The organism is Streptomyces sp. NRRL F-5755 (assembly GCF_001279365.1).
Classification (GTDB): domain Bacteria; phylum Actinomycetota; class Actinomycetes; order Streptomycetales; family Streptomycetaceae; genus Streptomyces; species Streptomyces rimosus.
On record NZ_LGCW01000003.1, the window covers coordinates 57,672 to 110,263 of the forward strand.

The 52,592-nt window shown below is 73.8% G+C and carries 37 protein-coding genes (1 of these 37 only partly in view); 15 read left to right on the forward strand and 22 right to left on the reverse strand.

What is annotated here, in order from left to right:
- Window positions 1–1,803: the end of a type I polyketide synthase gene (locus tag ADK86_RS01105; protein WP_053694821.1), read on the forward strand. The gene continues 2,817 nt to the left of window position 1, outside the view; 1,803 of the gene's 4,620 nt are visible here — the last part of the coding sequence; its start codon lies off the left edge, out of view; its stop codon occupies window positions 1,801–1,803.
- Window positions 1,800–3,821, forward strand: a complete 2,022-nt coding sequence (locus ADK86_RS40325; protein WP_053694822.1) for a cytochrome P450 — start codon at window positions 1,800–1,802, stop codon at window positions 3,819–3,821. Before ADK86_RS01105 ends, ADK86_RS40325 begins: the two co-directional genes overlap by 4 nt.
- Window positions 3,822–3,929: 108 nt before the next feature.
- Here ADK86_RS40325 and ADK86_RS01115 read toward each other — a convergent pair whose 3' ends face one another.
- A complete protein-coding gene (locus ADK86_RS01115) occupies window positions 3,930–4,190 on the reverse strand; it encodes a hypothetical protein (protein WP_053694823.1) in 261 nt (86 codons plus the stop codon).
- A 277-nt stretch (window positions 4,191–4,467) separates the two neighbouring features.
- On the reverse strand, window positions 4,468–4,803 hold the full coding sequence (locus ADK86_RS01120) for a trypco2 family protein (protein WP_053694824.1): 336 nt from the start codon (window positions 4,801–4,803) through the stop codon (window positions 4,468–4,470).
- Between the two features lie 61 nt (window positions 4,804–4,864).
- On the opposite strand from ADK86_RS01120, the gene ADK86_RS01125 reads away from it, so the two are divergent.
- From ADK86_RS01125 to ADK86_RS01140, 4 genes are all read left to right on the forward strand, one after another.
- On the forward strand, window positions 4,865–8,764 hold the full coding sequence (locus ADK86_RS01125; protein ID WP_053694825.1) for a tetratricopeptide repeat protein: 3,900 nt from the start codon (window positions 4,865–4,867) through the stop codon (window positions 8,762–8,764).
- Window positions 8,761–9,897 carry a hypothetical protein gene (locus ADK86_RS01130; protein WP_159393745.1) on the forward strand — a complete coding sequence of 379 codons (1,137 nt, stop codon included), beginning with the start codon at window positions 8,761–8,763 and terminating at the stop codon, window positions 9,895–9,897. The genes ADK86_RS01125 and ADK86_RS01130 overlap by 4 nt, the downstream gene beginning before the upstream one ends.
- Window positions 9,894–11,174, forward strand: a complete 1,281-nt coding sequence (locus tag ADK86_RS01135; protein ID WP_053694827.1) for a hypothetical protein — start codon at window positions 9,894–9,896, stop codon at window positions 11,172–11,174. The genes ADK86_RS01130 and ADK86_RS01135 overlap by 4 nt, the downstream gene beginning before the upstream one ends.
- A 181-nt stretch (window positions 11,175–11,355) precedes the next feature.
- Window positions 11,356–11,982 carry a ScbR family autoregulator-binding transcription factor gene (locus ADK86_RS01140; protein WP_030595176.1) on the forward strand — a complete coding sequence of 209 codons (627 nt, stop codon included), beginning with the start codon at window positions 11,356–11,358 and terminating at the stop codon, window positions 11,980–11,982.
- Window positions 11,983–11,996: 14 nt separating this feature from the next.
- Here the strand turns inward: ADK86_RS01140 and ADK86_RS01145 are convergent, their stop codons facing one another.
- The 14 genes from ADK86_RS01145 to ADK86_RS01210 all read right to left on the reverse strand — a co-directional run bounded on the left by ADK86_RS01145 (window position 11,997) and on the right by ADK86_RS01210 (window position 26,920).
- Window positions 11,997–12,869, reverse strand: a complete 873-nt coding sequence (locus ADK86_RS01145) for a carbohydrate ABC transporter permease (protein WP_053694828.1) — start codon at window positions 12,867–12,869, stop codon at window positions 11,997–11,999.
- Window positions 12,866–13,888 (reverse strand): carbohydrate ABC transporter permease, encoded by a 1,023-nt coding sequence (locus ADK86_RS01150; protein ID WP_107088384.1) that lies wholly within the window; start codon window positions 13,886–13,888, stop codon window positions 12,866–12,868. Before ADK86_RS01150 ends, ADK86_RS01145 begins: the two co-directional genes overlap by 4 nt.
- A gap of 63 nt (window positions 13,889–13,951) precedes the next feature.
- Window positions 13,952–15,271, reverse strand: a complete 1,320-nt coding sequence (locus ADK86_RS01155) for an ABC transporter substrate-binding protein (RefSeq protein ID WP_053694829.1) — start codon at window positions 15,269–15,271, stop codon at window positions 13,952–13,954.
- Entirely contained in the window at window positions 15,268–16,347 is a 1,080-nt protein-coding gene (locus tag ADK86_RS01160) for a GNAT family N-acetyltransferase (protein ID WP_234345628.1), read from the reverse strand. Before ADK86_RS01160 ends, ADK86_RS01155 begins: the two co-directional genes overlap by 4 nt.
- The gene (locus ADK86_RS01165; RefSeq protein ID WP_053694830.1) at window positions 16,344–16,862 is read right to left on the reverse strand and encodes an SRPBCC family protein; all 519 of its coding nucleotides are present in this window, start codon (window positions 16,860–16,862) and stop codon (window positions 16,344–16,346) included. Before ADK86_RS01165 ends, ADK86_RS01160 begins: the two co-directional genes overlap by 4 nt.
- Before the next feature lie 144 nt (window positions 16,863–17,006).
- The gene (locus tag ADK86_RS01170; protein ID WP_053694831.1) at window positions 17,007–17,687 is read right to left on the reverse strand and encodes an alpha/beta fold hydrolase; all 681 of its coding nucleotides are present in this window, start codon (window positions 17,685–17,687) and stop codon (window positions 17,007–17,009) included.
- 133 nt (window positions 17,688–17,820) lie between these two features.
- Window positions 17,821–18,813 (reverse strand): zinc-dependent alcohol dehydrogenase family protein, encoded by a 993-nt coding sequence (locus tag ADK86_RS01175; protein ID WP_053694832.1) that lies wholly within the window; start codon window positions 18,811–18,813, stop codon window positions 17,821–17,823.
- A complete protein-coding gene (locus tag ADK86_RS01180; protein WP_053694833.1) occupies window positions 18,810–19,676 on the reverse strand; it encodes a carbohydrate ABC transporter permease in 867 nt (288 codons plus the stop codon). The genes ADK86_RS01175 and ADK86_RS01180 overlap by 4 nt, the downstream gene beginning before the upstream one ends.
- A complete protein-coding gene (locus tag ADK86_RS01185) occupies window positions 19,673–20,629 on the reverse strand; it encodes a carbohydrate ABC transporter permease (RefSeq protein ID WP_053694846.1) in 957 nt (318 codons plus the stop codon). The genes ADK86_RS01180 and ADK86_RS01185 overlap by 4 nt, the downstream gene beginning before the upstream one ends.
- A 22-nt stretch (window positions 20,630–20,651) precedes the next feature.
- Entirely contained in the window at window positions 20,652–22,061 is a 1,410-nt protein-coding gene (locus ADK86_RS01190) for an ABC transporter substrate-binding protein (RefSeq protein ID WP_053694834.1), read from the reverse strand.
- 179 nt (window positions 22,062–22,240) lie between these two features.
- On the reverse strand, window positions 22,241–23,002 hold the full coding sequence (locus tag ADK86_RS01195) for a DeoR/GlpR family DNA-binding transcription regulator (RefSeq protein WP_053694835.1): 762 nt from the start codon (window positions 23,000–23,002) through the stop codon (window positions 22,241–22,243).
- Between the two features lie 324 nt (window positions 23,003–23,326).
- Entirely contained in the window at window positions 23,327–24,598 is a 1,272-nt protein-coding gene (locus tag ADK86_RS44095) for an XRE family transcriptional regulator (RefSeq protein ID WP_234345630.1), read from the reverse strand.
- A 106-nt stretch (window positions 24,599–24,704) separates the two neighbouring features.
- Complete coding sequence (locus ADK86_RS01205; protein ID WP_078951674.1) at window positions 24,705–26,033, reverse strand: erythromycin esterase family protein; 1,329 nt, start codon at window positions 26,031–26,033, stop codon at window positions 24,705–24,707.
- A gap of 92 nt (window positions 26,034–26,125) precedes the next feature.
- Window positions 26,126–26,920 (reverse strand): SDR family NAD(P)-dependent oxidoreductase, encoded by a 795-nt coding sequence (locus ADK86_RS01210; RefSeq protein WP_053694836.1) that lies wholly within the window; start codon window positions 26,918–26,920, stop codon window positions 26,126–26,128.
- 218 nt (window positions 26,921–27,138) lie between these two features.
- On the opposite strand from ADK86_RS01210, the gene ADK86_RS01215 reads away from it, so the two are divergent.
- On the forward strand, window positions 27,139–27,366 hold the full coding sequence (locus ADK86_RS01215; RefSeq protein ID WP_003981461.1) for a DUF5133 domain-containing protein: 228 nt from the start codon (window positions 27,139–27,141) through the stop codon (window positions 27,364–27,366).
- 101 nt (window positions 27,367–27,467) lie between these two features.
- Entirely contained in the window at window positions 27,468–27,626 is a 159-nt protein-coding gene (locus ADK86_RS43630; protein WP_003981460.1) for a hypothetical protein, read from the forward strand.
- A gap of 45 nt (window positions 27,627–27,671) precedes the next feature.
- Here ADK86_RS43630 and ADK86_RS01220 read toward each other — a convergent pair whose 3' ends face one another.
- Entirely contained in the window at window positions 27,672–28,010 is a 339-nt protein-coding gene (locus ADK86_RS01220) for a hypothetical protein (RefSeq protein WP_159393746.1), read from the reverse strand.
- Window positions 28,011–28,288: 278 nt separating this feature from the next.
- On the opposite strand from ADK86_RS01220, the gene ADK86_RS01225 reads away from it, so the two are divergent.
- The 5 genes from ADK86_RS01225 (at window position 28,289) to ADK86_RS01245 (ending at window position 44,302) form a co-directional block, all read left to right on the forward strand.
- The gene (locus tag ADK86_RS01225; RefSeq protein WP_159393747.1) at window positions 28,289–30,184 is read left to right on the forward strand and encodes a sigma-54-dependent Fis family transcriptional regulator; all 1,896 of its coding nucleotides are present in this window, start codon (window positions 28,289–28,291) and stop codon (window positions 30,182–30,184) included.
- 259 nt (window positions 30,185–30,443) lie between these two features.
- Window positions 30,444–36,641 carry a non-ribosomal peptide synthetase gene (locus tag ADK86_RS01230; RefSeq protein ID WP_078951680.1) on the forward strand — a complete coding sequence of 2,066 codons (6,198 nt, stop codon included), beginning with the start codon at window positions 30,444–30,446 and terminating at the stop codon, window positions 36,639–36,641.
- Between the two features lie 36 nt (window positions 36,642–36,677).
- Window positions 36,678–42,320: a condensation domain-containing protein gene (locus ADK86_RS01235; protein ID WP_053694840.1), complete on the forward strand. Its 5,643-nt coding sequence runs from the start codon at window positions 36,678–36,680 to the stop codon at window positions 42,318–42,320.
- A 17-nt stretch (window positions 42,321–42,337) separates the two neighbouring features.
- The gene (locus tag ADK86_RS01240; RefSeq protein WP_053694848.1) at window positions 42,338–43,315 is read left to right on the forward strand and encodes a 3-oxoacyl-ACP synthase; all 978 of its coding nucleotides are present in this window, start codon (window positions 42,338–42,340) and stop codon (window positions 43,313–43,315) included.
- A gap of 93 nt (window positions 43,316–43,408) precedes the next feature.
- Window positions 43,409–44,302, forward strand: coding sequence for an IS982 family transposase (locus ADK86_RS01245; RefSeq protein WP_053694841.1), 894 nt, complete (start codon window positions 43,409–43,411; stop codon window positions 44,300–44,302).
- Between the two features lie 20 nt (window positions 44,303–44,322).
- Here the strand turns inward: ADK86_RS01245 and ADK86_RS01250 are convergent, their stop codons facing one another.
- From ADK86_RS01250 to ADK86_RS01270, 5 genes are all read right to left on the reverse strand, one after another.
- Window positions 44,323–45,261, reverse strand: coding sequence for an ANTAR domain-containing protein (locus ADK86_RS01250; protein WP_078951676.1), 939 nt, complete (start codon window positions 45,259–45,261; stop codon window positions 44,323–44,325).
- 216 nt (window positions 45,262–45,477) lie between these two features.
- Window positions 45,478–46,152: a hypothetical protein gene (locus tag ADK86_RS01255; protein WP_053694842.1), complete on the reverse strand. Its 675-nt coding sequence runs from the start codon at window positions 46,150–46,152 to the stop codon at window positions 45,478–45,480.
- The gene (locus ADK86_RS01260; protein ID WP_053694843.1) at window positions 46,149–47,105 is read right to left on the reverse strand and encodes a WXG100 family type VII secretion target; all 957 of its coding nucleotides are present in this window, start codon (window positions 47,103–47,105) and stop codon (window positions 46,149–46,151) included. Before ADK86_RS01260 ends, ADK86_RS01255 begins: the two co-directional genes overlap by 4 nt.
- Complete coding sequence (locus tag ADK86_RS01265; protein WP_030595240.1) at window positions 47,105–47,416, reverse strand: type VII secretion target; 312 nt, start codon at window positions 47,414–47,416, stop codon at window positions 47,105–47,107. The genes ADK86_RS01260 and ADK86_RS01265 overlap by 1 nt, the downstream gene beginning before the upstream one ends.
- A gap of 136 nt (window positions 47,417–47,552) precedes the next feature.
- Window positions 47,553–50,348, reverse strand: coding sequence for a helix-turn-helix transcriptional regulator (locus ADK86_RS01270; RefSeq protein ID WP_053694850.1), 2,796 nt, complete (start codon window positions 50,346–50,348; stop codon window positions 47,553–47,555).
- A gap of 580 nt (window positions 50,349–50,928) precedes the next feature.
- Here ADK86_RS01270 and ADK86_RS44100 point away from each other — a divergent pair.
- The gene (locus ADK86_RS44100) at window positions 50,929–51,291 is read left to right on the forward strand and encodes a hypothetical protein (protein ID WP_107088387.1); all 363 of its coding nucleotides are present in this window, start codon (window positions 50,929–50,931) and stop codon (window positions 51,289–51,291) included.
- Window positions 51,292–51,311: 20 nt separating this feature from the next.
- Window positions 51,312–52,592 (forward strand): CHAT domain-containing protein (locus ADK86_RS01280; RefSeq protein WP_159393748.1); only part of this gene is annotated, 1,281 nt, incomplete at its 3' end.

Consider the following 52,592-nt stretch of genomic DNA (forward strand, 5'->3'; position numbering starts at 1 on the left):
GCACCGGAACCGGTCCGCACGGGTACGGAAGTCACCGGTCACCGCTGGGTGCTGCTCCACGACGGGAGCCCGTTCGCCGACGCGCTGCGCCATGAACTCGCGGAATGCGGCGCGCCGTTGACCACGGTCCTCCCGGACACCGGAGTTGCGAGGCACCGTCACGACCGGGACGGTGAACGGGCCGTCACCCTCGACCCGTGCGCCGCCGACCAGTACGCCAAGGCCATCGAGACCGCCGGGGGAGACCCCGGCCTCCCGCTGCGGATCGTCAGCACCTGGAACGGGGCGCCGTCCCACGCGGCCTGTCCGCCGCTGAGCGACCTCGCCGGACTGGCCCGCGCGCTCGCGACACCGGCCAGCGGCACCGAACTGTGCCTGGTCACCCGAGGGGCGCTGGAGATCACCGGCAGCGAGGACCTCGACCCCTGGGCAGCGCTCACGGTCGGCGCGGCGGGCGCGCTGCGCGCGGAACTGGGCGACGCCGCGACCGTACGGGTGGTGGACATCGACGGGCGGGGCGCGGCGGCCGACGGCGGACCGGCGGCCCGCGATCTGGCCCGCGACCTCCTGCGCGAATTCACCCGACCGGCGGAATCCGGACCGGTCGGGCTGCGTGCCGGACGCCGCTGGCTGCGCCGGTTCGAGCCGCTCCGTACGCCACCCGTGGCCAACGGAACGGCCCTGCGGGACGGCGGGCGCTATCTGATCACCGGCGGTACGGGCGGCATCGGACGGCTGCTCGCCGGGCACCTGCTCCGCGACCACCACGCCCGCGTCGTCCTCCTCGGGCGCGACCCGGACGCGGTGCGCGCCACGGCGGACGAACTGTCGGAGCTGCCCGGTGAACTCCTCGCCGTCAGCACCGACATCACCGACGCCGCGCGGACCCGCGACGTGCTGCGCGAGGCGCTGCGGCGCTTCGGCGGCCTGGACGGCGTCGTCCACGCGGCCGGTGTACCGGCGGGCGGCCTGGCCCAGCTGCTGACCCCGGACACGGTGGCGGAGGCGCTGGCAGCCAAGACCACCGGCACCGTCACCCTCGCCGACGCCCTCCGCGAGACCGGCGCCCGGCCGGACTTCGTGCTGCTCTTCTCCTCCCTGGCGGCGTTCTCGCAGGCCCCCGGCCTGTCCTGTTACGGCGCTGCGAACGCCTTCCTGGACACCTACGCGCACGCCGCGGCCCGTACCGAGGGCCCCGCGGTCCTCGCCGTGAACTGGGACCGCTGGAACGGCGTCGGCATGGGGCGGGAAGGCGAGCGGCGGCAGCGCGCGCTCGGGGGTGGGGCACCGCTGGGCGGGCTGGAACCGGCCGATGCGCTGGCCGCGTTCGAGCGGTGCCTCGGTGCGCTGTCGCTCGGGCAGGTGGTCGTTTCCGTACTGCCGCCGGATACGGTCACCGGGCCGCCCGGAAGGGATGACGCTGGACGGGATGGCGGCGCCGAGCCGCAGGCCGATGCCGGCGACCGGCCCGACGAGGCGCCGGATGCCTCGCTCTCCGGCCCCGACGCCACCCCATGGAGCCCCCTCGAACGCGAGGTCCTGCGCATCTGGCAGGACGTGCTCGGCAACGAGGAAGGCATCGGCCTGCACGACGACTTCTTCGCCCTCGGCGGGCACTCCCTGGCCGCCCTCCAGGTCGTCCAGCGCTGCCAGGACAGCTTCGGCGTGGACCTCTCCGTCAAGACGGTGTTCCTCGCGCCGACCGTCGCGCTCCTGGCCGCGGAACTGGAGGCGGCGCGCGGTACGGCCGTACCCGGCCCCGAAGGCCCCGCCCCCGCCCCCGAGCGGAAGGACCCCGTATGACCGGCGTATCCGCCCGCGAACCCGCAGCGGGCCGCACCGACGCCTCCCGGTGGCTGCTGCGCCGCCGGGTGCTGCCGGACCCCGGACTGCGGCTGATCTGCTTCCCGCACGCCGGGGGCGCCGCGACCTTCTTCCACGGGTGGCAGGACCGGGTACCGCCCGGTACCGAGGTCGGCGCGGTCTGCTACCCGGGACGGCAGAACCGGATCGCCGAGCCGCCGCTCACCTCCATGGACGACCTCGCCGACCAGGTGCACGCGGCGCTGCGCGGACTACTCGACCGCCCGCTGGCGCTCTTCGGGCACAGCATGGGCGCGGTCGTCGCATACGAGGTGGCCGTACGGCTCGCCGAACGCGACGGCATCGCACCGGTGGCCCTGCTGGTATCCGGGCACGGCGCCCCGTATCTGTGCGCGGCCGGGCCGCCGCCGGACACCGCGGCGGACGACCGGGAGATCGCCGAACTGGCGATGGCCGCCGACCCGGCGCTGCGCGGCTCGCCCCAGCTGCTGGACCTGGTCATGCCGGTGCTCCGCGCCGACCACGCGCTGCTCCGCGCCTACCGGCCCGTACGCACCCCGCGGCTCACCGCGCCGATCGTCGCCTACCGGGGCGCGGACGACCCCAGGGCGAGCGAGGACGACATGTGGTCCTGGCGCGCCATGACCAGTGCCGCCTTCCGGCTCCGTACCCTGCCCGGCAACCACTTCTACCTGGCCACCGAGGAGGCCGGGCTGGTGGCCGATGTCATGGACGCCTGCCGGGGCGGTGCGAACGGCGACGCCGCCGGCACCGCGACCGGCCCGGCCACCGCGGCCACCGCCTCCGCCGTACCGCTGTTCGTGCGCCGCTCCGGCGCCTGCCCCTTCGACCCGGCGGAGGACTTCGCCCGGCTGCGCGCCGAGCGGCCGGTGGTCCGCACCACCTTGCCGACCGGCGCCCGCGCCTGGATGGTCACGCGCTACGCCGATGCCCGCCGCGTCATCGCCGACCAGCGGCGCTTCAGCTCCCGGGCCGCCGTGAACGGACCGGTGCCGCCCCCGGAACCGGCGGAAGGCTTTCCGCCGCCGCGGCCCGGCGTCTTCTACACGTACGAGCCCGAGGAGCACGGCCGCATCCGCCGGATGCTCACCCCGGAGTTCAGCGCCCAGCGCGCCCGGGTCCTGGAGCCGCGCGCGGAAACCCTGGCCGACCGGCACCTCGACGCCATCGAGCGGGCCGGGCCGCCCGCCGATCTGATCACCGGCTTCGTGCTGCCGGTGCCGCGGCTGCTGTTCCTGGAACTGCTGGGCGTGCCCCTTCGCGACGCCGGGCGCCTCCACCACGACCTGGCGCTCCTGCACGACTTCCACCCCATCCACGAGGCGCAGGCGGGAGCGTTCCGCCGGCTCGACGCGTACCTGCGGGAACTGGTGGAAACCGTACGCGCCACACCCGGCGACAACGTCCTCGGCCACGTGGTCACCGCGCACGGCGCCGAGCTGAGCGACGACGAACTCGCCGGAATCGCCTGCCAGTTGCTGCTGGCCGGATACGCGACGATCGCCGGCACCCTGGGCCTGTCCCTGCTCGCGCTGATCCTCGATCCCGTACAGGCGGAGCTGGTGCGCGACGGGCGCGCCCGGCCCGACCGGATGGCCGAGGAACTGATCCGCCACCTGTCGGTGGTGACCTTCGGCAAGGTCTTCCAGGCGAAGCAGGACGTCACGATCGCGGGCCAGGACATCGCGGCGGGTGAGTACGTGCTGTGCCACCTGCCCTCCGCCAACCGCGACCCGGCGCTGGCCGACGGCCTCGACCGCCTCGACGTCACCCGCGAACCGACGCCCCACCTCGCCCTCGGCCACGGCGCACACCACTGCCTGGGCGCCGAACTGGCCCGGATGGAACTGCGGGTCTGCGTGCCCCGCGTCCTGCGGCGGCTGCCGGGTCTCCGCCTGCGCGTCCCCGTCGAGGAGCTGCGCTTCACACCGCTGAACGCCGCGTACGCAGTGGAGTCCCTGCCGGTCGCCTGGTGAGCGCGGGCGCCGCACGGCCGCACGGCGCAGCCCTTCGCACCGGGGAACGGGCGAAGGGCTGCGGGCCGATACGGCCGGATGTGCGTGGTGGAACGGGGCGGCGAGTGGTCAGCGCACCCAGTGGTGGAAGTAGTACTTGTGCTTGTGGAGGTCGCTGACCTTCGTGTGCGAGGCGGCGCTGGCCTCACCGACGGAGGCACCGCCGGGCCCGCCGGCGTTCACGCCCTCCTTGTGGGCGGCCTGCCAGTGGCTGGCGGTGTGGTGGTGGTAGTGCTTGCCACCGCCGCCCGAGGGGGCGGCGGCCGCGGGAGCGGCGGCGACGAATCCGGCGGCGAGGACGCCGACGGCGGCTATCGCGATGCGACGCATGATCTCTCCTTATGGAGCGGGGTTGTTGACACGACTCTCACCCGCCACCGTCCCGCCCGCACCCCGGGACCCGGCCGGCGAAGGGGGCCGCAACCCCGCAGAACCGCCGCTGACGGCCCGCTCCGCCGCCCGGCCCGGGCACTTCCGGGGCCTCGTCCGTCCGGGTGACCGCGGGGCTCCGCGGGAGCGCCGCGGACGGCCCCGCAAGATCGCCGTGCACGCTTGCGCAAGGCCGCTGCGCACATCGCCGTACCGCCGCTGAACCGCCGTACCGTCGCTAAGAAGGCCCGCCCACGCTGATGCCAGGACCCTCCGGAGGGGCGTCCCGGTCGTGCGGTTTGAGCTCGATCTCGATGCGGTGGGTGCTCTCCCGTGCGAGCGCGCCGCCGGCCTCCGCGGTGACCACGCCGATCCGCAGACCGCCTCGGCCCGAGCCCTCACGGCGGACCTGGACGGCGAACTCCACGTTGACGCGTTCCACCAGGAACCGCAGCCGGCTCCGCTCGCCTTCGCGCTGCGCCGTCTCCAGCTCCTCGCGAATGCGGCCGATCACGTCCGACAGGCCCGCGGTCTCCGCACCGTCGGCCCCGCCCCGCCCGCCGTTCGCGCCCATCACGGACCTCCCGTCACGCGGCGGGGGACGGTTGTCACCCCCCGCGGCTATCGTCAGGAGTATGAGGGAGCTCGGGGGAACTTCCAACTACTCCTCAGGTGACGGATGCTGGCGGGTCCGGTTGTTCCAGGGGGAGCGCCGGGGCGCCACACCGCTCGGCGCGGGCGTGCTGCTGCCCGGCGCCCTGGTCCTCACCTGCGCCCACGTCGTCCTCGCCAGACGCGCCCCCGCCACGGACGGCCGCCCGCCCGCCCCGCCGCTGCCCCTGGAGAAGGTGTACGCCGAATTCCCCGGCGCCCCGGACGCGGTGCCCCGCCCTCTGGCGGCCGAGGTGCTCACCCGGCATCTGAGGCCGCCGACCTCCCGGTTCAGCGCCGACATCGCGCTGCTGCGGCTGGCCGAGGAGCCGCCGGTGGAGCCCGCCGTGCTGCACCGGCAGGTCCCGGCGCGCGACGAACGGGTGCACACCGTCGGCTATCCGCAGGACCTGCCCGGCGGCGAGCACATCACCGCGCGGCTCATGGGCCGCGGCGGCCCCGGCCACGAACCCGAGTGGGTCCAGCTCGACCCGGAGTCGGCGCCCTATGTGGTCCGGCACGGCTTCAGCGGCAGCGGCGTGGTGCACGGCCGTACGGGCGGAGTCATCGGCATCCTCGTCCACCAGCACGGCACCGAGCGCTTCCCGGTCCCCTCCAGCCACGCCTACATGATCCCGACCGAGACCGTCCTGGCCCACCTGGCCGACGAGAAGCTGCGGCTGCGGGTCACCGGCGCGCGGGCCGTCGCGGGCTCCATCCGGCTGGTCCCCGGCGCGTCCGGCTCCGACCGGGCGCTCGGACTGCGCCGCTGGCTCGCCCGCTGGCTCGGCGACACCGGACCGGCCACCGGCCGTGCCACGGTCACCGGCCGGGGCACGGCCGGAGAGGGCAGCGCGGGCCGGACCGCGGGCACGGGCGGCAGCGGTGCGGCACCGCGGCGCGGCACGCCGGTGTGGTCCGACGGCGCCCGCGGCGTCCAGGGGCGCCACCGTCCGGACGGCCCGGCCGAGACCGTCGAGCTGGCCTTCGTCGCCGACGACGAGCACGACGCCCGGACCGCGCTGCACTCCGCGCTCATCCTGGCCGACCGGGAGCGCAATCCATGGCCGCTGCGGCGCGGCGGGGCCACCGAGCCGCGGGCCGGCTCGATCGACATCGCCCTGGACGCGACCGGCTGGACGGCCGGCCAACTGGTCCGGCGCACCGCGGTCCGGGCCGGTCTCACCACCTCCGGGGCACCGGCCGGCGACACCGCCGAGATCACACGGCAGATCGCCGAGCAGGCCCCGCCGCTGTCCGCCGCCTTCCTCTCCGTCGACCGGCTCGACTCGGCCGACGAGCCGGTCCTCGCGCTGCTGCGCGCGCTGCTCGCCCCGGGACACAGCCGCCTCCTGCTCGTCTTCCGCGACCCGCGCGCACCGCTGCTCGCCCGCGTCGTCCGCGAACTCCTCGACGACCGCTGGGCCAGCCGCCACGAAGCGGCCGTCGCCGCCCGGCTGACCGCCCTGTCCGGCCTGGAGGAGCAATGGCCCCGGCTGCGGGGCGCCCGCGCCGGGCCGGAGGACGCCGGCGGATACGTACCGACGCACCGGCAGCTCGCCGCGAAACTGGCGGAGCTGCGCCAGGGCGGCACCCTGAAGAACAGCGCGGACGCCGCGTACCGGCTGTTCCGGATCGGCATCGCCGCCGAGGACGCCCTGCAGCGCCTCGACCTGCCGCGCGCCCCACGCGGTTACGTCGTCCTCCCGCCCGGCGACGGCCTGACCGACCTCCCGCACGTCACCGTCGGCAACCCGGACTCCCTCGTCGAGCCGGAGCCCGACCCGTCCCCCGCGCCGTGCGCGGCGGACGGCCCCGTACCGCCGCTTCTCCCCGCACGGCGGCCCGGCCTCGCCCGCGGCCAGGAGCTGCACCAGCAGTACCGCGTCGTCGGCCGCCTCGGCCAGGGCAGCTACGGGCAGGTGTACCTCGCCCGCGACCGGATGCTCGCCGAGCGGCCGGTGGCCCTGAAGGGCGTACGCGATCCGGACGACGCGCGGGCCGTGGAGGAAGCGGGCCGGGAGCGTCTGCGGCTGGTCGGCCTCAACCACCCGTCGATCATCAAGGTGTTCAACTACGCCCGGCAGCCCGGCCCCGCGGACGGCAACCTCAGCTTCATCGTGATGGAGTTCGCCGACGGCGCGCCGCTGCGCTGGGTCGCCGACCGGATCGCGCGGCGCGCCGAGCCCTTCCACGACCACCGGGTGCACGAATTCATCGCGGTCTACGGGCTGCTCATCCTGGACGCGCTGACCTACCTCCACGACGAGCGCGGCCTCGTCTACGGCGACCTCTCCCTCACGAACGTGATCCACTGCGGCGCCGGCATCAAGCTCATCGACGTGGCCGGTGTGCGCCCCATCGGCACCTCGGGCCCCGTCACCTACCCTGCGCCCGAACTGCACAGCTCCACCGCCATGACCGTCGCGGCCGACCTGTACGCGGTCGGCGCCGTGCTCGGGGAACTGGTCGCCCGGGTCCCCGAAGCGCCTCCGGGCCTCGGCACGCGCTCCCTGGAACGCGTACTGGCGCGGGCCACCGCCCCGCGCCCTGAGGAGCGCTTCGCCGATGCCCGCGAGATGTCCGTACAACTGCGCGGTGTGCTGCGGGAGCTGCGCTCGCTGCGGCTCGGCGAGGAGGCCGCCTTCGAGCCCTCCTCGCTCTTCGCCGCGGCGTCCGCCGCCCTCGACGGCGAACTGGGCAAGGCGCCGCCGCTCGGCCAGTGGCGGGACGGCAGCAACGTCAAGCGCGGGCTGACGGCCCGGCCGCCTGCCCCCGCCGAGGTCGCCCTCGGCCTGCCGGCCCCCAAACCGGACATCGCCGACGGCAACTGGACGGAACTCCACCGCACCTCCTACGACGACCCGGTCGGCCTGCTCCAGCTCAGCGACGCGTGGAAGGAGTCCCCCGAGAAGGCGCTGCTGCACTGCCGGCTCCACCTGGAGATCGCCCGCGACCACCCGGAGGCGGCCGCGGGAGAGCGGACCGCCGCCGGGGCCGAGCTGGCCCGCGCCCGCACCGCCGTCGGCGAACTCGCCGCGTACGACTGGCGCCTGCACTGGCACGAAGGGCTGCTGCACCTCGTGGACGACCGGGTGCCGGCGGCGCTGGAGTGCTTCGACCGGGTCTACGAGGCGATCCCGGGGGAGTACGCGCCGAAGCTGGCCCTCGGCTACTGCCACGAGGTCCTGCGCGCCCCGAAGGAGGCCGTGGCCCTGTACGGGGCGGTCTGGCACCGCAACCACGCGCTCGGCAGCGCCGCCTTCGGCCTGGCCCGCATCCACCTCGCCGACGCCAAGCCGCAGCTCGCCCTGGACTGCCTCGAAGCCGTCCCCGCCGACTCGCGGCACCGTACCGCCGCCCGGACGGCCATGGTCCGCATCCTCGCGGCCCCGCCCGCCGACGGCAGCCCGCCCACCGTGTCCGCCGCCCGGCTGGCCTGGCTGGCGCTGCACCGGCTCACCCTCAGGGAGGGGCTGACCGACCGGCACGCCCAGGACCGGCTCCGCGCCGACCTCCTGGAACTGCTGCTCCTGCTCGTCACCACCGCGCCCGCGGCGGAGCCCGGTCCGCTGGGCGCGCTCTGCGCGGAAGCGGACATCCAGGCCGAGAAGATCACCGTCCCGCGTACGGAGCACGCGCTGCGCGAGGAGCTCGCGGCCGGCTATCTGCGGCTCTTCGAACAGCTGCCGCCCGCCGCCCGCGCCCGGGACCGGGCCCTGGCCGAGGCCCTGCTCGACAACGCCTACCGCACCCGCCCCATCGGCTTCCGGCACCGCCGCGGCGACCAGCGCCCCCGCTGGTTCCGCCGCGGGAGCCGGTACGGACGGTCCGGTGAGGCCCTTCCCCCGTACGACGACACCGCGAGCGAGGGGGCCCGATGAGCGGCCACGGCAGCGGATCACCGGGACGCGGCGCGCCGCCCGTGGAGCCCCCGGCCCGGAGACGGCCGCTCCGCGCGCTGTGGTACTGGTCCTCGGGACGCGACCCGGTGCGCGGACGCAAGCACACCGGCAGGTTCCTGTTCAGCCGGATGCTGATGCTGCCCGCCCTCACCTGCACCGTCCTCGCCCTCGCCGGCACCGCGTACTTCGATGTCCACGGCCGTACGGAGGACCTGCGCGGCCGTTACGCCCCGGCCCTCGTCGAACTGGCCCACACCCGTGTGTCGTTGTCCCTCGCCCAGGCCGAGGCCGGACGCCGGCTCGGCGCTGACGACGGCGAACCCCTGCGGCAGACCGACCTCGTCGGGCTCGGCGAGCGCTATCCGTCCCTGGTCACCGCGGCGTCCCAGAGCCTCAACAACGCCGTGCAGACCGGGGCGCTGAGCAAGGCGCAGGAGCAGGAGGTCCGGGTGGTCTCCGGCCTGGTCGTCGCCTACGACGACTGGATCAAGTGGGCCGGCAGCCACCACGACAGCCGGCCGCTGCGCAGGGCCGGCCTGGAGTACGCGACAACCCTGCTGCGCACCGGTTCCACCGCCGTGCTGAACCGCATCGCCGTCCTGGAGACCGACCTCCGCGCCGCCGTCGCCGACCTGTCGGGCTGGCGCACCACGTTCGCCGTCACCGCCTCGGCGGCGCTGCTGGCCGCCCTGGTCCTCGCGTTCGTCTTCGCCGGCCTGCTCGACTACGTACGCGCCCGCCTGCGCGTCCGCAGCCCCCTGCTGGCCCTGTACGCACTGCCCGTCCTGCTGGTGTTCGGCGTGCTGTGGTCCGGAGTCACCGTGCAGCACGGCGCCCAGCAGGACGTGGAACGCTCCACCGCCCGGCTCGGACGGATATCCGTGCCGCGTGCGGCCGGACCGGAGCGGACCGAAGGGGCGGACGGTCCCGACGCCGCGATCGAGAAGGTGGACACCGACCTCGCCGGACAGCTGCGCGGCACCCACCCGGGCGCGTGGGTGCTGGCGTCGGTGCTGGCCCTGGTCGTGGGCGCGGCGGGCGCCGTGGGGTGCGGCCTGACGCTCCGTCAGTACGGCCGCGAACACTGGAAGATCGACTGGAGGTCCGCATGAGAAGCCCGCGCCGGATGCTCCGCCCCGCCCTGGCCTGCTGCCTGCTGGTCACGGCCGCCCTGCTGCCGGCGGGCTGCTCGTCCGAGGAGGACCGGACGGTGGTGGTCCTGGGGCCGTGGACGGACGAGGAGGAGCGGCCGTTCGTGGAGACGCTGAAGGAGATCGGCAAGCGTACGGGCCATACGTACGTCTACGAGGGCACCCGCTCCCTCACGGAGACCCTGGCGACCCAGCTGCGCACGGACTCGCCGCCCGACGTGGCGATCCTCAACGGACTGGGCGAACTCTCCGAGTACGCGCGCGAAGGCTCCGCCAAGCCCCTCGCGGAGGACGTGGCGGGACTGGCGCTCGGCCCGTGGGCGCAGCGGATCACCCTGAAGAACCAGCAGGGCGAGTGGCGCCAGCACTCGTACTGGGTGCCGGTGCGGGTGGACCTCAAGAGCATCGTGTGGAGCCGGCCCGGCGACCGCCGGACGGCCGGGCGTCCCCGCTGGTGCCTGGGCATGGCCTCCGGCGCGACATCCGGCTGGCCGGGCACGGACTGGGTCGAGGACCTGCTGCTCCAGAAGTACGGCCCGACGGTGTACGACGCGTGGGCCACCGGCGGCCTGCCGTGGACCAGCACACCGGTGCGGCGGGCGTGGCAGGCGTGGCGGGACCTGCTCGCGAAGGACGGCCCGAAGGCCGCCGAGAACGCGATATCCACCGGATTCGAGTATCTGGGCGACGGCCGGTACGGCCTGCTGAACTCCGGCCGATGCACCCTGGAACACCAGGGCTCCTTCATCCGCCGCCATTACGCCGACGATGTGCTGCCCGCGCCCACCCACACCTTCGTCCCCGGCCTCCCGGCCGACCGCCGCGCCTTCGAGGTCTCCGGCGACATGGCGGCCGTCTTCCGCCCCAGCGCCGCGGCCTGGGAACTGCTGGAGGCGCTGACCTCGCAACCGGCCCGCGGCGAGTGGGCCCGGCTGGCGCGCCCGGGGGAGCGGCCCTTCTTCTCCGACGGCAGTACGGGCAGCGGGCAGCTTTCGGCGAGCACCGCGGCGGTGCAGAAACTCTTCCGGGCCGCGGACCAGGTGTGCTTCGACGCCTCCGACGCCATGCCGTCGACCTTGCGCGGCGCGTTCCAGCGGGCCGTACTGGAATTCCTCCAGGACCCGCAGGACGCCCGTCTGCTCGACGGCCTGCTGCAACAGCTGGAGGCGGAACGCCTGACCCAGTACCGGGCCGGCGCCTTCGCGCTGGAGCATTTGTGCGGGCGCCTCGGCAACTGAGCCCCCTGTACGACCCTGGTGGACACCGCGCCGGCCGGGCGCGGCCGGGCCCGGCCGCGTGCCGGGGAGCCCCGGAGGGTCCCGGTGGACCCCTTGAAGTGATCCAGATCACGGGCGGTGCCGGTACCGGGTCGGCAGGGGACGCGTTTTCTTCGTACCATTCACGTGTTTGCCGAGGGAAATGGTGCGGTCAGTGCAGGAGCGGGCGGTCAAGACGCGGGAGGCAATTCTCCGGGCGGCTTCCGAAGTGTTCGATGAGTTCGGGTTCAGCGGCGCGAGCGTCAGCAAGATCATGAAGCGGGCCGGGGTCACCCAGGGCGGGATGTACTTCCACTTCCCGTCCAAGGAGGCCCTGGCGCACGCCGTCATGATCGAGCAGGGCAACGGGCTGGAGCTGCCGCCCGGCGAGGACGGCCTCCAGCGGCTGGTCGACATCACGCTGTACCTCGCCGGAGAGCTGCAGACCAATCCCGCGCTGCGGGCCGGCGTACGGCTGGCGATCGAGCAGGGCGAGTTCGGCGTGCAGGACGACGCCCCGTACCAGTACTGGGTGCAGGAGTTCGCCGGGCAGCTGCGGGCCGCGCGGGACAAGGGGGAGCTGCAGCCGGAGGTGGACGTGGACGACCTGGCCTGGATGCTGGTCAGCTCGTACTCCGGTACGCAGCTCCTGTCGCAGATCTCCACCGGCCGGGCCGACCTGCACCAGCGCGTGATCACCCTGTGGCGGTACCTGCTGCCGGGCGTCGCCGCGCCCGACGTCAGGCCCCGGATCACCTTCGCGGGACAGCGCGACGGCACGGCCGCCTGAGCACCCCGGCGGCCCTACTTGAGGCCGCTGAGCATGACGCCCCGGATGTAGTGCTTCTGGAGCAGCAGGAACAGCAGCAGCACCGGCAGCACGCTCAGCATGAGCCCGGCCATCATGACCGGCACCATGCGGTTGGGGTCGAGATAGCTCTGCAGCGTCTGGATGCCCACGGGGAGCGTCATCAGCCGGGGATTCGCCGTCGAGACCAGCAGCGCCCAGATGTACTCGTTCCAGGCGCCCACGAACGTGAGCAGCGCGAGCGTCACCGCCACCGGCCGGGTCTGCGGTACGACGATGCGCCACCACACGGTGAACTCCCCGGCGCCGTCGATGCGCGCCGCCTCCAGCATCTCGTCCGGTACGGACACGATGAACTGCCGCATCAAGAAGATCCCGAAGCCGGACACCAGGAACGGCATGACCAGGGCGGCGAGGCTGACCGTCAGCCCGGCCCCGCCGTCGCCGAGCAGGCCGTTGCCGCCCGCCAGCGGCCAGTGCACCAGGATCAGGAAGTGCGGGATGAAGAAGACGAACGGCGGGAACATCATCGTCGCGAGCACCAGCCGGAAGATCAGATCGCGGCCCGGGAAGCGCAGCTTGGCCAGGGCGTAGCCCGCCAGCGAGGACGTCAGCAGCACCGAACCGGTGATCACCGCGGTGGCGACGACGCTGTTGCGGAACAGCAGCGGCAGGTTGAGCCGGACGAACGCCTCCCGGTAGTTGGACAGGTCGAACGCCTCCGGGAGGAAGCGGTAGGGCAGCCTGCCGTACTCGCCCGGCCCCTTGAACGAGGTCAGCAGCATGTCCAGGAACGGCACCACCGTCACCACCGCGCCCACCCCCACCAGCAGGTACGACAGCCAGGGAACCCGCCGGCGCCGCCTCATCCGTCCGCTCCCTTCCGCCGGAACAGCCACAGCTGCACCAAAGTGATCACGAGGATGAGGACGAACAGCACGAGGGCCGCCGCACTCGCCGAGCCCCAGTCCCCGTACTTGAACGCCCGCTGGTACATCTCCAGCGCCGCCACGTTCGTCGCGTCGCCCGGACCGCCCTCACCGGTCATGACGATGATCAGCGCGAACGACTGGAGGCCGGTGATGAACTGGGTCACGCACACGAACAGCAGGGACGGCCGCAGCAGCGGCAGCGTGATGCGGGTGAAGACGGTGAACGGCCCGGCGCCGTCCAGCTCCGCCGCCTCGTAGTAGACGTGCGGGATGGCCTTCAGGCCCGCCGTGAGGATCAGGATCGCGGACCCGAGGGAGGCCCACGCCTGGACCACCACGACCGACGGGAGCGCCGTCACCGGATCCTGGAGGAAGGCCACGGAGTGCAGCCCGAGCGCGTTGAGCACGCCGTTGACCAGGCCGCCCGGCTCGTACATGTATTTCCACACATTGCCGACCGCGACCACGGTCGTCACAATCGGCAGGAAGTACAGCGTGCGCCAGAACCCCTGGAAGCGCAGGCGGGTGATGCAGTGCGCGACCAGTACGGCGCCGGTCAGCGCCAGGGCCACGGTGCCCAGCGCGTACAGCAGGGTGTTGGTCAGGACCGGGGTCAGGAAGGACGAGCCGCGGGCGAAGAGGGCGGCGAAGTTGTCCACCCCCGCCGGCCGTATGTCGGCGAGGTCGAAGCCCGCCCAGCGGGACAGCGACAGCAGCACCGCGAACAGCAGCGGCAGCAGGAGGAAGACCGCGAAGAAGGCGAGGCTGGGGGCGAGGAAGAGGTAGGCGACGGCGGTCTGCCGGTAGCGGTAGCGGGTCCGGCGCGCGGCCGGGCGGGCGCGGTCCCCGGCCGTACGCACGCCCCGCCCGCCCACCGCACGGCCGCGGCCTTCGGCTCTGCCCGGGCGCTCGGCCTCGCCGCCGTCACCGTCCGCGCTTGTGACCGTTGTCGCCATGCAGCACCAGCCTTTCGGGACGGGCGGACCGACAGAAGAAGGCCCGGGGGACAGGGCACGCGGTCAGCGGGAGAGTTCCTGGTCGACCTGGCGTACGGCGTTGCGCACGGCCGCGTCCGGCGGGTGGCGGCCGGTCCACATCTCCTCGATGTTCTTGCGCAGCAGCGCCTTGGCCTTCTGCGCGCGCGGCCCGTTCGGCTCGGGCGTGGCGTAGTCCAGCGCGTCGACGAACGGGCCGAGGTTCGGGTCGCCGCCGGCGGCCAGCAGCGCCCGCATGTCACCGGTGCGGCCGGTCATCGTGCCGACGGACATCTGGAGGACGCTCATCCGCGTGGCCCGTACGGCCGCGGCCCGGCCCGCCCGGGGACCGGCCGGCACCACCTCGTCGTTCAGCCAGCGCAGGAACTCCCACGCCTCCCGCGGATGCCGGCTCTTCGCGTTGACGCCCAGCAGGAAGCCGGTGGTGACCGTGCCCCGGTTGCCGGGCGCGGGGCCCGGCACCGGCGCCACACCGACATCGCGGTAGTCCCGGCCCATCGTCTGCTTCAGGCTGCCGGTCCACCACGCGCCGCTGACCGCCATCGCCACCCGGCCGGCGGGAAAGGCCTTCAGCAGGTCGATGCCGGGGTCGCTCGCGCCCCGGTCGATCAGCCGCCGCTCCAGCGCGAAGACGGCGCGCCCGGCGGGGGAGTCGAGGGCGCTGCGCGTACCGTCCGGCTGGAGGAACGATCCGCCACGGGAGGCCAGCAGCGCCAGCGTCTGGTTCACCACCGTGGCATCGTCCGTCCGCGACAGCCCGAAACCCTGCACGAGCGTATTGCCGTGCCGGTCGCGCCGCGCGGTCCGGTACGCGGCCTCCTCCAGCTCCCGCCAGGTGCGCGGCGGCCCGGCCAGCCCGGCCGCGCGCAGCAGCCGCTTGTTGTAGTAGAGCGCGTACGACTGCACCTCGGTGGGATAGCCGACGGGCCGGCCCCGCACCGAGGCCGCCCGGACCGCGGGACGGGCGAAACCGTGCTCGATACGGGCGGCGTCCTCGGGCGGCGCCGGCCGCACCACCCCGGCCTGCGCCAGCTGCCCGGCCCACAGGCTGTACGGGTGGATGATGTCCGCGCCCTGCCCGGCGGCCTGCCGCACCATCAGGGTGGTCAGCAGATCCTGGAAACGGACCGCCGTCGTCCGTACGTGCACCCGGTCGTGCGCCGCGTTCCACTCGTCCACCACGCGTTGCAGCGCCGACTTCAGCGGGTCGGTCGCATAGTGCGACAGCAGCGTGAGCACGACCGGGTCGCCCGGACGCCCACTGCCGCCCCGGTCGGGGGCACCGCAGCCCGCCGCGCCCACCGCCGCTCCCGCCAGCCCCGCCAGGACCCGGCGCCGCCTCATGGCCGCACCTCCCGCCGTAAGACCTGGAACCTGCGGGTCGTGGCGAACCCCGCCGACCGGTAGAGATGCCCGGCCGCGCTGCCCTCGCCCGTCCACAGGAACCAGGCCCCGTGCGCGCCCGCCGCCCGCATCCGCTCCAGCGTCAGGTGCAGCAGCACCTTGCCCAGGCCGGTGCCGCGCTGGTCCGCCCGTACGCCGAACGGGCCGAACCGCTCGGCCAGCCCCTCGTACGCACCGTGCATCGCCCACCCCACGACCTCACCCGCCGGGTCGTGGGCCGTCACGATGCGGTCCAGGGGCGCGCCGGTGTCGAGCGCATGCCGGACCGCCTGCGGCCAGTCCGGGCCGAACTCGTCCTCGGCCAGCCGCAGCAGCCCCACCAGGTCGTCGTCCCGCGGCGTACCGAAGCGGTAGCCCTCGGCCGCCAGCGCGGCGGTCCGCTGCCGTACCGCTTCGGGAATCCGGTAGCCGACCAGTCCGCGGTCCATCGCGACGGCTTCGAGCCTGGGCGCGAAGCCCAGATCCATCAGCAGCCGGGCGGCTTCCGGATAGGCATCCCGGTCCAGGCCGGGGAGGAAATAGTGCGGGGTGTACGAGGCGAAGTCGACGCGGGTACGGCCGTGCCCGGCGAGCCAGTCGAGAACACCGGTGACCAGCCGCCGCCCCAGCCCGGCACGGCGGACAGCCGGATCCACGAAGAAGAACGGAACCCACCCCTGCTCAGGCTCCAGATCGCTCCCGGCCACCGGCACTCGCCGGCGCACACCGTACGCGGCACCCATCACCTCGCCGTCCCGCACGGCGACGCGCAGGCCCGCCGGGTCGAAGTTCGGATCGAGCAGGACGTGACGGCGGAAACGTTCTCGGGTGACGGGGTCGGATGGGACGCTGCGTGCCCACGCTGTGACGAGGGGGGCGCCGTCGCCGGGCGCGAAGTCCCGGACGCGGACCCGGCCGACGGGCGTGGGCCCACCGCCGGTACCGCCGGGCCGGGCCGCACCGCCCTGCCCGTCCCGCCCACCCGCTCCCTCCCCCTCGTCCCGCTCGTCCGCGACGCCGGTCACCGGCCCGGTCACCGCTCCCGCCCCACGCCCGCGGGCGGCCCTTCCTGTGGGCCGAGGACCGGTTCGAAGGCCGTCACATAGCCGTCGAACAGGGGCTGCCAGTCCGGGGCCTGCGCGGGGCCGTCGGTCAGCCTCGCGAGGCAGACCTGCCAGCCGGCCGCGTTGCGGGCCGCCGTGCCGGGGACGGAGCGGTAGGTGAACACGAGGCGGGTGCCGCCGTCCGGTCGTGGTGACAGCTCGAACCGCAGCGTCTCGCCGCCCCAGGTGTAGGCCAGCAGGCGGGGCCGGTCGGCTTCCAGCACCTCGCCCGTCAGGGCCGGGCCCTCGCCCCCGGGAAAGGTGAACGTCAGCGGGGCACCGGCGGCCCACGCTTCCGGCCCCGCGCCGTCGATCACGCTCGGGAACCACACCGCCAGTTCCTCGCGGTCCGTCAGCGCCCGCCACACCTCCTCGGGCGGCCGTGGCAGCACCCGCTCGAAGCGGAGCACCGGCCGGGCGCCTTCCAGGTACAGCGTCGCGTTGTCCATCGGCGTCCTCTCGTCCGTTCCGTACGAGCCGGCAGGGCCATGGTCCCCGCCTCCCGCCCAGGCTCCAACACCTCCCGCGTCACGGGCCTGAAGGACGTGCACGCCGACGGCGATCGGCCGCCGCAATCCCCCGATCGGGTCCGCTCATGCTCCACTCAGGCGCATCACCCGCTCTGCCAGCTCACGGGGACGGCTGAGGAACGCGCAGTGGCCGCCGTCCATCTCCTCCGGCTCGATGCCCAGCCGCTCCCGCACCAGGCCGCGGAGCCACGCGGCGGGGAAGAGCCGGTCGTCGCGGCAGAGCAGGAACGAGGTCGGCACCTGCGGCCAGTGGGGGAGCGGCCACGGACGTCCGAAGGGGCCGTCGGCCTGCGCGCGCCCGCGGGCCACCGACTCGGCCGCCAGCTCCGGTGGCACATCGTGGTGGAAGAGCACGCTCTCGTCCGGCGGGCCGCCGTCCAGCCGCTCCCGCTCGGCCATCACCGCACTGTGGCCGGTGTTCTGCCACCAGTCGCCCGGCGACTCGCCGGGCGCCGGCAGCATGGCCGCCACCAGCACCATCCGCGCCACCGGTATCCGCTCGCACACCAGCGGCGCGGTGAACCCGCCCAGCGAGTGGGCGACGAGGACGATGTCCGTACGGCCCGCGGCGGCCCGGACCACCGCGTCGGCGTACTCGGCCAGGCCCGCCGACGGGTCGTCGTTCGGCAGGTCCACCGCGACCACGTCATGGCCGTGTCGCCGCAGCTCGTCCTCGACCAGGTGCCAGTCCCAGGGAACACCCCCGGCCCCCGGGATGATCACGTAACTCTTCTTGCCCGCCATGCCCCTCGACCCCCTCCGACGCGGCGGCCCGGACCGCTCCGGCAGCTCTCCGGGCCCACCACCGCATCATGCCGCAGGGGTCTGACAACGGCCCTGGATCAAGGCGTGACCTGGGGACAAGGCGTGACCTGGGTCAGGGCGTGACCTGGATCTTCCGTCCCTGCCCCGCCTTGAAGCGGTCCATCGCCTCCGCGTAGCGGTCCAGCGGCAGCCGGTCGCTGATGAAGATGTCCGGGTCCAGAACGCCCGCGGCGAACAGCTCCGCGGCCCGCTCGTAGCTGTGCAGCACCGCCATCGAGCCGGTGATGGTGATCTCCTGGTTGTAGATCCGGTACGGCTCGATCGTGGCGCGCGTCGCGTAGTCGGAGACGCCGAACTGGAGGAACGTGCCGCCCTTGCCGACGCGGCCCAGCCCGTCCTGGATGGCGTGCGCGTTGCCGGTCGCGTCGATGACCACCTCCCAGCCGCGCGGCCGGTCCAGCTCGTCGGCGCAGGCGGCCGCGCTGCTGCACCCCAACTGCCGCGCGGTTTCCAGGCGTTGCGGGTTGACGTCGAGCATGTCGACGCTCGCCGCGCCGGTGCGCTTGGCCAGTTCCAGCATCATCAGGCCCATCGTCCCGGAGCCGTAGATCAGCACATGGGTGCCGAGCTGCTGGGAGCGCAGGATGTCGTAGCCCCGTACGGCGCAGGACAGCGGCTCGATGAGGGCCGCGTCCTCGGTCCGTACGTGCTCGGGCAGCTTCACGCAGTTCGCGGCGGGCGCGACGGCGAACTCCGCGGCGCCGCCCGCGGTCGTCACCCCGATGGCGGCCCACCGCTCGCACAGGTTGTTGCGCCCGATGCGGCAGTAGTGGCACGCGTGGCAGTAAAGGGAGGGGTCGACGGCGACCCGGTCGCCCTCGGCCAGTCCGGTGACCCCGGCGCCCAGGGCGACGACCGTACCGGCGAACTCGTGACCGGGCACGACGGGCAGCGTCGGCGCGAACTCGCCCTGCAGGATGTGCAGATCGGTGCCGCACAGCCCGCAGCCCGCCACGTCCACGACGACCTCACCGGGCCCGGGCGCCGGATCGTCGACGGTGGTGATCTCGACACGGCCCGGGGCGCTGATCACTGCGGCCTTCATTTCACGGCTCCTAGGGAAAGGCCCTGGACGAGCTTGTCCTGGGCGGCGAACCCGGCGGCGAGCACCGGGAGGGAGATGACGGTGGCGGCGGCGCACACCTTGGCCAGGAACAGGCCCTGGCTGGTCACGAACCCGGTCAGGAAGGCCGGGGAGGTCCCGGCGACGATGCCGGTGAGCACCCGGGCGAACAGCAGCTCGTTCCAGCTGAAGATGAAGGAGATCAGCGCGGTGGCCGCGATGCCGGGCAGCGCGACCGGCCCGACGATCCGTACCAGCGTCGTCGGCAGCCCGGCGCCGTCGATGGACGCCGCCTCCAGGATCTCCACCGGCACCTCGGCCAGGAAGGAGCGCATCATCCACACCGCGATCGGCAGGTTCATCGAGGTGTAGAGGATGACGAGCAGCCAGATGTTGTCCAGCATGCGCGCGTTCTGGGCGATGAGGTAGACCGGCAGCAGCCCCGCCACCAGCGGCAGCATCTTGGTGGACAGGAAGAAGAAGAGCACGTCGCTCCACTTGCGCACCGGTTTGATGGACAGTGCGTACGCCGCCGGTACGGCGAGCGCCAGCACCAGCAGCGTGGACGCCACCGAGGCCGTCAGCGAGTTGAGCAGCGGCGGCCAGGGGCTGACGCCGGTGCCCGCGCCGAAGAACTCGCGGTAGCCGTGCAGCGTCGGCTCGGCGCCGACGCTCGGCGGGTTGGTGGCCGCGTCCGCCTCGCTGTGGAAGGAGGTGAGCACCATCCACGCGACCGGCAGGAAGAAGGCGATGCCGCACAGCCAGGCGGCCAGGCCCAGCAGGCTCCCGGTGCGCCGGCGGCGCCGTTCGGCGGGGGCGACGGCCCGTACCGTGGTCGCGCTCATCGGGTGACCTCCTCACGGAGCAGGGACGAGACGGTGCGCAGCGCGAAGGTCGCCACCAGCAGGGAGCAGACCACGACCACGACGCCCTGCGCGGAGGCCCGTCCGTAGTCGTGCGCCTGGTAGAAGGTCTGGTAGATGGTGTACGGGAGGTTGCCGGTGCCCAGGCCGCCCGAGGTGATGGTGAAGACCGCGTCGAAGTTCTGCACCACGTAGATCGTGCCGAGCAGCGCGGCGAGCTCCAGGTAGCGGCGCAGGTGGGGGAGGGTGAGATAGCGGAACACGGCGAAGGGGGAGGCGCCGTCCACCCGCGCCGCCTCGACCGCGTCGGCGGGCCGGCTCTGCAGCCCGGCCAGCAGGATCAGCATCATGAACGGCGTCCACTGCCAGATCAGCGCCACTTCGACGGCCGCCAGCGGCGAGGCGGTCATCCAGTCCGGCTGGGGTGGGTCCGCGCTGCCGAACAGCCTCCATATCCAGGTCAGCGTTCCGTTGATCAGCCCGTACGAGGCGTTGTACAGCGCGTGCTTCCACAGCAGCGCGGCGGCGACCGGCACGACCAGGAACGGGGTGATCAGCATCGTACGGACGATGCCGCGGCCCTTGAACTTCCGGTCCAGCAGCAGCGCGAGCCCCAGCCCCAGTACGAGGCTGACCAGCACGACGGTCACGGTCAGCAGGACCGTCGTCCAGATCGCGGAGCGCATCGCGGGGTCGGTGAAGACGGCCTTGTAGTTGTCGAAGGCGGCGAAGCCCCGGTTGTCGGGGGCCAGCGCGTTCCACCGGACGAAGGAGATGACCACGGTCGCCACGAAGGGCAGCTGGGTCACCACGATCAGGAAGACCAGGGCGGGCAGCAGCGGCGCGCGGCGGGCCCAGGCGGCGGCGCGGCCGGCCGTACGGACGCTGCCGCGCGGCCGGGCGGCGGTGGCGCCGCGGCTCCGCGTCCCGCTCAGGCCGTCCCGCTCGTCCCGGGTCTCAACGCTTCGCGTAGGCACGGGCCACCTCCTCCGCCAGCCGCTGGCTCTTGTCGAGGGCCTCGGACACGCTCTGCCGTCCGGCGATCGCCGAACTGATCTCGTGCGAGACCTTGGTGCCCAGATCGGAGAACTCGGGGATGCCGACGAACTGGATGCCGGGCGCGGGCCGCGGCTGCACCCCGGGGTCGTCGGGGCGCGCCGAGGTGATCGCGTTCTTCGTCGCCGCGGCGAACGCCCCGGACTGCCGCAGGTAGTCGGGGTCGCGATAGGTGGAGGCGCGCTTTCCGGCCGGCACCTTCGACCAGCCCAGCCGCTCGCCCACCAGCCGCTCGTAGCCCTTGCCGGACGCCCAGGAGATGAATTTCCAGGCGGCGTCCTGGTGGGTGCTCGCCTTCTGCACGCCCCACGCCCAGGTGTAGAGCCAGCCTGAACTGGCCGTCCGCTCGACCGGCGCGGGCACGTAGCCCACCTTCCCGGCGACCTTGGAGTCACTGCTCTCCAGCGACCCCGCGCCGGCGGTCGCGTCGTACCACATGGCGACCTTGCCCTGCTGCATGTCGTTCAGGCACTCGGTGTACCCGGCCTGCGGGGCGCCCGCCTCCCCGTGCTCGCGCAGCAGGTCGACGTAGAAGCGGGTGGCGGCGGTGAACTCCGGGCTGTTGACGCGGGCCTGCCAGTCCTTGGTGAACCAGGTGCCGCCGAAGGTGTTCACCACCGAGGTCAGCGGCGCCGCGAGCTGTCCCCAGCCGGGCTGGCCGCGCAGGCAGATGCCCTTCATGCCGGGCCGCGCGCCGTCGAGCTTCGCCGCGAGGGCCGCCACCTGCTTCCAGGTGGGCTTCGCGGGCATCGTCAGCCCCGCGTCGCGCAGCAGGTCCTTGCGGTACATCAGGAACGACGACTCCCCGTAGAACGGCTGGGCGTAGACCTTCCCGTCGGCCGCGGTCAGCGACTTGCGTACGGGGGCGAGCAGGTCCGCCTGGTCGAAGGAGGTGTCCTGGGCGGCGCGTTCGCCGAGCGGGCTCAGCCAGCCGTTGCGGGCGTAGATCGGGGTCTCGTAGTTGCTGAGGCTGGCCACGTCGTACTGGCCGGCCTGGCTGGAGAAGTCCTGGCTCATCTTGTCGCGCAGGTCGTCCTCGGGCAGCACGGTGTAGTTGACCTTGATGCCGGTCCGCCGGGTGAAGTGCTCGGCGGTCAGCCGTTGCAGGTCGGCCATCTGCGGGTTGTTCACCATCAGGACGTTGATGGTGTCCCGGCCCTCGTTGCCGAGGTCGCCGGCGCCGCGGTAGCAGCCGCTGAGGACCAGCGCGGCGGCGACGGCGGCCGCCGCCAAACCGATCGGGCCACGGCGCCTGGGGCGTACGGCGGACCGCTCACCGCGAACGGTCCGTCCGGGGGATCGTGCTCGCACGGCTCAACACCTCTCTGCTGGAAAATTCGCCGGCCGGGGCGACCCGCCGGGCGCGGTCGCGGGCACGGCGGACCGCGGGCCCGCACGCCGGCTCCCGTGCGGCCCTGGTACGCGGGTGGTCCCGCCGTGGTGTGGTCACGCCCGTACAGGCGCGGCTTCTCTTCGGGTACGCGTCCCGGTCAGACCCGGAGCACCTGCGGCCCCAGCAGCGTGTACCGGTGGGCCTCCGGGGCGGAGAGGCCGGTGTCCGTGACGATCGTGTCCATGTCGCGTACGGCGGCGAACCGGCAGAAGCTGCTCGCGCCGAACTTGCTGTGCACCCCGATCAGCACCCGCCGCCGCGACGAGCGCACCGCCTGCGCCTTCACCTCGGCGACGGTCGGGTCGGGCGTGGTCAGGCCGTGCTCCCGCGAGACCCCGTTGGCCCCGAGGAACGCCAGGTCGATGACGAAGCCGGCGAGCATGTCCCGGGCCCAGGACCCCACCGCCGCCTGGGTGCCGGACCGCACCCGCCCGCCGAGCAGCAGCACGGTGACCGCGTCGGACGCGGAGACCAGCGACGCGGTGCGCAGCGAGGAGGTCACCACGGTCAGCTGCCGGTCCGTGGGCAGCAGCATCGCCACCAGCTCGGGGGTGTACCCCTCGTCGATGAACACCGTTTCCGCTTCGCCGACGAGCTGGACGGCGGCCGCCGCGATCCGCCGCTTCTCCGCCACGTGCTGGGTCTCGCGCCGGGCCAGCGTCGTCTCGAATCCGGCGCTCTCCACCGGGTACGCGGCCCCGTGCGTGCGCCGGACCAGGCCGCGCCGTTCCAGTTCGCTCAGATCACGCCGTACGGTCTCGCGCGCCACTCCGAACTCACCGGCCACATCCGTGACGTCCACCCGTCCGGCCTGGCGGGCCAGCACGAGGATGCGGTGCTGGCGTTCCTCGGCTCTCACGGCGCACTCCTGCTCGGTTCCCTCGGTTCCACGGCGTTCCGTTCGGTCATCGTCCTGCCCGTTTCTGCCCGGCACCAGGTTTATAGCAAGCGGCCGGGCACGTTCCGATGCCCGTAGCGGCAGAAAACCCGCCCGTTTCTGCCCGCTTGTGCGGCCGTGTTCCCGGGCCGGGGCGCTGCGGCCCTGCCCGTTCGCCTCCCTCGCGGGCCCGCTCACCGGTACACGGCCCCCGCGACCGGTACGTGGCGGATGGCTTGGACGTGTGCGCGTACGGCCTGAATCCGACGCATGACGGACGGACCGGACCGGGCGGCGGCCCGGGGCTCAGCCCAGGATCAGCCGCTCGGTGTCGAAGTCCGCGATGACCTCCAGACGGCCGCTGAGAGCCGTCACGTAGGCGGCGAGCGTACGGACCTCGACCGCGCCGGGCTCGGCCTGCTCCAGCGCCGCCACACGGTCGATGGTCACGCCCATCAGCGCGGCGACCTGACGCTGCGTCAGGCCCCGGCGGCGGCGTACCGCGGCCAGCCGCTGCGCCCGGTTACGGGCCACCAGTAGGGCCGCGCCGCTCTGCCGCTCCTCCTCGGTCCCGGGATACCAGTCGCGGAAGGAGTCCTGGCCGCCCGCGAACTCCGCGTCCTCCGCGCCGGGCTCCCGGCCCCGCCGCTCCCTCCTGGCGAGACGTTCCCGGGCGAGGGGCAGGGCGTGCTCGTACCAGTCCCACCACTGGGCGCGGTCCGCGCCGACCGCGAGCAGCACCACTGCCTCGGTCGGCACCGCCCCGGACTCCGCGGCCTCGACCGTGCACAGCACCCGCAGGTCCCGGCCGGTCAGCGTGGCGAGCCGCAGTTCGTACAGCTCCGTCGCCGACGGCCGTACGCCCAGCGGTGCACGCACCTCGTGCTCCAACTGCTGCGCCCCGTCGGCCAGGTCGCGCGCTTCGGCGCGAGCCGCGGCGACCGTGCTGTCCGCGGCGGCACGGGCCGCCACCGATCCCTCGCCGGGCGCCCCGTCCAGCTCGGTCAGCGCCTCGTGGACGTCCTGCTGGGCACGCCCGGCCTGCTGGACCGCCTCCACACCCCGCCTGCGGGCCAGGAAGAGGTCGACCTCGTCCTGCACCCGCCGGCTGATCCCGACGAGGTCGGCCTCCCGCTCGCGGACACCGGCGGACGACTCGCCGAGCAGCGCCTGCCGCTGCCGTACCGTCGTGCGCCGCTCCTCCGCTTCCTCGGCGAGGTCGTCCCGGCCGGAGCCCGCGGCCTGCGCCCCCAGCTCGGCCAGCCGCCTGGCCTGCCGCCCCAGTTCGCTGATCTGCCGGTCCAGCTGCCGCCGCGACGCCTTCACGTCGGCCACCGCCCGCCGGATCTTCATCAGCAGCGCGAGCTGGCGCCGGTACCAGTAGTCCAGCGCCTCGCGCGGCTCGCCCGCCCGCAGCGCGACACCCACCGGGGCCACCAGGGGCGGCCCCAGCCGCAGGCCCTCGGCCAGCAGCGCGGTGACCGCCTCCCCGACGAGCCGGGCCGCCCGGGGATCGTCACGGCGCAGGCCGTTCAGCCGGCTCCGTGTCTCACGTGTCAGCACCAGCCCGTACGCCATGGCGGCCTCACTCCCCGACGACCCGTGCGAGAGTCCACGCTTCCACTGTGCCGTTCCCACCGGCCGCTGTCCCCGCAACGGGCGAACGGGGCGGCCCGTGGGGCGGTCAGAACCCGAGGTCGTCGGCGACGGTGGAGGCCGGGACGCTCAGGACGCCGTCGAAGGCGTCGAGCACGGGGGTGTGCAGGTAGCCGCTGTGCATACGGATACGGTCGGGACCGCCCGGCCCCCGGTGCCCGCGCAGCCCGGCGAGGGCGATACCGGACCCCAGCCCCGCGTCCGCGACGGCGGCTTCGAGGCTGCCGGGCTCGGGCGGGTCCAGCGGGGTGTCCTCGACCCGGAAGCCGAAGGCGGTGCCCTCGTCGAGGTGCATCTCGGCGGTGCGTCCGCCGACGCTGGTCATGGCGAGCGCGAAATAGTCGTCGCCCAGCGCGTGGTGCAGATGGTGGCCCATGGGGAGCGACGTGAGACGGCCGTCGAAGAACACCGGGGTCCGCTGGATGTGGGCGTTGTGCGCGGGCAGCACGACGCGGGTGCCCGGCGGGGTGTGGTCCAGGAGCCAGCGCACCGAGTCGGCCATGAAGACCTCGCGGGCGGAGGCGTCGGCCACCGCGCCGCGCCCGGCGTAGAGCTCCGCCATGGCGCGGAACTGGTGGTCGGTGTGGCACGCCGCCTCGGCCCGGTGCAGCGCGACGTCGTACTCCCACCGGCCGCCGCGCTCGACGTACAGCGGCTCCATGGCCCGCAGCCGGGTGCGCAGCCGCGTCAGCAGCGCGCTCAGGGCGTTCTGTTCGGCGGTGTCCAGCCGGGACCAGGCCGGCGCGGCGAGCGCCATGGACGCGCCCGCGAACCGTTCGGCGATCTTCATGGCGTCCTGGACCAGCGGCAGGCCGTCCGGATCGACCTCGCGGAGGTACTCGGCCACCGGCGCCAGGGCCGGGAGCAGCGAGCCCCCGGCCTCCGGCACGTCGACACCGGCGAACCGTACGGGAAGCGTGGCCGTCCGGTTGTAGCGGCGCAGCCAGTGCAGCGGACCGGAGAGCCCGATGGGGATGGCGGCCCCGGTCTGCCGGTCGAAGTCCTCCTCCGTACCGGCCCCTTGGACCCACGCGTCCAGCGCGACGCCCTCGCTGAAACCGAACTCGAAGGCCAGGGCGGTGAAACCGCACCGCTGGACGAGGAAACGCAGCACGCGTTCGCGGGCCAGCCCGAATTCCCGGATGAAATGGGAATTCTCGCCGAGCGCGACGACACGGGCGTCACCGATCAGCGCCCGCAGCGGTTCCAGGTCGTCGAGCGGGGCGTCGGGATCGAGGGTGTCGAGCACGGCGGCCCGCTGCCGCAGCCGGCCGGTGAACGGGCTCTCTCCGCTCCCGCCGCCGGAATTCCGCCCCCGGTCCTCGGCCCGGTTTCGGTCGTGACTTCTGTCGGGCATGCCGGATGCTCACTTTCTCGCAGGTGGGGAAACCGGGGGCGGATGACGTACGGGTTCGGCGACGGGCAACGGAGCGCGGTGCGGCGGCAGGCTCAGGGCAGGATCGCGTCCACGTACCCGCCGTCGACGCGCAGCGCGCCGCCCGTGGTCGCCGACGCCTGCGGCGAGCTGAGGTAGACGACCATGTTGGCGATCTCCTCGGGCTCGATGAGGCGTTGCAGCAGCGACTGCGGGCGGTGCAGGCGCATGAATTCGCGCTGGGCAGCGTCCCACGGAAGATCGCGGTCGACCAACTGATATACGAAGTCCTCGACGCCGCCGGTGTGCGTCGGCCCGGCGATCACCGAGTTGACGGTGACGCCCGTCCCGGCGGCCTCCTTGGCGAAGCCGCGCGAGACGGCCAGCAGCGAGGTCTTGGACATGCCGTAATGGATCATCTCGGCGGGCACCACGACCGCGGAGTCACTGGCGATGTTCTGTACGCGCCCCCAGCCGCGCCCCTTCATCCCCGGCAGGTACGACCGGATCAGCCGGACGGCACTGAGCACATTGGTCTCGAAGTAGGTGCGCCACTCCGCGTCCGTGATCTCCAGGGCCGGACGCGAGCCGAAGATGCCGAGGTTGTTCACCAGGATGTCGGTGTGCGGCACGGCCGACAGGAGGTCCCGCGCGCCGCTCTCGGTGGCGAGGTCGGCGGTGACGCCGGAGACCTCCGCCCCGGGCACCGCCTCCCGCAGCTGCCCGGCGGCGGTGTCCAGCCGCCCGGTGCCGCGTCCCGTGAGCACGACGCTCGCGCCCGCCCTGGCGAGGCCGGTGGCGATGGCGTGGCCGATGCCCTGGGACGAACCGGTCACCACGGCCGTCCGGCCGGAGAGGTCGATGTGCATGTCCGTGCTCCCTTCGCTGTGGCGCTCCGCGCGCTGCGCTGTGGCGTACGTCTGCTGCCAGCATCGCGGGTGCGGCGCGTCCGGTGTGCGGGGCGCGCGGGACACGGGGCTGAGCTGTGGGGCGTGTGATGTATCTCCTTCGGCGTGGGCATGGCGAGCCGTGAGACGGGTAGCCGCTGCCGTGAGACAAGGCACGGGTGTGATGGAAGGAGAAGAGGATGTTGTTGGCGCACCCGGTCGTGTTGGGTAACCTCGTCGACCAGTACGAGACACTGCGGGTGCTGCGTGCCCAGGACGGCAGTCCTGAGCTGCGGCGGCGGATGGACGATCTCGCCTACTCGCTGTGCATTTCCACCGGAACGAAGGACGTTGATGCGGCACTGGTCGCGGCCAGGCACCGGCTGCCCGGCACGGGCGTGCGGGAGGACTCCCTCCTCGCCGTCTGAAGCGCCGTCCGCCCGGCGTTCCGGCGTCGTTGTAGATCCCGCATCCTCCCTCGCCGCGGGCGAGGGCCGGTGCGGCTGAACCGTTCGAGGACTGACCCCACATGACCGCTGCCCGCCTGCCCGCAGGACCGCCGATCTACGACAGTCTCATCGAGAAGCACGGCGATGTCCTGGCCCAGGTCCGCCAGGTGGCCAAGGAGACCGAGCGCGAGGCCGACGAGCTGCTGGACTGGAGCGAGCTGCGCTCCGGCCGGGACTGACGGGCCGTACGCCGCGCAGGGGGCCCGCCGTCCCGAGCGGGCCCCTCAGTTACGCCCGCCGCCGTCCTCCGGCGGCGCGAGCCCGGGCAGCAGACGGCGGGTCAGGTCGCCCAGCGCCTCCACGGTCACCAGGCTGCTCTGCACGCGGTGCACGGACTGGGCGAGACAGGTGTGGGTGCCCGCCACCGTCTCGTGCGCGGTGTCCCGGATCTCGCCGATCAGATGCTCCAGTATGTCCAGCGCGTCGAACAGCTCGGTCAGCGCGGACTGGTTCGCCTCGGTGATCCTGAGCGCGTACCGGTCGAGGGGCCGGCTCGGGTCGAGGGTGAGCGGACGTCCACCGCAGCACAGCGTCACGGTCGGCTCCTGCGTCCTGGGCGGCATGGGCGGTCCTCGCGCGGGGGTGGGGTGCGGGTGCGGTCGTCTGCGGCGCCCGGAGTCGCCGGACCGCGCTCAGAAGTACAGCACGCCCCCGGTGGCCGTGATGTCTCACTCTGAGACGGTACGGCGCCAACCGCCCTTTGCTGAGCGGCCCTTCGGCCCGCCCGCGATACGGCCGTGAGCGTCGCGCCGCGATTGGGTGCGACGGCGGGGATCGCGGTCCGGGCCCCCGGGGCATGAGTGCCACCATGGATTTCCGGGACGCTTCCGATCGGACGGTCATGCGGGCACGCGAGCGGGCGCTGAGCGGCGCCCGGGAAACGGCGGCGCCGCGCGGACCGCAAAGACGCGGCACGGTCGCCACCGCTTCCGGCGCTTCGCACCCCCAGACCAGGGACCGCATCCTCATCTCCTGGGAGCGCTGCCGCCGGCACGCCGTCGACGCCGACCGGCTGCACGTCCCGCACCTGGAACAGCACATCGACTGGGACAGCCGCCTGCTGGCCGCGGCGGCGCCGGTGCTCGACCGCGTCGGGGAACTCCTCGCGGACTGCACGGCCGGTGTGGTCCTCGCCGACGCCGCGGCCCGCGTCCTGACCTGCCGGGGCGGCGATCCGGCCGTGGTCCGCCTGATGGACCGGGTGCACCTGGCACCGGGCTTCAGCTACGCCGAAGAGGCCGTCGGCACCAACGGGATCGGCACCGCGCTGGCCGAACGCCGCCTGAGCACCGTCTTCGGCCCCGAGCACTTCGCCGAACCGCTCCAGCGCGCCGCGTGCGCCGGCATTCCCGTACGCAACCCGCTCACCGGGCGCCAGGAAGGCGTGGTCAACCTGACCTGTCTGCGGCAGGACGCCTCGCCGCTGATGGCCGCGGTGGTACGGCGGGCCGCCGCCGACATCGAGGAGCGGCTGCTCGACCGCTACTCCGGAGGTGAACGCGCGGCGCTGGACGCCTTCCTCGCCGCCGTGCGCCGCACCAGCGGCCCGGTGGTCCTCGTGACCCCCACCCTGCGGACGGCCAACACCGACGCGGTCAGCCTCCTGGAGCCGCAGGACCTGCGCCAGTTGGGCGCGCTGGCCGCCGATCTGCTGGCCGCACCGCCGACCAGCCGCAGGCAGCGCGTCGACGCGTCGCTGCGGCTGGCCTCCGGCCCCGACGTGCGGGCCCGCTGCACCCTGATCGGGCCGCCGGACCGGCCGGTCGGCTGCCTGGCCGGTGTGACGATGCCGGAGGCCCGTACCGCGACCGCCGCACCGGGACGGACGCCCGCCCCGCAGGCCCCGGCACACCGGCCCCCGGCGGCGCTCCCGGCACTGCTGCCGGGCCTGGCGGGCAGCTCGCCGTCCTGGCGCTCCGCGAGCCGGGACGTCGCTGCCGCCTGCCGGCAGCGGCTGCCCACCCGGGTGGTGGGCGAGGCGGGCGTCGGCAAACTGGCGCTGGTGCGCGCGGCCCACCAGTGGGTACGGCCCGGGGCCGCCCTGCGTGTCCTGGACCTGGCCACGGTCCAGCGCACCCCGCATGTGCTGGCCCGTACCGAGGAAGCCCTGCGCGACGAGGACGGCACGGTGGTGCTCCAGCACCTGGAACTGGCCGGCCGGGAGCTGACGCACCGGCTGGAGGCGCTGCTCGCCGGGGCCCGCCGCAACCGGGGCGCCGGTCCGTGGGTGGTCGGCCTCCACACCGTCACCGGACCGGGCCCGGTCGCGCCCGCGGGCCCGGTTCCCCCGGCGCTGGACAGCGCCGTCTTCCCGTGCACGGTGGCGGTGGCGCCGCTGCGCTACCGCCCCGAGGACATCCGCGAACTCGTCCCCGCGCTGCTGGCCCGGCACGGCCGCGGCGGCACCGTGTCCTGCACTCCGGCGGCGCTCCAGGTCCTCACCCGCTTCGACTGGCCCGGCAACGTACGCCACCTGAGCCGGGTGCTCCAGCAGGCGGCACGCGGGCGCCGCCAGGCCGACCTCCAGCCGCACGACCTGGCACCGGAGTGCCACAGCTCCTGCCGCCGCACCCTCACCCCCTGGGAAGCCTCCGAACGCGACGCGATCGTCCGGGCCCTGCACGACACCGCGGGCAACCGGGAAGCGGCGGCCCGGCAGTTGGGCATCTCACGCGCCACCATCTACCGCAAGATCCGGCTCTACGGCGTCACGGTGGCGCCCGCGAGAGCCCGGTGAGGAGGGGGAGCGGGGTCGGTTCCCGTACAAGAGGGCCCGTCCAGGAGGGCCCGTCCAGGAAGGCATCGCCCGCGGCCTCGCGGCACTGCGGGCCCGCGCCGCCCAGGTCCGGCCGGCTGACCCGTTCACCTCCATTACGCGTGAAAAATTGCCCAGTTGGACGTCCCCTTTCGCCGCGTCGCGCTGGATAACATGACCGGGATGTGGTGCTGAGCGATCGCTGAGCGGAGCGGGGGCCGCGCGCATGGGAAAGGCCGAATTGGCTGACATCTGGCCGCTGACTGCCCTGCAGACGGGCATGTTCTTCCATGCCGGTTATGACCCGGGGGCCACCGACATCTACCGCAGTCAGACGGCCCTGGGTTTCGAAGGGCCGCTCGACCTGGGACTGCTGCGTTCCGCGTTACAGCGGCTGATGCTGCGGCACGCACCGCTTCGCGCGGGATTTCGTACGCTGGATTCCGGGGAAACCGTCCAGTTCGTGCTGCGCGAGGCCGAGGTTCCCTGGACGGAAATCGACCTCGGTACGGCGGACGATTCCGTTCTGCGGGAGGTGACGGAGCGGGAATGGCGGCGCCGGTTCGATCTCGCCGAATCGCCGCTGCTGCGGGTCACGGCGATACGGCTCGCCGGTGGCCGTCACCGCGTTCTGCTGGCCCTGCACCACATTCTCTGTGACGGCTGGTCCATCGCGATTCTTCTCGACGAATGGATGACGTTGTACGGGCATGGCGGGGACCCCGCGTGCCTGCCGCCGGTGACGCCCTACGCCACGTATATGTCCTGGCTTGCCGCCCGGGACCGGGACGCCGCCCTCGAAGCCTGGCGGCAGGCGCTCGCGGGCGTCCGGCCCACCCTGGTCGCGGCGGGCAAGGGGACCCGTGCGCCGACGGACCCGGCCGAGGTCCCGGTCGGTCTCACCGCGCCACTGGCCGCCCGGCTGGAACGGCAGGCGCGCCGCCTCGGCGTGACGGTGAGCACCCTGGTCCGCGGCGCGTGGGGCATCCTGCTCGGCAGGCTGACCGGCCGGGACGACGTGGTGTTCGGCACGACCACCGCGGGCCGCCCGCCGGAGGTACCGGGCATCGAGAACATGGTCGGGATGTTCATCAACACGCTCCCGGTGCGGGCGCGTTGGGGTGAGCGGGAGCCGCTGGCGGACTTCCTGCGCCGGATGTCCGCCGAGCAGGCCGCGCTGCTGCCGTACGAGCACCTCGGCCTGTGGGAGCTGCACCACCTCACCGGCACCCGGGAACTCTTCGACACGCTGGTGGTCTACCAGAACCTCCCGCAGGAGATGCCGTCCGGCGACCTCGGCCACGGGGTGCGGCTCGGCGAGGTCACCGGACGGTCCGCGGCCCACTACCCCCTCGTCCTGAACGCGCTGCCCGGCGACTTCCGGCTCACCTACCGGCCGGACCTCTTGACCCGGGACGCGGCCGAGGCGGTGGCGGCCCGCCTGCTGCGGGTGCTGGAACAGCTCGCGGGCGACGCCTCGGTGCGGCCCGCGCAGATCGACGCGCTGCTGGACGGTGAGCGCGAGCGGCTGACGACGGGGGTCAACGTCGGCCCGCCCGGCGGGACGGGGGAGACGGTGACCGGCGCCTTCGCGCGGGTGGTGGAGCGGTGCCGGGACCGGGCGGCCGTCGTCGGCGGGGGCGCGCGGTTCACGTACGGCGAGCTGGACCGGCGGGCGGATGCCGTCGCCGGATTCTTGCGGGCCCACGGGGTGGGGGAGGGGGACCGGGTGACGGTGCGGCTGCCCCGGTCCCCGGATCTGGTGGCCGTGCTGCTCGGTGTCGTCAAGGCCGGGGCGGCGTACGTGCCCGTGGACCCGGGCGGCCCGCCGGGGCGTACCGGCCTGATGACCGGCAACGCGGCGGCGGCCTTCGAGGTGACCGGGGCCGACCTGGCGGACGCCCTCGCCGGTACGGGCGGCACGGGGCCCGTGCCGGCACGGGTGACGGCGGACTCGGCGTTCTCCGTGCTCCACACCTCCGGGTCCACCGGGGAGCCCAAGGGCGTGACGGCGACCCACGGCGGCGTCGCGTCGCTGGCGGCGGACCCCTGCTGGGGCGGCTGCGCCACCGGCCGGATGCTCTTCCACGCCCCGCACACCTTCGACGCTTCCCTCCTGGAGATCTGGGTGCCGCTGCTGAACGGCGGCTGCGTCGTCGTGGCCCCCGCGGGGGTCGCCGACTGCGACCTGCTGACGCGCCTGGTCGCCGAAGCGGACCTGACGACGGTCCACCTGACGGCCGGTCTGTTCCGGGTGCTGGCCCAGGAGACCCCGGAGTGCCTGGCCGGTCTGCGGCACGTCCTGACCGGCGGGGACGTGGTGCCCGCCGACGCCGTGGCCCGCGTCGCCCGCCTTTGCCCGGACGTGGAGATCCGCCACCTGTACGGCCCCACCGAGACCACCCTGTGCGCGACCGTCCACCGGCTCCGGCCGGGCGGCCCCGTGCCGGAGCCCCTGCCGCTGGGCGGCCCGCGCTCCGGCGTCCGCCTGTACGTCCTGGACGGCGGGCTGCGGCCCGCACCGGCCGGCGTCCCGGGCGAGCTGTACGTGGCCGGGTCCGGCGTCGCGCGCGGCTATCTGCACCGGCCCGCGCTCACCGCCGAACGGTTCGTCGCCTGCCCCTACGGCGGGCGCATGTACCGCACCGGCGACCTCGTGCGCTGGAACGCCGACGGGCACCTGGAATTCCTCGGCCGCACCGACGACCAGATCAAGATCCGCGGCTACCGTGTCGAGCCGGACGAGACGGCCGCCGTCCTGGCCCGCTGCCCGGAGGCCGCCCAGGCGACGGTCGCCGTACGGGAGGACACCCCCGGGCACAAGCGGCTGGTCGCCTACGTCGTCCCCGCGCACCCCGGCGTCCCGGTCGCCGGCGCCGTCCGGCGGTTCGCGGCCGCACACCTGCCGGAGTATCTGCGGCCCGCCGCGACCGTCGTCCTGGAACGGCTCCCGCTGACCCCGAACGGCAAGGTCGACCGGGCCGCCCTGCCCGCGCCGGACCCGGCTCCCGCAGCCGCCGACGGCCGGGCGGGCACACCGCAGGAGGACATCCTGTGCTCCTTGTTCGCCCAGGTGCTGAAGACGCCCCGGGTCCGCCCGGACGACAGCTTCGTCACGCTGGGCGGCGACTCCCTGCTGGCCACCCGGCTCGCGAGCCGCATCCGTACCGTACTGGGCGTCGAAGTCTCCAACCGCATGCTGTTCGAGCATCCGACGCCGGCCCGGCTCGCCCGGCGCCTGGACCGACTCGGCGCGGCGCGCCCGACGGTGACCCGCGCCGTGCGTCCCACCCCGCTGCCCATGTCCCCCGCCCAGCAGCGGATGTGGTTCCTCGACCGGCTGGAGGGCCCGGACAGCGTCAACAACATCACGCTGTGCCTGCGGCTGCGCGGCCCACTGGACCTGGCCGCGCTGGAGGCCGCCTGGCGCGACACGGCCGTACGGCACGAGACGCTGCGCACGGTCTACGGGGAGGCGGACGGCGCCCCGTACCAGGAGGTCCTGGCGGAGGCCGACGTACGCCTGCCGACTGTGGATGTGCCCGAGGAGCGGTTGCAGGACGCGCTTGCCGCCGAAGCGGGCCGGGGCTTCGACCTCACGGCTGCCCCGCCGTGGCGCGTCACCCTGTTCGCGACCGGGCCCGGCGACCACGTACTGCTCGTGGTGCTGCACCACATCTGTGCCGACGGCTGGTCGCTCGGCATCCTCGCCCGGGACCTGTCGGCCGCATACACGGCACGCGTCGAAGGACACGCGCCGGACCGGCCGCCGCTGCCCGTGCAGTACGCGGACTTCACGCTGTGGCAGCGCGAGCTGCTGGCGGACGAGGAGGACCCGGCGAGCCTGTTCGGCAGCCAGCTCGCCTACTGGACCGGGGCTCTCACGGACCTGCCGCACGAACTGGACCTGCCCGCCGACCGGCCGCGCCCGGTCACCGCGAGCCATCGCGGCCGGACCCTGGCCGTCCGTACACCGGCCCGCACCCACCGGCGCCTGCTGGAGGTCGCCCGGGAGTGCGGCGCGACACTGTCGATGGTGACGCAGGCGGCGTCGGCGGTGCTCTTCTCCCGGCTGGGCGCGGGCGATGACATCCCGTTCGGCGCGCCGGTCGCGGGCCGGGTCGACGAGGCCCTGGACGACCTGGTGGGCTGCTTCCTGAACACGCTGGTGCTGCGCACGGACGTGCGCGGCAACCCCACGTTCGCCGAGCTGACCCGCCGGGTACGCGAAGCCGACCTGGCCGCCTACAGCCATCAGGATCTGCCGTTCGACCGCCTGGTGGAGGTGCTGAACCCGGACCGGTCGCTGTCCCGGCAGTCGCTGTTCCAGCTCGGCTTCGCCTTCCAGAACACCCCGGACACCGCGCTCTCCTTCGCCGGGCTGACCGCGGCCCCCGAGCCCTGCGCGATCTCCTCGACCCGCTTCGACCTCTCGCTCCTGCTGCACGAGGAGCACGACGCGGACGGCGCTCCGGCGGGCCTGGCCTGCCACCTGGAGTACGCCACCGACCTGTTCGACGCGGACACCGTACGGACCGTGGCGGACCGCCTGGTCCGCGTGCTGGAGCAGGTCGCGGACGAGCCGTACGGACGGATCGGCGACCTCGACATACTGGACGAGGCCGAGCGCCACCGGCTGGTCACGGGCTGGAACGACACCGAACGCCCGCTGCCGGACGGCACATTCATGGACCTCTTCCGGGCACAGGCGGCCCGCACCCCGGACGCGGTGGCGCTGCGCTGCGGCTCCGACGCCGTTCCGTACGCCGAACTGGACGCGCGGACCGACCGGTTGGCGCGGTACCTGGCCGGTAAGGGAGTCGGCTCCGAGACGCGGGTCGGGCTGTGCCTGCCGCGCGGGGTGGACATGATCGCGGCGATGCTGGCCGTGTGGAAGGCGGGCGGCGCGTATGTGCCGCTGGACCCGGACTATCCCGCGGACCGGCTCGCGTACATGGTGGCCGACAGCGGCGCGGCCCTCGTCCTGGCCACGGCCGGTACATCGGCCGGTATCCCGCCCGGACCGGCGGTCGTGGAGCTGGACGCGGTGGCGGAGGTCATCGACGGCGAGTCCGCGGCGCCGCTTCAACAGGGCGTGGAGCTCGACCAGTTGGCGTACGTGATCTATACGTCCGGTTCGACGGGACGGCCCAAAGGCGTGGCCGTCCCACACCGTGGCGTGGTCAATCTCGCCATGGCGCTGCGGCCGGTGCTCGGCGCGAGCGAGGGCGTGGTGGGGCTGCAGTTCGCGTCGTTCAGCTTCGACGCGGCGGTGATGGACGTGGCCGTCACGCTGGCCGCCGGCGGCACCCTGGTCATCGCCACCGGCCCGGAGCGCACCGACCCCGAGGCGCTGGCCCGCCTGGTCGGCTCGTACGGCGTCGGCACGGTGTGCATGGTGCCGTCCCTGCTCGCCATGCTCGACCCGGCGGCCCTGCCCGGGATACGGAACCTGGTCGTGGGCGCCGAGCGGCTGCCCGCGGACCTGGCGAGCCGGTGGGCGGGGCGTACCCGGATGTGGAACACCTACGGCCCCACCGAGGCCACCGTGATCAGCACCGCCACCCGGGTCGACCCGGACACCGGCCCAGGGGACCGGCCGCCGCCGATCGGCCGCCCGGTCGGCAACGTCCGCGCGTACGTGCTCGACGCCGCCCTGCGCCCGGTCCCGGCCGGGGTGACCGGCGAGCTGTACACCACCGGTCCCGGGCTGGCCCGCGGCTACGCCAACCGGCCCGCCGCGACCGCGGAGCGCTTCGTGGCCTGCCTGTACGGCGGACGCATGTACCGCACCGGCGACCTGGTGCGGTGGGGCGCCGACGGCGGGCTGGAGTTCCTGGGCCGGGCCGACGACCAGGTCAAGATCCGCGGGTTCCGGGTCGAGCCGGGCGAGATCGAGGCGGTGCTCACCGCGCACCCGGCCGTCGCCCGGGCCGTGGTGACCGCCCGCGCGGACCGCACCGGCGACCGGCAGCTGATCGGCTACGTCGTCCCGGCGGAGCACGCCGACGCGGACCCGCGACTGCTGCGCGACCATGTGGCCCGGTTCCTGCCGGGGCACCTCGTCCCGGCGGCGATCGTGCCCCTCGAAGCCCTCCCGCTGACCCCGAACGGCAAGACCGACCGGGCCGCGCTGCCCGCCCCGGACCGCGTACGCCCACAGGCCGACCGCGGCCCCCGCACCGCCACCGAACACGCCGTCCACCGGATCTGGTGCCAGGTGCTCGGCCGCCCGGAGTTCGGCATGCGGGAGAAGTTCTTCGACGCGGGCGGCACCTCGCTGAAGCTGATGGCCGTACGCAGCGAACTCGCCCGGCTCAGCGGCCAGAACTTGCCGGTCGCGCTGTTCTTCGAGCACTCGACCATCGAGGCGATGGCCGAGACCGTCGACCGCCGCGGGACGGCCCCGGCGGACGACGGCCACAGTCACGAGCTGTAGCGCGGACCGGACCGCCCGGAGAATCGGAGTAGACACATGAGGACGGGTGACGTCGCGATCATCGGGGCTGCCGGGATCTTTCCCGACGCGGCGGACCTGGAGACGTTCCACGACAATCTGCGCGCGGGCCGCGACAGCGTCGGCAGGCCGGGACGCGCCCGGCTGCACCCCGGCGACGACCCCGGCGAACGCTATCTCGCCATGGGATACCTGGACCGGATCGACCTGTTCGACCACGAGCTGTTCGGCATCCCGCGGCGCGAGGCCGAACTGATGGACCCGCACCAGCGATTACTGCTCCAGCTCACCCACCAGGCCATCGAATCCGCCGGGTACGCCCCGGCCGCGCTGCGCGGCTCGGCCGCCTCGGTCCTGCTCGCCGCCGTGGAAACCGGCCCCGACTGGGTCGCGGAGACCGACCGGGACGTGGTCCAGCTGCTCGGCACGTCCACGGCCGCGCTCGCGGCCCGCCTCAGCTACCTCTTCGACCTCCAGGGACCCGCCCTGGTGGTGGACACCGCGTGCAGCAGCGGGCTGACCGCGGTGCACCTCGCGGTCCGGCAACTGCGTAACGAAGAGGCGCCGCTGGCCATCGTCGGCGGCATCAACCTGCTGCCCCCGCCGGTCAGGAAGGCCGACTGGACACCGCTGCCGGGCCTGGAGTCGAGCGACGAACGGTGCCGGCCGTTCGACGCCGACGCCAACGGCATGACAGCGGGGGAGGGCGGCGGCATCGTCGTACTGAAACTGCTGTCCGAAGCGCTCACCGACGGCGACAACGTACTGGCCGTCCTCAAGGGCGTCGCCGTCAACCACAACGGCTACCGCGCCGCCACCATGGCCGCGCCGAGCCAGACGGCCCAGGCCGCCGTGCTGGCCGAGGCGTGGCGGGACGGCGAGGTCGGGGCGGAGACCATCGGCTACGTCGAATGCCACGGCTCCGGCACCCCGCTCGGCGACGTGGTCGAGGTGGACGCGCTGCGGCGGGCGTTCACCGCCGCGGGCGTGACCGCCCGGCAGTGCGCGATCGGCTCGGTCAAGGCCAACATCGGGCACCTCGGCAACGTGGCGGGCATCGCCGGGCTGTTCAAGGTCATGGCGGCGCTGCGGTACGGCGTCCACTACCCGGCCGTCAACTTCACCGCCCCCAACCCGCTGATCGACTTCACCGGTCCGGTGTACGTGAACGACACGTCCCGCCTCTGGCCGGACGCACCGACCGTACGCCGCGCCGGGCTGAGCAGCTGGGGCATGACCGGCACCAACGTGCACGCCGTACTGGAACAGGCACCCGCCACCGCCCCACACGAGGCCACCGTGCCGGGGGCCGAACTGGTCACCGTCTCGGCCCGCTCGGCCGCCGCACTGGACCGCTACCGCACCCGGCTGGCCGACTTCGCCGAGCACACCGGCCAGCCCCTGCGGGCCGTCGCGCACGCGCTCAACCGGGGCCGCGACGACCATCCGTACCGGCTGGCGGTGACCGCCACGGCGACCGGCGAACTGGCCGTACGGCTGCGCGCGGCCACCGCCCCCGAGGCACCCGCGCCCGACGCGCCGCGGCCAGCCTTGCTGTTCTCCGGGGACGCACTCCTGGACGACGCGGCCTGGGCCCGGCTGTGCGCGGACTTCCCCGTACCGGCCGGCTGCGTGGAACTCGACGCCGCGACCACCGACCCGGCGGGCCGCACCGTCGTCCGGCAGTACGCCCTCCACCACGTGGCCGAGTCGCTGGGGCTCACGGACCTCGGCCTGATCGGCTCCGGGGCGGGCAACCTGGCCGTCCGCGCCGTACGGGGCAGGCTCACGCTCGCCGAAGCCGTCGCCGAGGCCGCCGGGCAGCGGCTGGACCCGGCACCCGACCGGGCGCGGCTGGAGCCGGTGGCGGCGGGGCTGGCCCGCGACGGAGCCCTGCTCGTGGCGCTCGCCGGCGGGGGCGTCCTCGCGCGCGAGATCGGCGCCCTCGCCCCGGACCTGACCGTCGTGGACCTCGCCGCCGACGGCTCCCGCGCCGAGGTCCTGGCCTCCCTCGGCCGCCTCTACGCCCTCGGCGCCGCCCTCGACTGGGAGCGCCACTACCGGGGCACCGGCATCCGGCGCATCGAGGCACCGACGTACCCCTTCGAGGCGACCCGCTGCCCGTTCGGCCGCCCCCGCACCGAGCCGCCCGCCGCCTCCCGTCCGGCCGGGACCGCCGCCGCGCCGTCCGGCCTCGCGGAGACCGAACGGCGCGTCGCCGCGGTCTGGGCGGACCTGCTCGACCGGCCCGACGCCGGTCCCGACTCCGACTACTTCATGCTCGGCGGCACCTCCCTCGTCGGCGTCGGCCTGCTGCGCCGCCTCCAGCAGGACTTCGGCGTACCGGTGACCTTCGGCGATCTGTACGCCCACACCACGGTCCGCGCCCTCGCCCGGTGGCTGCACGAACTGAGCGCAGCAGCGGGGGAAGCCGGGGCGGCCATGAGCCCGGACGACCGGCCGATCCCCCGGATCGGACGCGACGGCCCGCTGCCGCTGTCCTTCGGGCAGGAACCCCTGTGGTACCTCGACCAGGTCAACCCGGGCAGCCCGCTCTACAACGTCCCCGCGCCCCTGCACCTGACCGGCCCTCTGGACACCGGCGCCCTCCAGGACGCGCTGACCGACATGGCCGCCCGGCACGAGGTGCTGCGTAGCGCCTTCCTGACCGACGCGGACAGCGCGCCGTACGTGGCGTTCACCGCGCCCGAACCGCTCCTCGCCGTCCTGGACGTGAGCCGGATGCCCGAGGAACAGCGCGGCCCGCGCGTCCGCACCCTCATCCGGGACGCGGTCGCGCAGCCCTTCGACCTCACCCGCGACACCCTGCTGCGGGTGCTGCTCATCAAGCGGGCCGAGGCGGACCACGTCCTCGTCCTGACCTTCCACCACACCGTCTTCGACGGCGGCTCCACCGCGCTGTTCACCCGCGACCTCGCCGAATTCTACCGGGCCCGCAGCACCGGCACCCCGGCCCGCCTGCCCGAACTGCCCGTCCAGTACCAGGACTACGCCGCCTGGCAGCGCTCCCTGCCGGGCGGACCGCGCTGGCGGCGCAGCCTGGACTTCTGGCGCGCGGAGCTGGCCGGCCTCGACCGCCCCGAACTGCCGCTGGACCGCCCGCGCCCGGACGTCCAGTCGTACGACGGCGAAGTGCTCCCCTTCCTCGTCGACGCCGAAAGTGCCGAGCGGGTACGGGAGTACAGCCGCCGGCACGGGGTCACGACCTTCGTCACCATGCTCGCCGTGCTCGACGCACTGGTGCACCGGTGGTCCGGGCACCGCGACATCGTCATCGGCGTCGCCACCTCCGGGCGCGTCCACCCCGACATCCAGGACGTCCTGGGCTACTTCAACAACCTCCCGCCGTTCCGTACCGACACCACCGCGGACCTGACGTTCGACGAGCTGGTCCGGCGGTGCGCGGGCACCGTCGCGGGCGTCCTGGACCACGAGGAGATCCCGGTCAGCCAGATCGTCTCGGCGGCAGGCGCCCGGCGCGACCTGGCCCGGCACCCGCTGTACGACGTGACGTACACCTACCAGAACGTGCCGCAGTACGAAGGCGGCCTGGCCGGGGTGGAGATCACCCGGTACGCGGACACCGACGTCGGCGGGGTGGTGCCGGGCACCGCGAAGTTCGACCTGTCCTTCGGCATCGTGGACGCCGGGGCCGGGCCGATGATCGGCGAACTCGACTACGCGACGGCCCTCTTCGACCGGGCCACCGCCGACCGCCTCGTACGGTGGTTCCCCGAGCTGGTCGCGGCGGCGATGGCGGAGCCGGGGCGGACGCTGGGGGGGCTGGGCCCGGAAGGGGCGCAGGGGGAGGCGCGGGCGGAGGCGCCGGCAGAGGCGGGCCCGGCGCTGCACCCCGTACCGGTAGGCCCCCGCTCCGCCGAGCCGTCGGGTGAGCCGCCGGAATCGCCGCCCGACGCCGAGCGGGTCCTGCGGAAGCTGTTCGCCGAGCTGGTGGGCGTGGCCACGGTCCGGCCCGACGACGACTTCTTCACCATCGGCGGGGACTCGGTGATGTCCATCCAGCTGGTGGCCCGTGCCCGCCGCGCCGGAGTGATGGTCTCGCAGCGCGATGTCTTCGAACACCGGACGGCCGCGGCGATCGCGGCGGTGGCCACGGCCGCGGCCGCACCGCCGCGCACCGAGGCGGACGCGGGGACGGATCAGCGCGTCCCGCTCACGCCGGTGATGCGGGAATTCGCCGAACGGGCGGGGATGCCGGGGTTGTTCGCGCAGACGGTGACCGTGGCCGTCCCCGCCGGAACGGACCCCGCCGTACTGGCCGCCGCTTTCCGGGCGGTACGGGACCACCACGCGATGCTCCGGGCCCGCCTGGCGGGGGAGGAGGGCGCCGACCCGGCCACCTGGGCGCTGACGGTGCCGGGAGCCGACGCGGACGGCGGGGCTTCCCACGTCCGCCGGGTGGACGCGGCAGAACTCGATCCGCTGGAGCTGGCCGGTCTCCTCGAACGGGAGAGCCGGGCCGCGGCCGGGCGGCTCGATCCCCGCGCCGGGGTCACCGCGCAGCTCGTCCTGCTGGACCGGGGGACGGCCGAGGAGAGCCGTCTGCTGCTCGCCCTCCACCACCTCGTGGTCGACGTGCTGTCCTGGAAGGCCGTACTGTCCGACCTGGAAGCGGCGTACGAAGCGCTGGCCGCGGGCGAGCCCGTGAGCCTCCCGCCCGTACCGACCTCCTTCGGGCAGTGGGCGCGGACCCTGGCGTCACTCGCGGCAACCCCGCAATGGCAGGCCGAACTCCCTGTGTGGGAGCGCACGTTGGCCCCCGGCGAGCCGCTGCCCGGTGGACGGCCTCTGGACCCCGGGCGCGACACTCCCGCGCATGCCGGACACGTTTCCGTATCGCTGCCGGCGCCGGTGACCACCGCGCTGCTGACGACCGTCCCGGCGGCGTTCTACTCCGGGACCGGTGACCTCCTGCTCGCCACGCTGGCCGCCGCGGTGGCCGGATGGCGCGCGGCGCGCGGGGACGGCACCGGGCCGGTGCTGGTCGACGTGGAGGGCCACGGCCGCGAACCGCTCACCGAGGACATGGACCTGTCCCGCACGGTGGGCTGGTTCACCTGCGTCTACCCCGTACGGCTGGACCCCGGCACGGCCGACCTGCCCGAGGTACGGGCCGGCGGCCCCGCCGCGGGACACCTCATCAAACGGATCAAGGAACAACTCGGCGTCGTCCCCGGAAATGGCCTGGGCCACGGAGCCCTGCGCTACCTGGCCCCCGGAACCGGCAGCGCACTGGCCGGGCTGCCCGCCCCGTCGATCGGCTTCAACTACCTGGGCGGACTCCTCGGCGAGGAAACCACCCCGAACGGCGGCTGGCGACTGCTCGAACTGGGCGGCGAGATCGCGGAGCACACCCCCCTCGGCCACGCGCTGGAGACATCCGGCACGGTCATCGACGGCCCGGACGGACCCGAACTGCACCTGACCGTCACAAGCTCCCGCCACCTGCTCGACGAGCACGCGGCCCGCGACCTGTGCCAGGACTGGGCCGCCCTGCTGACCGGGCTGGTGGTGTACGCCGACCGGCCCGGTGCGGGCGGGCATGTGCCGTCCGACTTTCCGCTGGTCGCGTTGAGTCAGCGGCAGATCGAGCAGTTGGAGGCGGGGGTCGGGGAATGAGCGTTGGGTTGCGGATCATGGCCACTCATCTGCCGGGGCGTACCGCTCTGGCGGATCTGCCGGAGCTGGCCGAACTGGGTGCCGCGGAACGGGCGGCGTGTCTGGCTCTCGGTATCGAGCGGGTGGCTGTCGGGCCGGGCCTGTCCGCCGTGGATCTGGCGGCCCGTGCCGGGCGGCAGGTGCTTGCCGCGGCGGGGCTCGGGCCGGAACGGCTGGATGGTCTGGTCCTGGTCGAGTCCCGGGCGCCGGAGACGTTCTCCACCTCCGAGGCGACCCGGCTGCAAAGGCTCCTCGGCGCCGACCGGGCGTGGGCGTTCTCGGTGGGCGGCCTGGGCTGCGCCTCGGTGGTGCCCGCCCTGCTCGCCGCGGCCGGACGGCTCGCCACCGATCCGTCCGCGGCGCACATCCTGGTCGCCCACGGCAGCAAACCGGTCACCGCGCGCCGCTACCGGCACCCGGTGACCGTCAACGGCGACAGCGGCCAGGCCGTCCTGGTCTCCCGGGACGGTCCGCTGCGCGTCCGCGACATCCTGCTGGAGACCAGCGGGACGTACTGGGATCTGTTCCATGTCGACTACCGGGGCCGGGCACCGGAGCAGTGGCGCGAGGAGTGCACCGACATCCCCACGTACGCGTTCCGGCTCGCGGTGGAGTCCAGGAAGCGGATCGCGGCGCTGACCCGCCGGCTGCTGGAGCGCAACGGCCTGGACCGGGACGCGGTCTCCTGTTACGTGGGGCAGAACCTGTCCACCGCCGCGCACCGGATCGTCGCCGAGTCGCTGGACGTCAAACTCTCCGGCGCATGCGCCGACAACCTGCGCGACAACGGCCACCTCGGCCCCAACGACGCCCTGTTCAACCTCGCCGCCGCCGTGGACCGCGGGGAGCTGCCCGAAGGCGGACTGGCCGTCGTCCTCAACATGAGCCCGGCGGCGGCGTGGAGCGCGATGCTCGTCGAACACGGGACGGGGGAGGGCGGGGCGGTCTGTCTCTGAGCCGGCCCGCCGGCCGGGCCGGGAAGGCAGTCCTAGACGAGTAGTTCTGATTACGGGGTTCACGGACGAAGGGAGGGTGTCCAGCATCGGGTTGTGACGACCGAGTTGGACACCCTCTTGACCGCACTGTATGTGCACGTCGATGACCATTTAAAGAGCCCGCGGTGGCGGGGCCGGCCGCCCCGGCTGACCGATGCGGAACTGGTCACCCTCGCCGTGGCCCAGGCGGTGCTGGGCTTTCACTGCGAGGCCCGCTGGCTGCGCTTTGCCCACGCCCACCTGCACGACCTGTTTCCCTACCTGCCCCAACGGCCCGCCTACAACAAGCGCCTGCGGGCCGCGCTGGGCCTGGTCAAACGGGCCATCCGGTCCCTGGCCGCCGACACCGACCTGTGGCAGGACCCGGTGTGGATCGTGGACTCCACCCCCGGCGAATGCGCCCGCTCGCGCGAGAGCGTCAAACGCTCGGACCTGGCGGGCTGGGCGAACTATGGCTACAGCCGCTCGCACTCCCGCTTCTACTGGGGCGTGAAACTGCATCTGGTGTGCACCCCGGCCGGCCTGCCGGTGACCTGGGCCCTGGCCGACCCCAAGATCGACGAACGGCAGGTGCTGGCCGCCCTGGTCGACAGCGAGCCCCAGCTCGCCGCCGCCCGGCCCGGCCTGCTGATCCTGGCGGACAAGGGCTACGTCTCGCATGAGCTCGACCGCTTCCTGGCGGCCCGCAACATCCGGCTGCTGCGGCCCTCCTACCGCAACCGCGTTCCGCGGCCGGAAGAAGCCCTGCTCAAAACGGTGCGGCAGCTGATCGAGCCGGTCAACGACACCCTCAAAGGCCAGCTCGGCCTCGAACAGCACGGCGGCCGCACCATCGAAGGCGTCGGCGTCCGGGTGGCCCAGCGCATCCTCGCCCTGGCCTGCGCCATCTGGCACAACCGCACCATCGGCGCAGCCACCACCAGGTCACTCATCGCCTACGACCACTGAGCCACATCGGAACTACTCGTCTAGTCCGTCGGCCGTCGCCGCGGGCGTCCCCGCAGTGCCGTGCCGCGCCGGTGCAGCTCCTCCAGGGCGTCGAGCATGATGGTGCGCTGGTGCCAGTCGAGCCATCGGCCGGCCTCTACGCCCAGTCCGTCCAGGGCGGTGGCCTGCGCGCGCGTGAGTTCCTGGCGCCGGCCCGGGAGGTGGAGGGAGTACACGCCGACGGTACGGCCCGCGGCCGAGAGCATCGGCATGCTGTGCACGGTGCGGGAGCCGACCGCGAGGATCATCTCGCGGGCCGGTTCGCTCAGCGTCTGATCGGTGGTGACGTCGGAGATGACGCGGACCCGGCGCCGGGCGGCGAGGGAGCAGGGCGTGCCCCCCTCGACCACGGCGAAGTAGTCCAGGAACTCCTCGCTGAGGCCGCGGTGCTGCTCCATCCGCAGCCCGGTCGCCGGCTCCAGCGTCTGGAGGTCGGCCATGGTGGTGTCGGTGACCGTCAGCGCCTGGTGCAGCACCTGCTTCAGGACGGTGCTGCGGTTGACCTTGTCCGGCCGGTGGCCGGGCAGGAACCGCAGCGCCGGCGGCGTCCGGCCGGACCGGCCGGGGAACCACAGCCCCCGGTCGTCGTCGGGGCGGGGCACGGACACCACGGCGGACGCCAGGGCCCGCAGCTTCAGATTGTGCTGTTGTGAACAGCGCTTCATCAGCTCGAACGCGCTCTCCGCGTCCGGCAGCCGGTAGCGCTCCTGGAGCATGCCCTGCGCCTGGGAGACCAGCGGATGTGCGACGAGCTTGCCCCGCAGGTCGCGTACCTCGCGGCGGAGCCGGTCCAACTCCTCCTGCCGGCCGTCCGGCGGGCTGTCGTCCCGGCTGCCGTCCGGGCCGCCGTTCGCGCTCGGCGCCACGGCGGCAGCGTCCGGCACATACGCTGAGGACGGCGAGTCCTCCGGGTCCTGCATGGCTTCTTCTCCCGGGTAGGGTCCGATACCGGGGCGCCGGGAGCAGACAGTGGGCGACGGGCCACCGGCAACCCGGAAGGCGCCTCGACTTGCGAACCTAACCCATTCGGCGGTGGTGTCCCGCACGGCACGGGGATTCCGGAGCCGTTGTGGTACGAGCCACTCGGCCTCCCGGCGGCGGGCCGGACCGTGCCCCCGCCGGGCGGACCGGGCCGCTCAGGGCCTCGGGTCGGTGTGGCGCAGCCGGTGCGGAAACGCCTCCACGAGTGAGCCCCAGCCGCCGAGGGGGAGGAACACCGTCACCCATGATCCGTCGGCGAAGCCGATCTCGTGCGTGCCGTGCCGTATGTCCTTGCGGTCCCGCAGCCAGGTGATGTCCTGGCGGGCGACGGCGTAGGCGGGCTCGGCGGCGTCCGCCACCTTCTTGCCGTCCGGGGCGAGCCGGACGCGCATCACGTGCAGGCCGCCCCCGGTGAGCAGCATCACCGACAGGTACTTCTCCTCCGTACGCGGGCGCAGCGCCGCCGCCAGCCGCCCGGCGGCGCTCTCCCAGCCGCCGTGCCACTGCGCGCTGCGGTCCTCGCCCCGCCGGTCCCAGGCGTCCATCGCCGCGTTGAAGGGATTGATCCGGTCCAGCGCCAGATCGACCCGCTCCGCGCCGTTCAGCAGCCGGTCGGTGGCCCTGGGCCGGAGCCCGAACGCGTCCACCCGGTACGGCTTCGGCGGCTGCGGCACCCGTTCTCCCGGCTCGACGGTGTGCCCGTCCACCACCGCCTCGCCGGGCGGCAGCAGCGCCGCCGCCCGCGCCTTGGCCTCGCGCAGCAGCGCATGCCGGTCGGGCGGCTTGACCCATGCCTTGAGGCCGGACCAGAACGCCTCGACGATCGTCATCCGAAAGCCTCCCGCACGGATTTCCCGGCCTGGTCGGGATTCTGCCCCATGCGCTCGTCGAAGCTCTGCGACGGCGGGCGCCTGCCGTACTCGTACGCCTCTTCCGCGAGCCCGGGGCCGTTCTCCGTGGCGGAGCCCGTCACGGCGCCGCCGATGTCGACGCCGAGCACGCCCTTGGCGATCTTCTTGCCCTGCTTCCACGCCATGTACTGGGCGATGTCGGACATCTCGGGCCGTTCGCCGCGCAAGAGGTTCCCGGCGATCCGCTTCCGCGCGCCCTTCCACTCCTTGATCTTCGCCCGGTCCAGCCCGCGCAGATAGCGGCGCAGCCGGGAAAGCTTGGCCAGGGCCCGGGTCTGCCGGGCGATGTCGGCGAGCTTGTCGGCCAGTTTCGCCGCGATACGGGTCGCCTTGGCCGCCCGGTACGCCACGTTCGCCGCACCCGCGAGCGGGCCGATCGCCGCCGCCGCGCCCGCCGTGAGCACCGACAGGATCGCCGTGGTCGCGGCGGTGACCATCAGCGCCTCGACGATCTCCACCAGCAGGTCCGTCATCGCCTGCTCGGCGATGACGCAGGCCGCCGCCGCCATCTCCAGCAGCTCGGCGACGGTGTCCATGTCGTCGGCCTCGCCGAGCAGCGCCTGCTCGAAGTCGGTCATGGTTGTGCCGAAGCCCTGCGCGGCCTCGCTCTCCCACACCCGCTCCACGGACTTGCGCTCGGCGACCAGGTCGGCCACGACGTCCCGCAGGTCGCGGGCCGCGTCGCGCCACTCCTGGGCGGTCTTCTCCAGCAGCTCGCTGTCGCCGGTGACCCAGTCGAACCAGTCGTCGGCGCCACACTGCTTGAGGATGCCCTTGATGACCTCGTCGAGGGTGGCGGCGAGCGGATTGCTCCAGTCCAGGACGTAGTTGACGCGGTCGAGCGCGCTGCCCGCCGCCTGCCCGACGCCCATCAGGCGCCGCCCCCGAAGCCGCGCGCCGTCTCGTCCTCGTTGGCGTCGTAGTTCTCCGCGGACCCGCGCACCGCCTCGGCGATGGTGCGCAGCATCTCCGCGCTGTCCTCCAGGTCGGTACCGGACTGGTCCTTCTGCTCGATGTAGTCGGCGCGCAGGCTGTTGGCCTCCGGGAGCTGCCCGAAGGTGCCGTCCGACAGATCGAGGGCGGCCGTACGACTGCGGATCTTCGCGATCCGGTCGGCCGCGCTCTCGGCGGCGCGCGCGTAGGCGCGCAGCGCGTCGCTCTCGACGTTGGTGCCCTGACTCATGAGACCCCCGTTGCCATTTCTTTGCCAACGCATGACACACGAGCCGGCGGCGTACGTCAATCCGGGCCCTGGTCAGCGGGGGTGTTGGCCCCTTTTTCGACGGATGTGGGAGGGGCCACGGTGCAGCGGAGCGGCGTCAGTCGACCGGTTCCGAGGACGCCATCAGCCGCGCCAGTTCGGTCCGTGAGCGGACGCCCAGCTTGCGGTAGACCCGGGTGAGGTGGGCCTCGACCGTCTTGCGGGAGACGAACAGGGAGACGGCCGCCTCGGTGTTGTTCAGGCCGCGCGCCACCGCGCGCGCCACCTGGAACTCCTGCGGCGTCAGCTGCCGCAGGACACCGTCGCGCGCGGCCGGGGCCGCCAACGGGGCGCCGGTGGCGGCCAGTTCACCGGCGGCCCGGCGGGCCCACGGCACGGCGCCCAGGCTCTCGAAGCGCGCCAGCGCCGAGGTGAGCGGGGCGCGGGCGGCTGCGGGGTGGCGGTAGCGGCGCAGCAGTTCCGCTTCGCACAGCAGCGTACGGGCCTGCTCGAACGGGTCCCGGGCGCGCTGGTGCGCCGTGAGCGCGGCGGCGAACGCGGCCCGCGCCGCCTCGTACGACTCGGCCAGCAGGCCACGGCAGCGCGCGGCGGCGGCCTCCGGCGCGGCCAGCCCGGTGGCCCGCGCGCGCTCCTCCAGCCAGTCCGTGACCTCCGTGGCACGCGCGGCGTCGCCCGCCCGTAACTGCGCCTCCGCGAGGTCGGCGGCGCACGGCACCACCGCTGGATTGCCCACCCCCTGCGCGGTGACCAGCGCGAAACTCTGCTCCAATTGGTCGGCGGCGGCGCAGTGGTCGCCGTGCGCGAGGGCCGCCAGGCCCAGCGCGGCGGTCAGGTGCGCCTCCAGGCAGCCGATGCCGTACCCGCCGATCTCCCGCCGCGCGCGGCTCACCTGCTCCTCGCACCGCACCCGGTCGCCGCGCAGCGCGTCCAGCCGTGCCAGGCAGGCCAGGCTGTAGCCGACGCAGGCGTTCTGGCCCAGCTCCTCCGCCCAGCGCAGCGCCTCGGTGGCGTCGCCGTACCCGGCGGTCCAGTGGCCGACGCGGGCCTCCAGCTCGCTGCGTACGGCCAGGGTGAACGGCAGCACACCGGGCGCGCTGTGCCGGCGGGCCGACTCCACGGCCGAGTTGAACAGCCGGCGGCTGCGGTCCCGGTCCTCGATCCAGTTCCACGCCTGCCCGGCCAGCGCGTACAACTGCTGATTGCGTACCGGATCACCCGTGCAGTGGCCGTCGGCCGCGCCCAGCATCTCCCTGCCCCGGCCGGTCTGTCCGGCCAGGGCCAGCGCCGAGCCCAGCAGGGCCATGCTCAGCCAGCGGTCCGGGCCCGACTCCGAGGCCAGCTGGAACGACTCCTTGGCCGTACGCACCGCCGAGACCACCCGGCCGTCCATGCTGGCGGGCACCACCGCCTCGGCGAGCAGCACACATGCCCGTACGGGATCGGTACGGCGGATGTTCCGCGCGGCCTCGACGAGGAGTTCGTAGGCGCGCGCGGGCTCGCCGTTCCAGGTGTGGATACGGCCCAGCAGCAATTCGATGTCGGCGCGCACGGCGGGCTCCGCGGTCGTGCGCAGGGCTTCCTCGCACCACTGCGAGCTGGACGCCGAGCCGCCCAGGAAGGCGTCGGACGCGGCGCGGTGCAGCAGGTCCGCGCGGGCCGCCCGGTCACCGGTGAGTTCCGCGGCGCGCCGCCAGGCGAGCGCGGACTCCTCGAACGCGCTGCGCCGGCGGGCCTCCTCCGCCGCCTCGGACAGCGCGGCGGCGGCCCGCTCGTCCGGGCCGGTGGCGGCGGAGGCCCGGTACCAGGCGTGCAGCGGGCCGCGGGTGACGTCCGCGAGGGCGCCGAACGCGGCGAGCCGGTACGCCAGCGGCGCCCGCCCCAGGACCAGCGGGCGCAGCACGGGATGGCGGAAGTCCAGCCCGTCACCGGTCGCCGTCACGAGCCCGTCCTCCTCGGCCGGGCACAGCGCCTCCAGCGACAGGCCGAGCACCGCCAGGGCCTCGCACAGCCCGGACAGCTCCGTCGACCGGTGCGCGGCGAGCACGGTCAGCGCCTGCCGGGTGGCTTCCGGCAGCGCGCGGATACGGGCCGACCAGGCCCGCTCCAGGTGCCGGCCGAGCGAGGGCGGATTGTGCATCGGCTGCTCGCCGCGCAGTTGTTCGGGGCTCAGGGAGTGGGCGGCCTCCAGGAGGGCGAGGGGGTTGCCACCGCTGATCTTCACCAGGTCCGTCTCCACCGCGGGCGCGGCCACGATCCCGTGCTGCCGCAGCAACTGCCCGCACTCGCTCCGCGACAGCCCGGTGACCTCGACGGACGGCAGGCTGTGCGGCACCCCCGGCTCGCCCTGGTCCTCGCGCGAGGTGAACGCGAGGGCGACCCGCTCACCCGCCACCCGCCGCGCGACGAACAGCAGCACCCGCTGCGAGGACGGGTCGACCCACTGGAGGTCGTCGACGAGCACCGCCACCGGCCGCTTCTCGCCGAGCGCGGCCAGCACGTTCAGCGCGCCCATGCAGGCCGCGTACGGATTGGCCAGCGGCTCGCCCGACAGGGCCAGGCACGATTCCAGTGCCGCGCGCTGCACCCCGGGGAGTTCCCTGAATTCCGTACCAAACGGGAGCAACAGGTCGGCGAGGGCGGCGAACGGCAGGACCGTCTCCGACTCGATGCCGCGCGCCCACAGTGCCGCGTCCCCGGCCTGCCCGGCCGCGTACTCCAGCAGCGCCGTCTTGCCCACCCCGGGCTCGCCCCACAGCAGCAGCGCGGCGCCCCCGTCCGCCCCCGCCGCCAGCAGGTCGTCGATCAGACGGCGCTCGCGCTCACGGCCCACGAGGCCGGGGCCCGCCGGGCGGGCGGGCCGGGACCGGCCGGAAGTCCGTTGCCTGCCGTCCATGTCGCCCCCCGGGCGCTCGCAGGTGCCGTGTGTCGGCCCGTGCTCGGTCGCCGGGACCATCATGCTCCCGCGGGCAGCACCCCTGAAGAGCTTGCGCATATGTGGGGAGGTCCCCGAAGCGCGGGCACGGCGCATGGGGTTGAGTGGCAGCACGCGCGGACGGAGAGCGCGGACGGCGAACTCGGGGGGCACGTCATGACAGGCTCCGCAGAACCCGGTCACCGACTGGATTCGGTCGAGATCAAGGTCACGTTCTCCGACGCGCGGGCGGAGGTGGCCGCCAAGGCTCTGGCACCGGACGACGGGGGCGTCTGGTGCCAGGTCTTCTTCTGCGAGGGCCCCCGCCGCCGGCCGGGCGAACTCCCGTTGCTGGAAGCCGGGTTGATCCTGCGCCTGCGGGCCCGCCAGGACAAGGAGGGCGACTCCACGGTCAAGCTCCGGCCCTGCCGCCGGGCCCGGGTGCCCCGCCACTGGCTGGACTTCCACCGGCGCGGCGACGACGAACTCCGCCTGGAATCGGACTGGTCGGGCGAGCGGCAGGTGCTCTCGGCCTCGCTGACACCGCCACGACATCGACGCGGTGACCGACGGGCAGCGGCCGCTGCACACCGCCTTCTCCCACGCCCAGGAAGACTTCCTGGCCGACTGCGCCGACCTGCCCGTCGACTTCCGGGAGCTGACCGTGTACGGGCCGGTGCGCGCCGAACGCTGGCGCGGCGTCCGCCACCGGCGCCACGAACTGACCGTGGAACGCTGGTCGCTGACGCCGCACGGCGGGCCGCCGCTCGACTGGCTGGAGGTCTCCGAGCGGGTGGAGCCGGAGGGCGCCGAGGTGGTACGGGCGTCGCTGCTGGCCCTGCTGCGCCACCTGGACCTGCAACCGGACCTCGCCCAGCAGACCAAGACCCGGCGCGTCCTGGAGGCGCTGACGAGAGACGTGTGACCGCACGTGGAGGTAGCGGTATGGGGGGACTGCCGTTTCGCCTGGACGTCTTCGAGGTCCGGGACGAGTGGGTGATCATGTGTACGTCGCCGCTCGGCCGGGCCAGCGCCAAGGTGCGCCCGCCCTACGGGCCCGACGAGCTGCGGCTGATGCTCGCCGAGGTCCGGATGGCCCTGATCAGATCGGCCAGCCCGGTCATCACCCGCCGCGCCTCGCTGGTCGAGAAGAGTGTCCGGGACTTCGGCGAACGCCTCTCCGACACCGTGCTGACCGGCGACATCCGGCTGCTCTTCGACCGCTGCCGGGAGCACGCCCGGCAGCAGGACGAACCGCTGCGCGTCGTGCTGGGCCTGGACGGGCCGCAGGTCTCCGGCATCCCCTGGGAGTTCGCGATCGACCCGTACGCGCGCGACAGCTACCTCGGCCTGCGGGTGCCGGTCGTCCGCTCCCCGCAGCTGATGGGCGCCCCCGCGCCGGTGTGCGTGACGCCGCCGCTGCGCGTCCTCGGCGTGATCTCCCGGCCCACCGATCTGCCCGCGCTCCAGAGCGAGCGCGAACGCGACGAGATCACCCAGGCGCTCCAGCGGGTGAGCACCGATGTGGCCGTGGACTGGCTGCGCGGCGACAGCTGGCAGGAACTGGCCGAGGCGGTCCGCGACCGCGCCCCGCACGTCCTGCACTTCGTCGGCCACGGCGGCTTCGACCCCGAGACCGAGTCCGGGTACCTGGAACTGTCCGCCGAGGACGGCACCGCGATGCACGTCTCCGGCACGGACCTGGGCCGCCTGATCCACGACAGCCCCCAGCTGCGGCTGGTCGTGCTGAACGCCTGCGAGTCGGCGACCAGCGGCGCCGAGGGCGTCTTCAGCAGCACCGCCGCGAAGATCATGCGGGAGGGGGTGCCGGCCGTGGTCGCGATGCAGTACGAGATCACCGACCCGGCCGCGCTCGCCTTCGCGTCGTCCTTCTACACCGGCATGGCCCGCGGGCGCCCGGTCGACCGGGCGATGACGCTGGCGCGCGAGAGCGTGAAGATGACGCTGCCCGGCAGTCTGGAGTGGGCGACGCCGGTGCTGTTCCTGCGGTCCGACGAGACACAGCTGTTCGTCGTGCCGGAGCGCGCGGAGCAGGCGGAGCCGTCCGGCGCGGGGGAGCGGGCCGCAGCGCCGTCGGCCGCATCCGGCGGCGATGTGGGGAGCCTGGCGTCCGAACGGACCGTGCCCCAGCGGGCGCCCGGTTCCGGCCCGCCGCCGGGCGGCGGCGCCGCGCCCGGACCGGCCGCGCAGCCCCCGCCCGCATAC

What these genes read in the sequence shown, in the direction of transcription:
- ADK86_RS40325 (WP_053694822.1), top strand. Translation starts at nt 1,800, where the DNA reads ATGACCGGCGTATCCGCCCGCGAACCCGCAGCGGGCCGCACCGACGCC.
- ADK86_RS01115 (WP_053694823.1), bottom strand. Translation starts at nt 4,190, where the DNA reads ATGCGTCGCATCGCGATAGCCGCCGTCGGCGTCCTCGCCGCCGGATTC.
- ADK86_RS01120 (WP_053694824.1), bottom strand. Translation starts at nt 4,803, where the DNA reads ATGGGCGCGAACGGCGGGCGGGGCGGGGCCGACGGTGCGGAGACCGCG.
- ADK86_RS01125 (WP_053694825.1), top strand. Translation starts at nt 4,865, where the DNA reads ATGAGGGAGCTCGGGGGAACTTCCAACTACTCCTCAGGTGACGGATGC.
- ADK86_RS01130 (WP_159393745.1), top strand. Translation starts at nt 8,761, where the DNA reads ATGAGCGGCCACGGCAGCGGATCACCGGGACGCGGCGCGCCGCCCGTG.
- ADK86_RS01135 (WP_053694827.1), top strand. Translation starts at nt 9,894, where the DNA reads ATGAGAAGCCCGCGCCGGATGCTCCGCCCCGCCCTGGCCTGCTGCCTG.
- ADK86_RS01140 (WP_030595176.1), top strand. Translation starts at nt 11,356, where the DNA reads ATGGTGCGGTCAGTGCAGGAGCGGGCGGTCAAGACGCGGGAGGCAATT.
- ADK86_RS01145 (WP_053694828.1), bottom strand. Translation starts at nt 12,869, where the DNA reads ATGAGGCGGCGCCGGCGGGTTCCCTGGCTGTCGTACCTGCTGGTGGGG.
- ADK86_RS01150 (WP_107088384.1), bottom strand. Translation starts at nt 13,888, where the DNA reads ATGGCGACAACGGTCACAAGCGCGGACGGTGACGGCGGCGAGGCCGAG.
- ADK86_RS01155 (WP_053694829.1), bottom strand. Translation starts at nt 15,271, where the DNA reads ATGAGGCGGCGCCGGGTCCTGGCGGGGCTGGCGGGAGCGGCGGTGGGC.
- ADK86_RS01165 (WP_053694830.1), bottom strand. Translation starts at nt 16,862, where the DNA reads ATGGACAACGCGACGCTGTACCTGGAAGGCGCCCGGCCGGTGCTCCGC.
- ADK86_RS01170 (WP_053694831.1), bottom strand. Translation starts at nt 17,687, where the DNA reads ATGGCGGGCAAGAAGAGTTACGTGATCATCCCGGGGGCCGGGGGTGTT.
- ADK86_RS01175 (WP_053694832.1), bottom strand. Translation starts at nt 18,813, where the DNA reads ATGAAGGCCGCAGTGATCAGCGCCCCGGGCCGTGTCGAGATCACCACC.
- ADK86_RS01180 (WP_053694833.1), bottom strand. Translation starts at nt 19,676, where the DNA reads ATGAGCGCGACCACGGTACGGGCCGTCGCCCCCGCCGAACGGCGCCGC.
- ADK86_RS44095 (WP_234345630.1), bottom strand. Translation starts at nt 24,598, where the DNA reads ATGGCGTACGGGCTGGTGCTGACACGTGAGACACGGAGCCGGCTGAAC.
- ADK86_RS01205 (WP_078951674.1), bottom strand. Translation starts at nt 26,033, where the DNA reads ATGCCCGACAGAAGTCACGACCGAAACCGGGCCGAGGACCGGGGGCGG.
- ADK86_RS01210 (WP_053694836.1), bottom strand. Translation starts at nt 26,920, where the DNA reads ATGCACATCGACCTCTCCGGCCGGACGGCCGTGGTGACCGGTTCGTCC.
- ADK86_RS01215 (WP_003981461.1), top strand. Translation starts at nt 27,139, where the DNA reads ATGTTGTTGGCGCACCCGGTCGTGTTGGGTAACCTCGTCGACCAGTAC.
- ADK86_RS43630 (WP_003981460.1), top strand. Translation starts at nt 27,468, where the DNA reads ATGACCGCTGCCCGCCTGCCCGCAGGACCGCCGATCTACGACAGTCTC.
- ADK86_RS01220 (WP_159393746.1), bottom strand. Translation starts at nt 28,010, where the DNA reads ATGCCGCCCAGGACGCAGGAGCCGACCGTGACGCTGTGCTGCGGTGGA.
- ADK86_RS01225 (WP_159393747.1), top strand. Translation starts at nt 28,289, where the DNA reads ATGCGGGCACGCGAGCGGGCGCTGAGCGGCGCCCGGGAAACGGCGGCG.
- ADK86_RS01235 (WP_053694840.1), top strand. Translation starts at nt 36,678, where the DNA reads ATGAGGACGGGTGACGTCGCGATCATCGGGGCTGCCGGGATCTTTCCC.
- ADK86_RS01240 (WP_053694848.1), top strand. Translation starts at nt 42,338, where the DNA reads ATGGCCACTCATCTGCCGGGGCGTACCGCTCTGGCGGATCTGCCGGAG.
- ADK86_RS01250 (WP_078951676.1), bottom strand. Translation starts at nt 45,261, where the DNA reads ATGCAGGACCCGGAGGACTCGCCGTCCTCAGCGTATGTGCCGGACGCT.
- ADK86_RS01255 (WP_053694842.1), bottom strand. Translation starts at nt 46,152, where the DNA reads ATGACGATCGTCGAGGCGTTCTGGTCCGGCCTCAAGGCATGGGTCAAG.
- ADK86_RS01260 (WP_053694843.1), bottom strand. Translation starts at nt 47,105, where the DNA reads ATGGGCGTCGGGCAGGCGGCGGGCAGCGCGCTCGACCGCGTCAACTAC.
- ADK86_RS01265 (WP_030595240.1), bottom strand. Translation starts at nt 47,416, where the DNA reads ATGAGTCAGGGCACCAACGTCGAGAGCGACGCGCTGCGCGCCTACGCG.
- ADK86_RS01270 (WP_053694850.1), bottom strand. Translation starts at nt 50,348, where the DNA reads ATGGACGGCAGGCAACGGACTTCCGGCCGGTCCCGGCCCGCCCGCCCG.